A 57,671-nucleotide genomic window follows, 5' to 3' on the forward strand; every position below is an offset into this window, starting at 1 on the left:
CAAAGAAATGGAGTATGCCGATCCAAAACTGGCGGCTGGCGATGAGTCGTTTTATTATCGAGTTCGGTGACCGCCTGAGCGCTCACCTTTAATACGATGGCAGTTACACAGAATTATTTACAGGGTCGTAATATTCACTCACAGGTGGCAAGCCAGTTCTATCGAATTTTCACACGAAAATATATTCATCCTTCGGAACGTTATATCGCAGTTCCTGGGTGGGATACATTCACAAGCGCTTTCTTAGTATCAAAAAACTATGGTCAGACCTGGCAGGTAGCGCCTATGTCCCCGGGACCTAATGAGCCTAACGGAGATAACGTTCCTTCTTACGAAGATGTCATGTCCTTCACCGTGGTTAACGACCAGGGTTTCTTACAAACAAAACACAGCCTCTATACCTCATCAAAGCCTTTTGAAGACCCGCGCATTCTTCCCGGTGGGCCGGGTATTCCTTACACATTGGAAGATGGGACAGTTCAGACTGTAGAACCCAGTGCACCTGGCTGGGCCTGGGGAATGGTTTACATGACCAAACTAGGACTTAGCCATAGTACTTCGCAATTCAAAACCAACTGGCAGGATTTACCTGATCACTTGCCCGAAGTGAAAAACTATCAGGGATGGGATCATATGCGCTGCGATATGGATGCGGGCAAAGTTGCGAAGAAACTGTAGACGGTAATCGGGCAAAGCTATTTTCAAGAAAGCAAAAAGGCCAGCAGCGCTGGCCTTTTATGTACTTCGGAGCTGACAAAACCTACTGCGCCGCGGCGGCACCGGTTTGTTCGGCGCCGACCAGTCCGACTTTCAGGTAACCGGCTTTACGCAGGTTATCCATCACTTTCATCAGCGTTTCGTAATCCACCGTCTTATCCGCCCGGAAGAAAATCGTACTCTGCTTGTTGCCCTGAGTACGTTGATCCAGCATCTCGGTCAGATTGTCGCTATTCACTGGCGTATCACCAAGGAAAAGCTGTTTATCTGCTTTCACCGACAGGAAAATCGGTTTCTCCGGACGCGGCTGTGGTTTCGCCGTGGAGGCCGGTAAATCCACCCGCACATCTACGGTCGCCAGCGGTGCAGCCACCATGAAGATGATCAGCAGCACCAGCATCACGTCGATGAAAGGCGTGACGTTGATGTCATGCATTTCACCGCTTTCGTCGATATCGTCGTTTAACCGAATAGCCATAATCTGCTCTTACCCTACGCGTAACTGACCTGTCTGACCGCGTGGCGCATCGCCTTCGCTGGCAGCCAGATCCAAATCACGACCCTGCAGCAGAATAATCTGCGCAGCCACATCGCCAACCTGATGACGGTAAGACGTAATGGTACGGGCGAAAATATTGTAGATAACCACCGCAGGAATAGCGGCAATCAGACCTACAGCAGTCGCCAGCAGGGCTTCTGCGATACCCGGCGCCACGACGGCCAGGTTAGTAGTCTGCGTCTGCGCGATACCGATGAAGCTGTTCATGATGCCCCAGACAGTACCGAACAGACCGACGAACGGAGAAATTGCCCCGATGGTCGCCAGAATACCGTTGCCACGTCCCATGTAACGGCCAGCGGCGCTGACGCGGCGCTCAAGGCGGAAGCCGGTACGCTCTTTGATGCCGTTGTTGTCGGTGGAACCGGCAGACAATTCGAGTTCGTTCTGTGCATCGCGGATCATCTGCGCGCTGATGCTACTGGCAGCGAAGCTTTCGGCTTGTTCAGCGGCTTCGTCCAGCGTACGGACGGAAGACAGCGCATCAAACTCACGGCGCATGCGGCGCTTACCGGTGAATACTTCTGCGCCTTTGCTGAACAGCAACGCCCAGGTCACCACGGAGGCCAGCAGCAGGCCGATCATAACGGTTTTCACCACGATATCCGCGTGATGATACATGCCCATAACAGACAAATCGGTTGGAATGACAGGGGTCGCTTCGGCAGGTACCGGTTGCATAACCGGTGCGGACGTTGCATCACCAGTGGCCGGTGCAGGATTGTCAGCCGTTGCCGGTTGAGCTGCCGCAGAAGTGACGGCTTGTCCAGCCGGCGTCGCAGGCGCAGCCATGGCGTTGCCGCTCAGACCAGCAACCAACATTAACGACATCAGTAATGAGGTCGCCTCTTTCATCTTATTGCGAGCCGTTTTCACGCGTCGCCTCCAGCCAGAATCAGTGTGTAGAAGGAATGAATAACGCCGAATGATATCAAAGAAAAAGGTCTAATTGATAGTCGTTCTCATTATTATTTACATTGTCGCGTCTTGAGGCTGCCGTGTCATTGACAGATGACAAGGTTTTTCGTGTTTGTACAAGAGATGAACAATTTAACCTTCATCACACTTTCTATAAAAATCATACAGAAAATCAATCATCTGAGCTTCATTACCCAAGTCAAAACAATGTTTTAAATATTAAGTAACAGCTTTTTACATTTGTTATGAGTTTGTGATAACGCTCAAATACCGCGCAGTAAAAAATAGGATAAGGTGCTTCCACAGGCAAAGACCGTTCAACGGCATGCACTGTATCCCTATAATTTAAAAGCTTATTTAGATTTTTTCAAAATGAACCTGCTACGTCTATCCGGTTCGATACTTGCTCTCATTTATTTTCCCTTACTGAGTACCCTGGAGACAAACTGATGAAAATGCAAAAAGCACTTCTCAGCCTTTGCCTGAGTTCCGCGACCCTATTATTTACTCACAGCCTGTCCGCACAAACGCTGAAAGCTGCCGACGTGCATCCGCAAGGTTATCCGAACGTCGTCGCCGTTCAGCACATGGGCGAAAAGCTGCAAAAGCAAACTGACGGACGCCTCGAAATTAAAACTTTCCCTGGCGGTGTTCTGGGGGATGAAAAGCAGGAAATTGAGCAGGCACAGCTCGGCGCGCTGGACATCATTCGTGTATCAATGACGCCGGTCGCTTCGATTTTGCCGGAAATAAACGTCTTCACCCTGCCCTACATATTCCGCGACGAAGACCACATGCACAAAGTGCTTGATGGTCAGATCGGTAAAGAGATCGGTGACAAGATCACTAACAATCCGAATTCCCGGCTGGTGTTCCTCGGCTGGATGGATGGCGGCACGCGTAATCTGATTACCAAAGAGCCGGTGGTGAAACCGGAAGATCTGCACGGCATGAAAATCCGCGTGCAGGGCAGCCCGATTGCATTAGCAACGCTGAAAGCCATGGGCGCAAACCCGGTAGCGATGGGTGTCAGTGAAGTGTTCAGCGGCATGCAAACAGGCGTTATCGATGGCACCGAAAACAACCCGCCGACGTTTGTCGCCCACAACTATCTGCCGGTGGTGAAAAACTACACCTATAGCCGCCACTTTATTATTCCTGAGTTGTTCCTGTATTCAAAAGTGAAATGGGACAAGCTGAAACCCGAAGATCAGCAGTTAATCCTCAAACTGGCGAAAGAAGCGCAGGATGAGCAGCGCGAACTGTGGAAAACTTATAACGAGAAAGCGCTGGCGACAATGAAAGCAGGCGGCGTGAAATTCTATGAGATCGACCCTGCGACCTATGTCAAAGCCACGCAATCTGTCCGTGATGAATTCGGCAAAGACCATCAGGAACTGATGCAACAAATCGCTGACGTTAAGTAAAGCCTGATAACGGCAGCCTGCGGGCTGCCTCTTTCCGCTATTTCGCCGGGGGATTTATGGTTTCGAGTTATCACACCCTGATGGACATTCTTTACCGCTGCGCGATGTGGCTTGCCGGAATTGCGTTGCTGCTGATGGTGGCGGTGATCCCGGTCGGGATCTTCGCCCGTTACGTGATGAACAGCGCCCTTTCATGGCCTGAGCCTATCGCCATTCTGTGCATGGTGACCTTCACCTTTATCGGTGCCGCCGTAAGTTACCGCGCGGGTTCGCATATTGTGGTTGCGATGGTCACTGACCGTTTGCCACCTGCCTTGAAAAAATTCGCCGCGCTGCTTTCTGACCTGATGATGCTGGCGATAAGCGTATTTATTTTCTGGTACAGCCTGCAATTGTGCAGTGAGCTCTGGCAACAGCCGGTGGCGGAATTCCCGCTACTGACCGCCGGACAAACCTATCTGCCGTTGCCGGTAGGTTCTGCGCTGACGCTGTTATTCATCATTGAGCAGATCATTGCCGGACCGCAGCATCAGCGTCCTGTGGTGATGCTGGGCAATTCTGACGCCTGACCGGGAGCCTGATATGGATGCCGTAATTTTGCTGTTAACGCTGGCTGTCATGCTGGCGATTGGCGTACCGGTCGCCTATGCCGTCGGGCTGAGTGCACTGGCGGGGGCCTGGTGGATTGATCTGCCATTCGAAGCACTGATGATCCAACTGACCAACGGCGTGAACAAGTTTTCACTGCTGGCGATCCCGTTCTTTATTCTGGCGGGTGCGATCATGGCGGAAGGAGGGATCGCCCGCCGGCTGGTCAGTTTTGCCTACATATTTGTCGGATTTATTCGCGGCGGACTGTCGCTGGTCAACATTGTGGCCTCGACCTTTTTCGGTGCGATTTCCGGTTCTTCGGTTGCAGATACCGCGTCAATTGGTTCGGTGATGATCCCGGAAATGGAGAAGAAAGGTTATCCGCGTGACTTTGCAGCGGCGGTGACCGCCAGCGGTTCGGTGCAGGCGATCCTGACGCCACCAAGCCATAACTCGGTGATTTATTCACTGGCAACCGGCGGTACGGTGTCGATTGCCGCTCTGTTCATCGCCGGTATTCTGCCTGGTTTACTGCTCAGTCTGACACTGATGGTGATGTGCGTAGTGTTCGCCCACAAGCGCGGCTATCCGAAAGGCGAACGCGTGCCGTTCCGTCAGGCGCTGAAGATTTTCATCGACACGCTGTGGGGGCTGATGACCGTCGTCATCATCATGGGCGGTATTCTCAGCGGGATATTTACCGCAACGGAATCCGCGGCGATTGCCTGCTTATGGTCGTTCTTCGTTACCATGTTTATCTACCGCGATTACAAGTGGAACGAACTGCCGAAACTGATGTACCGCACGGTCAAAACCGTCAGTATCGTGATGATCCTGATTGGCTTTGCCGCCAGTTTTGGCGCGGTAATGACCTATATGCAGTTACCGATGCGCATCACCGAATTCTTCACCTCGATCTCCGACAACAAGTACGTGATCCTCATGTGTATCAACATCATGCTGCTGGTGATCGGCACGCTGATGGATATGGCACCGATCATTCTGATCCTGACACCGGTGCTGTTACCCGTGGTGTTATCGCTCGGCATAGATCCGGTACATTTCGGTATGATCATGCTGGTGAATCTGGGGATCGGGCTTATTACCCCGCCGGTCGGCTCGGTGCTGTTTGTCGCCAGTGCAGTCAGTAAACAGAGCATCGAAAAAGTGGTTAAAGCCATGATGCCGTTCTACTGCGTGCTGTTCGTGGTGCTGATGCTGGTGACCTATATCCCGACTATTTCGCTGTTCCTGCCCAAACTCTTCGGCGTCTATACCGGCTGACGCCAGGCCATATTTCTCCCTTGCCCGTCGTGATGACGGGCTTTTTTTATGTGTGAAACGGGCACGGTTGGCTGAAATTTTTTCATTCATCCCCCAAAAGCCTGATCCCATAAATTCATCATGTTAAGTTAATGAGATATCAGCGGATGCCAGAATGCGCCGCGCAACCTAACAGGGTGAAATACGGATTATGTCGTCTAAAAAAATTGAAACTGCGCTGGTCAGCGCCGGACGGGACAAGAAGTTCACGCAAGGCTCAGTGAATGCGGTGATCCAGCGTGCGTCATCTCTGGTGTTTGAAACCGTGGCGGATAAAAAACATGCTACCGCCAATCGCGCCAATGGCGAGCTGTTTTACGGACGTCGCGGCACTCTTACGCATTTCTCGCTGCAACAGGCGATGGTCGAGCTGGAAGGCGGCGCGGGCTGCGCGCTGTATCCCTGTGGCGCGGCGGCAGTCAGCAATGCCGTGCTGTCATTCGTCAGCAGCGGTGACCACATTCTGGTGGCCGGTTCTGCTTACGAACCGACACAAGATTTCTGCGAAAAAGTGCTGAAGAAACTCGGCGTTTCCACCACCTATTTTCCGGCCAATATCGGCGCTGAACTGGGCTTACTGATGCAACCGGACACCAAAGTGGTGTTCCTCGAATCGCCGGGTTCTATCACCATGGAAGTCCCTGACATTCCGGCGATGGTGAAGGCCGTGCGTGCGGTTAATCCCGATGTTGTCATTATGATCGACAACACCTGGGCGGCGGGCATCCTGTTTAAAGCGCTGGAATTTGATATCGATATTTCGATTCAGGCAGGCACCAAATATATCGTCGGGCATTCCGATGCGATGATTGGCACCGCCGTTTCTAATGAACGTTGCTGGGCGCAGTTGCGCGAACATTCTTATCTGATGGGGCAAATGGTCGATGCCGATACGGCATATGTCGCGAGTCGCGGATTGCGCACGATGGGCGTGCGCCTGAGACAACATGCCGAAAGCAGTATCCGCATTGCGCAGTGGCTGGCGGAGCGCCCGGAGGTAGCAGCAGTAAATCATCCGGCATTGCCCGCAAGCAAAGGGCATGAATTCTGGAAGCGGGACTTCACCGGCAGCTGCGGCCTGTTCTCTTTCGTGCTGAAACAGCGCCTGAGCAAACAGCAGCTGTCTGACTATCTCGACCACTTCGAACATTTCAGCATGGCGTATTCGTGGGGCGGCTTCGAATCGCTGGTTCTGGCCAATCAGCCGGAAGAGATTCAGGCTATCCGACCGGCGGAAACCGTCGATTTTACCGGCACGTTGGTGCGTCTGCATATCGGGCTGGAAAACTGTGACGATCTGATTGCCGATCTTTCAACGGCTTTTGAACGGATAAACGCTTCCTGAACCACGGAGATTGCGACATGCCGCGCAGATCGGTAAGGTAACCGGCGGATATTCATTCGCGAAATGATAATAATCTGTAAGCTCTCTATAGCTCCGGGTGACTGATGCCGGAGCCTTCTGTCTTTTTTACAGTGTCCTCAGATCAACATATCCGTCGATGATCCGCGCTACACTGGCAAGCGACAGTTTTCAATGAACAGAAACAGGACAGAATATGGCAGTGCTTTGCGACATTTTTCATGCGCTCTGGCAGCATGATTTCAGTATGCTCGCCGACCCGAATCTTCTCTGGGTCATTTATGCCGTTCTGTTTGCCACGCTGTTTCTTGAAAACGGCTTACTGCCCGCCTCTTTCCTGCCCGGTGACAGCCTGCTGCTGCTGACCGGGGCGCTTATCGCCAAAGGCGTGATGAGCTTTATCCCTACACTGATTATTCTGGTCACTGCGGCGAGTCTGGGTTGCTGGCTGAGCTATATTCAGGGGCGGTGGCTCGGCCACACCAAACTGGTCAAAGGCTGGCTGTTGCAGCTTCCGGCGCATTATCACCAGCGCGCGCATCAGATGTTTATTCAGCACGGGTTGATGGCGTTGCTGGTCGGGCGTTTTCTGGCTTTTGTGCGGACGCTATTGCCGACAATGGCGGGAATATCCGGCCTGAACAATGCCCGCTTTCAGTTCTTTAACTGGCTGAGCGCGATATTGTGGGTAGGGGTAGTGATTTCTCTGGGCTTCGCACTGAGCCACATTCCGATAGTGAAACGCCATGAAGATCAGGTCATGGCGGGGCTGATGATTTTACCGGTTCTGTTGCTGGTCGTCGGTCTGGCCGGTGCGCTGCTGGTTATCTGGAAGAAACGTAAATGCCGTTTCTGAAACCTTTCAGAACAGACCGTTTCAGGCCTTAAATGCCACATCCGCTAGCGCCAGAACACCAGAACTCCCTTCACGCAGACGCGCCATCTCGTCACTCGGCGTGACACCAAAATAGCGTTTGAACTCCCGGCTGAACTGGGACGCACTTTCATATCCCACCTGTAACGCCGCCACGCTGGCTTTCACGCCATCATAAATCATCAATGTACGTGCGCGGTGCAGACGATAGGTTTTCAGATATTGTAACGGCGAGGTGCTGGTCACTGCTTTGAAGTTATGGTGAAACGCCGAAATACTCATGTTCACTTCACTGGCCAGCGTTTCCACGCTGAGATTATCGGCGTACTGCGCCTCAATCCGGCGCAGTGATTTGGCAATCTGGCTGAAATGCGTATGACGGTTAACCAGCGCCTGGAGCGCCCCGCCATTCTCACTGGTCAGAATAAAGAACAAAATTTCGCGGATAATTTTCGGCCCCAGAATGCGGGCGTGCAGCGGTTTATCCATGACATCCAGCAGCCGCTCGGTCGCACAGAGAATATCGCCATCCAGCACGCCGGAATTAATGCCTGTAGAGGATTCTTTCTGACGCACCACGCTTTCGTCGCCCATATCCATCAGCAAATCCTGCAACATCAGGTTATCAATGCTGATCTGGATACCGGCCAGTGGCTCTTCGGGGCTGCTGAAGGTTTCACATTCGAAAGGCAGTGGCACGGTCAGCATCAGATAATTGTGCGGATCGTAAGAGAAAGTTTTCTTGCCCAGATAACCGACTTTTCTCCCCTGAAAAAGGATCACAATGCCGGGATTGTACAACACCGGCTGGCGCGGATGGTAACGCGTGGTGTACATCAGCGTCACCTGCGGAACCGCCGACGGCACGAGGTTTTTGTCTCCGCTGAGTTGTGCAACTCTGGCCGCCATACGGGCGCACAGGCTGTTCACGTTTTCCATCATTCCGCTCCACATATTCATTAATCTGGCACTGATTCTGCCATAACCCCCTACGTTCCTACAGAGACAAGCAGAAACAGGCAAGACTCTGGCAGAAATGGGCATCATGCCGCTGCCAATTTTCTCTTACAGTTAATGTCGCCTTCCGCAGGGGGACACACCTGCATAAACGCGATGAACTGCTAGTCTGTATGAACGCACTTTTCATTCGCAAATCATGATCGGCGTTCCGGTCATCGGTTATATATTCTGATAACTCCTTATTTTTACTCATTATTCATCTAACCCGATAGTTCGGAGGATTGTATGTCTGCACCTGTTGCTGCTGAAAACACCTTTAACGCCTGGGCCGCTACCGGCCCGAACCAGCCACTCGGAGCGTTTGCTTTCGACGCAGGCCCGATTGGGGATGAAGAAATCGAAGTCGCCATTGATTACTGCGGCGTCTGCCATTCCGATTTATCCATGCTGAATAACGACTGGGGCATTACCCAATATCCGTTTGTACCGGGCCATGAAGTGGTCGGGAAAATCGTCAAAATTGGTAATCATGCGCAGAACAAAGGGCTGAAAGTCGGCCAGATTGTGGGCGTAGGTTGGAACCGTGGCAGCTGTATGCATTGTCATCCGTGTATATCCGGCGATCAGCATCTTTGTCATGACGTAGAAGCCACCATCATCGGCCATCACGGCGGTTTCGCGGACAAAATTCGCAGCCACTGGGCGTGGGCTATTCCGTTGCCGGAAGGCGTTGATATCACCAGCGCCGGTCCGTTGTTCTGCGGCGGTATCACCGTCTTTAACCCGCTGTTGCAGTTTAGCGTGCTGCCGACTCATCGCGTTGGCGTGATCGGCATCGGTGGTTTAGGTCACATGGCGCTGCGCTTCCTGAACGCCTGGGGCTGCGAAGTCACCGCGTTTACGTCTTCGCTGGCAAAACGTGACGAAGCTATCTCACTCGGCGCGCACCGCGTTATCGCCACCCGTGACAGCGATGAGCTGAAGAAAATCGCCGGTCAGCTGGACTTCATAATGGTGACAGCCAATGCCTCGCTGGACTGGGACGCCATTATCGGCGCACTGGCACCTAAAGGCCGCCTGCACTTTGTCGGCGTGGTGCCGGAAGCGGTACCGTTGCATGTTATGGCGCTTATCAGCAAACAGGCTGAAGTGTCCGGCTCACCGACCGGCTCACCTTCACGTCTGGCCGACATGCTGGCGTTCTGCGCCCGCCATGACATCACGCCGCAGGTTGAGCATTTCCCGCTGAGCAAAATAAATGATGCCGTGGAGCATCTGCACGAAGGGAAAGCGCGCTACCGCGTGGTGCTGGATATGAACGCTTAAGCCTCTTTCCTGTCTGAATATAAGTAGCCTGCTCAGCAAGATGCCGTTTCGTTTACTAGACTTAACGTCAATCCCTACACAGTGCCCGTGCTTTGCGGCGGGCACTTTGCCCTGAAAGGAGAAACTCATGGCAACGCAACCCATCATAAAACTTCACGATGGCAATCTGATGCCTCAGTTAGGACTTGGCGTATGGAAAGCCAGTAATCAGGAAGCCACCAGCGCAGTCAAAACGGCGATTGAAACCGGTTATCGCCATATTGATACAGCGGCGATTTACAAGAATGAGGAAGGCGTCGGCGAAGCGATTGCGGCCAATCTGGTTCCCCGTGAAGAGCTGTTTATCACCACCAAGTTGTGGAACGACGATCAGTTAAACGCTCCACAGGCGCTGGAAACCAGTCTTAAAAAACTGAGAACCGATTATGTCGATCTCTATCTCATTCACTGGCCGCAGCCGGCTCAGGGGCATTATGTGGATGCCTGGAAAGCCCTGCTGAAACTGAAAGAAGAAGGTCTGGCGAAAAGCATCGGGGTATGTAATTTCCCGCTGCAGCATTTGCAGAAGCTGAAAGATGAAACCGGCATTTTCCCGGTGGTGAATCAGATTGAGCTTCACCCGCTGATGCAACAGCGCCAGCTGCACGCATGGAACGCCACGCACACCATTGCGACTGAATCCTGGAGTCCGCTGGCACAAGGCGGCGAAGGCGTGTTTGATCAGCCACTGATCCAGAAACTGGCCGAGAAATATGACAAGACGCCTGCGCAGATTGTCATCCGCTGGCATCTGGATAACGGCCTGATTGTTATCCCGAAATCCGTGACGCCAAAACGCATCCGCGAAAACTTCGACGTGTTTGATTTCAAACTGGAGAAGGAAGAACTGGCGGAAGTCACCAAGCTGGATAAAGAGCACCGTCTGGGCCCGGATCCGGAAAAAGGTCTGTAAGCCGTTTCAGATTGCAGAAAAACAAAAACCCGCCCAGGCGGGTTTTTTTATTGCGCGATAAACGCTTACACCGAAGGCTGCACCAGCATATTGGCCGCAGAACCGCGATCGGCCAGTTCCAGTGCGCCACTGCGGTAAACGAACGGGAAGTGCTCATAGGAAGGCTGGTTAAAATACACCAGCAGCTCGACGTCTCCGTCCACCCACACTGTGTCTTTGAATCCGGCATCCTCCACCAGCGGTGCGGCGCCATTGACGCTTTTCACAAGGAAGGAAACGCCTTCAACATGGAACGTCTGCGGCATATCTGCATGCACCGTCCAGCGTTCCCACGTGCCTTGCTGCGCGGTGAGGTCAATACGGTTAATGTCCCACAACGCGCCGTTAATCCCAGGATCACTGTCACCCAGACGCAAGTCGCGGGTGCGGACAACGTTACCGGTGAGGATTTGATCCGCCAGTAACCGCATCGGCAGATTATCCGTCACCAGCGGCAGCAGGCCGGTCGGTTTCAGGGTCAGCACGATAGTTGATACCAGAATGCTTGAAGGCTCGAACAGGCCGCGCAGTCTGTCCATCACGCCTGCGGCTTCACCGGCAGTAATCGAGACTTCCTCGCCCTGTGACATATCCACCAGCACTTCGCGGCGTTCGCCCGGACCAAGAGAGAGACGTTTCACCGTCATCGGCGCAGGCAGGAAACCGAGATCAGAACCCACGACGTGGAATGCGCGATTATCGGTCATGCTCAGTTCGTAACGGCGCGCATTCGACGCATTCAGTAAACGCAGACGAACCCAGCCACGCGAAACTTCTACGAACGGGCTCTGTACGCCATTGACCAGCATGGTATCGCCAAAGAATCCGCCGGAAGCCGGAGTGTCATATTGCGGTACGCCGAAACCATCCAGCCGCTTGTCCTGAATGATAATCGGGAAATCATCCACGCCGTAGTGATTCGGTAATGGCAGGCTCTTGCTGACTTCATCCTCAACAATCCACATCCCCGCCAAGCCGTTATAGACGTGCGGCGCCATGCGGTTTGGCGTGTTAGCGTGATACCAGCAGGTAGCCGCTGCCTGACGAATAGGCAATACCGGAGACCAGTCAACGCCCGGCTGCATCAGACGCGCAGCGCCGCCGGTTAAGGTGCCCGGTTCAAGCAGACCGCTGACGGTCATTGATACAGGTTCTGCCAGACGGTTGCTGTAAATCAGTTTGACGTCATCACCGCTGTGTACTTTGACCGTCGGGCCAAGATACATGCCATTGATGCCCCAGACAGGCGCTTTTGCGCCACCCAGGAATGACCAGTGAGCAGCCTGCAAAGTCAGAAACAGCGGTTGTCCACGGCGCGATTCGAGCAGCGGTGGAACAGGCAATGCGGGTTGCGAACCACTCGCTTCTGCTTTTAATGGCAGAGCACCTGCGGCAAGAGCCACGCCGGAGGCTTGCAGGAACGAGCGACGACTGAGTGACATATTTTCTCCATGAAAACAAATCTAGAGCTGTTAGCCCCACCGCCATCAATGGCAGCGGGAAAAGTGGTATCAACTGAATTTTATTTTTTTGCAGCAGCTTCGCGTTGGGCGACTTCGGCATCCAGTTCGGCAATTTTGTCCGCCATGATCTGACGACAATGCTCGGACAGTTCGCGCAGGCGCTCTTTGGTATAACCGCTGGTGTCGATTGGTGGAAGCATTTCGACAATCACCAGACCGTTTGACCAGCGATTTAACTTTACCTTGTTGCTGGTATTCGATACGCAAATCGGCACAATCGGCACGCCGGCCGCAATGGCAGCATGGAAAGCGCCAGTTTTAAAAGGCATCAGGCCACGGCCACGGCTGCGGGTGCCTTCCGGGAACATCCAGATCGACAGATTCTTTTTCTTAATCTGGGTCACTACCTGAGAAATCGTACCGTGGGCTTTGGCGCGATTATCACGGTCAATCAGCAGGTTGCCCGTCAGCCAGTAAAGCTGACCAAAGAACGGGATCCAGGCCAGGCTTTTCTTGCCCACGGTCACCGTTCTTGGCATGACAACGGACGACGCCGTCACCATGTCGTAATTGTTCTGATGGTTGGCAATATAAATACAGTTGCCGTTATTCACGGCTTCTGCAGGAATACGTTTTTCAACACGAAGGCCAAATACCGGTGCCAGACGACCAAACAGCTTACCGAAAGTCGACACATGTTTCGGGTTTCGCGGACTGAAAAGACAATAAATACAACCAAAAACAGAGACCAGAATCGAGTAAACCACCACGATAATCAGACGCAAAATAAATAACATAACATCCTCTTAAAACTACAGCCGAAGCCGGTAAGAAACCTGTGCAGTTTCGCTCCCTGTGAGGTGAACTATTCTCAAGCCTCATTCAGCAGGGCACAACGGTTTTATTGATACAAATGTAAAATCTTTGCACTGCACAACAGTCTCAGGCCCCTGCTTTCCCTCAAAAAGAGTTCAGGGCACAAATGTGCCCTGACTTTATGGGGTCAACAGCGGTCTTATTCTTCGCTGTCACCACCTGGGGTACGTGCAGGCGCATCGACCTCTACCCGGTCGATACGTTGCAGGCCGCGTGGCAGAAGGGTTCCCTTGCGGCCACGTTCAGCGCGGAATTTCTGCAAATCTTCGGGACGCAGAACCAGCTTACGTTTGCCCACGTGCAGGATAATCGACGTTTGCGGTGCTAACACCAGCAGCCATTGTAGTTTATCTTCGCCACTTGCTGCCTGCGCAGAAGGGATTGAAACAATTTTGTTACCTTTGCCCTTCGACAGTTGCGGCAAATCAGCCACCGGGAACATCAGCATACGGCCCGCGGCAGTGATCGACAGCAACATGTCATCAGCGCCATGAAGCTCCATTGGCGCGAAGGCTTTCGCATTTTCCGGCAGGGAGATCATCGCTTTACCGGCACGGTTTCTGGCCACTAAATCGTTGAAGGTACAAACGAAACCATAACCCGCATCAGAAGCCATCAGTAACTTTTGATCGTCAGCAGCCATCAGCACGTGTTCAATGGTCGCGCCCGGCGGCGGCGTCAGTTTACCGGTCAGCGGTTCACCCTGACCGCGCGCCGATGGCAGCGTGGTGGGATCAAGCGCATAACTGCGGCCTGTGGAGTCCATAAACACCACAGGCTGATTGCTCTTGCCTTTCGCTGCGGCACGGAAACTGTCACCGGCTTTGTAGCTCAGACCGGAAGCATCGATATCATGACCTTTAGCGCTGCGCACCCAGCCTGATTCGGACAACACAATCGTGACCGGCTCGGACGGAATGAAATCGTGCTCACTCATCGCCTTAGCTTCTTCACGTTCAGTGATTGGCGAACGGCGCTCATCACCAAAGGATTCGGCATCGGCCTGAATTTCTTTGCGGATTAGCGTGCTGAGTTTACGTTCAGAAGCCAGAAGCGCCTGCAACTGATCGCGTTCTTTCGCCAGTTCATCCTGCTCGCCACGAATTTTGGTTTCTTCGAGTTTCGCCAAATGACGTAATTTCAACTCGAGGATTGCTTCTGCCTGAGTGTCTGACAGCTCGAAACGTTGCATCAGCACCGGTTTCGGCTCGTCTTCAGTACGGATGATGTGAATGACTTCATCAATATTGAGGAACGCCGTCAGCAAACCTTCGAGGATATGCAGGCGTTTCAGGACTTTATCGAGGCGGTAGTTCAGACGACGGCGTACAGTATCGCGACGGTAAGCCAGCCATTCCGTCAGAATTTCCAGCAGCCCTTTCACCTGCGGACGGTGATCGAGGCCGATCATATTCATGTTGATGCGGTAGCTGCGTTCCAGATCGGTGGTCGCAAACAGGTGATTCATCACCTGATCAAGATCGATACGATTCGAGCGCGGTACCACCACCAGACGGGTCGGGTTCTCGTGATCGGATTCATCACGCAGATCTTCGACCATCGGCAGCTTTTTGGCACGCATCTGGTTGGCAATTTGTTCCAGCACTTTGGCGCCGGAAACCTGATGCGGTAATGCGGTGATCACCGCACTGCCGTCTTCTTTATGCCAGACCGCACGCATACGCACCGAGCCTTTGCCCGATTCGTACATTTTGCGGATTTCATTGCGTGGCGTAATGATTTCGGCTTCGGTCGGGAAATCTGGCCCCTGAACGAATTCCAGCAAATCTTCCAGCGAGCTGTTCGGTTTTTCCAGCAGCGCGACCGCAGCGGCGGCCACTTCACGGATGTTATGCGGCGGAATATCCGTCGCCATCCCGACTGCAATACCGGTGGTGCCGTTGAGCAGAATATTCGGCAGACGCGCAGGCAGCATTTTCGGCTCCTGCATGGTGCCGTCAAAGTTCGGCACGTAATCGACCGTTCCCTGCCCTAACTCACGTAACAGAACGTCGGCATATTTCGACAGTCGCGATTCGGTATAACGCATCGCGGCGAAGGATTTCGGATCATCCGGCGCGCCCCAGTTCCCCTGTCCGTCAACCAGCGGATAACGGTAAGAGAATGGCTGCGCCATCAGCACCATGGCTTCGTAACAGGCGCTGTCGCCGTGCGGATGGTATTTACCCAGCACGTCACCGACGGTACGCGCGGATTTTTTGAATTTGGCGTTATTACTCAGGCCGAGCTCGGACATCGCATAAATAATACGGCGCTGTACCGGCTTGAGCCCGTCACCGATAAACGGCAGCGCGCGGTCCATGATGACGTACATGGAATAGTTGAGATAGGCGTTCTCAGTAAACGTGTGCAGTGCTAAACGCTCTGTTCCGTCATGAGTCATTTCGCTCATTGATGTTTAATCCTCAGACCCGTGGCGTTATCGTTTTGGAAATTAAGGAAGCTTGCACCCGCTGGCGCGCTGAGGCGACTTTTGCAGGGCAATGATGTTCGCGATAGTACATCATCTGCCGTATGGCTGTCACAGTTGCTGTGTTTATGGCTCTTTTTTCAGCCATTTTTTCACAAAAGAAGGATTAAATTGTCGTGACGTTTCTTCAATTATTGCATCTGAGTCAATAGTCTTGTGCGCTATATCACATTTTTCTGCGGCGCAGAGTTAAGTACACTACGTGATAACAGCCTGACCACCAGAATTCTAATTGAGGGAAACTCATGAGCAATATCCTGATTATCAATGCCGGCAAAACATTTGCCCACTCTAAAGGCGCACTGAACAACAGTCTGACCGAAGTTGCTACCAGCTTCCTGCGCGACAAAGGCCACGATGTGCGTGTGACTGTGCTGGAAGACGGTTATGACGTGCAGACCGAAATCGAAAGCTATCTGTGGGCGGATGCCATCATTTATCAGCAACCAGGCTGGTGGATGGGGATGCCGTGGACGCTAAAAAAATACGTCGATGAAGTGTTCACCGAAGGTCACGGCAAACTGTACGCCAGCGATGGCCGTACCCGTTCTGATGACTCGAAAAAATACGGTTCCGGCGGCCTGTTGCAGGGTAAATGCTACATGCTTTCCGTGACCTGGAATGCTCCGCTGGAAGCGTTCGAAGATAAAGAGCAGTTCTTCCACGGCGTTGGGGTTGACGGCGTTTACATGGCTCAGCACAAAGCTAACCAGTTTATCGGCCTCGATACTTTGCCGACTTTTATGTGTAACGACGTGATTAAACAGCCTGATGTGGAAGGTGATTTTGCGCGCTACCGTGCTCACCTTGAAAATGTATTCGGTCAGGCTTAAGGTTGAAGGTCACCCGGGAAAGAGGTTTTTATGATCACTGTTATTGCTGAAATCAAAGTAAAACCAGGTCGTCGCGATTCGGTTATGGAAAAAATCACAGCCCTGCTGCCAAGCGTTCTGGCAGAGAAAGGCTGTCACCGTTATGAGCCTTACGTTGATTTCAACGGTCAGATCCCGTGGCGTAAAACGGTCCCTGATTCCATCTTTATGCTGGAAGACTGGGAAAGTCTGGCGCATCTCGAAGCGCATCAGCAGGCTGAACATATGGACAAGCACCGCGAAAACATCAAAGCCGACGTGCTGGATGTCGTGATCCATATTATCGAAAAAGCGTAATCGTAAAATCTGCGCAGAGAAGTATCAGTGCAGATCAGAAAACAAAAATGCCGGAGCTGCAAAGCGTCCGGCATTTTTTATAGGTGCAACGAAAGAAAAAGGATCAGACGTCCAGTTCGGCGGTGTCGCCTTTTTCCTGCAACCAGTTACGGCGATCTTCAGAACGCTTCTTGGCCAGCAACATGTCCATCATGCGCAGCGTCTGATCGATATCTTCTTCATCGATCGTCAACTGCACCAGACGACGGGTGTTCGGATCCAGCGTCGTTTCGCGCAACTGCAACGGGTTCATTTCGCCCAGACCTTTAAAGCGCTGTACGTTCGGTTTGCCTTTCTTGCGTTTCAGCTGATCCAGCACGCCTTCTTTTTCCTGCTCGTCCAGCGCATAGAATACTTCTTTGCCCAGATCGATACGGTATAAAGGCGGCATCGCCACATACACATGACCACCGCGTACCAGGGACCGGAAGTGACGGACAAACAGCGCGCACAGCAACGTGGCAATGTGTAAGCCGTCGGAGTCCGCATCCGCAAGGATACAGATTTTGCCGTAACGCAGCTGGGTCAGATCTTCGCTGTCTGGATCGATGCCGATCGCCACAGAAATGTCGTGCACTTCCTGAGAGGCCAGCACTTCATCGGAAGAGACTTCCCACGTATTTAAGATCTTACCTTTGAGCGGCATGATCGCCTGATATTCACGATCACGAGCCTGTTTGGCAGAACCGCCTGCGGAATCCCCTTCCACCAGGAACAGTTCGGTCATGTTCAGATCCTGCGACGTACAGTCCGCCAGTTTGCCCGGCAGCGCAGGGCCGCTGGTCAGTTTCTTACGCACGACTTTTTTCGCTGCACGCAGACGACGCTGGGCGCTGGAAATGCACATTTCAGCCAGCTGTTCTGCCGCCTGAACGTTCTGGTTCAGCCACAGACTGAACGCATCTTTCACCACACCGGAAACAAACGCCGCACACTGACGTGAAGACAGACGTTCTTTAGTCTGACCGGCGAATTGCGGATCCTGCATTTTCACTGACAGCACATAGGCACAGCGTTCCCAGATATCTTCCGCAGACAGCTTCACGCCGCGCGGCAGGATATTGCGGAACTCGCAGAACTCACGCATGGCGTCCAGCAGCCCCTGACGCAGACCGTTGACGTGTGTACCGCCCTGCATGGTCGGGATCAGGTTCACGTAGCTTTCTGTCAGCAGTTCGCCGCCTTCCGGCAGCCACAACAATGCCCAGTCGACCGCTTCAGTATCACCGGCAAAGTTACCGACGAACGCTTTTTCAGGCAGGGTAATCAGGCCGTTAACCGCTTCCATCAGGTAGTCAGTCAGACCGTCTTCATAACACCAGCGTTGCTCGGTGTTATTCACTTTGTCTTTGAACAGGATTTCAACGCCAGGACACAGTACGGCTTTGGCTTTCAGCAAATGGCTGAGGCGGCTGACCGAAAAACGCGGGCTGTCGAAGAAGCTGCCGTCCGGCCAGAAATGTACGCTGGTCCCGGTATTACGCTTACCGCAGGTGCCGGTGACGTGCAAATCCTGCACTTTATCGCCGTTTTCAAACGCCATTTCATACACTTCGCCGCCGCGTTTTACCGCCACTTCGACGCGTTTGGATAAGGCGTTGACCACCGAAATCCCCACGCCGTGCAGGCCGCCGGAGAACTGGTAGTTTTTATTCGAGAATTTACCGCCTGCGTGCAGACGACAAAAAATCAGTTCGACCGCCGGGACGCCTTCTTCCGCGTGGATATCCACGGGCATACCACGGCCATCATCGATGACTTCAAGAGACTGATCTTCGTGAAGGATCACTTCGATGCGTTTTGCGTGACCGGCTAATGCCTCATCCACGCTGTTATCAATGACTTCCTGGCCGAGATGGTTTGGCCGGGTGGTATCGGTATACATGCCCGGACGGCGGCGCACCGGTTCGAGTCCGCTGAGGACCTCTATGGAATCCGCGTTATAAGTTGATTGGCTCATCGTTGATTATTCGTGGCTCATAGGTTTGTGGGCTAACGATACATTATTTGGGCGGGTATCAGGACTGGCAGCAAGCAGACGCGATAAATCCGGGGATAAAATCACCCTGACGATGTTAGTCTGCGGCCAGCTCAAGGAAATCTACAATCGGCGAAAAATAACGCTCAAAGCCGACAAATGCATGATTTCCTTCGGGTTCGACCGTCTGGCGACAGGTGGTGTAATACGCCACAGCCTGACGGTAATCGAGAATTTCATCGCCCGTTTGCTGCAGTAACCAGAGTAAATCCGGCGACTCCAGCGGTTCGACCTGCATCACTTTCAGATCGTAAACGTGGCGTGACTCTAACACATATTGCTGTCCGGTGTAGGGGTTCTCGTTTTGCCCGAGGAAGTCGATCAGCAGCTCATACGGCTTGACCGCCGGGTTCACCACCACCGCCGGTACGGCAAAACATTGTGACAACCAGGTGGCGTAATACCCGCCAAGTGACGAGCCGACAATCCCCAGTTTTTTACCGGCATTCTGGATAACCAGCGTTTCCAGTTGCTCAGCCGCATCCGCCGGATAAGGCGGCAGCTGCGGGATAACCATATCAATATGAGGATGATTAACCGCCAGCCAGTTTTTTAAAGACGTGGCTTTGGCTGAGTTGGGCGAACTGTTAAATCCGTGCAGATAAAGTAAGGTGTTCATTCGTAGCCGTCCGACTCCGTGTCAGGATGAAACTCACTGGTTTCCAGACGGAAGACTTCAGTTTCCACACGGCCATCCGGATATAAATCAAGATAGCGCCAGCCCGGCGCAACGGTATCAATTGTGAAATTAGTGCAATGCGGTTTGAACTGTACGCAGGTCGATGGCGTCGCGTAAAGACGACGTCCATACCAGTCGAGATCCAGTTCCTGATGGATATGACCGCACAAAAGCGTATTCACTTTCGGGTAATTCGCCAGCGTGTTCGCCAGCATATGCGCATTACGCAGGCTGTGCTGATCCAGCCACGTGCAGCCGGAAGGCAGCGGATGGTGATGGAGCATCAGCAAGGTAAAACGATCGGGATACGCTTCCAGACAGCGCACCAGCCATTCCAGCTGATACTCACTCAGCTCGCCGTGAGGCACGCCAAAAACCTGCGTATCGAGCAGGACTATCTGCCAGTGCTCACCGAGAAGAACATGCTTGGAAGGGTTAATGCCCGCATCCTGCAAGGCATTGACCATCGCTGGCTGAAAATCATGGTTACCTGGCAGCCAGACGCAAGGCGCGGTCAGCTCGCAGATGCCGCGGGCAAACTGATGGTAGGCTTCCACGGACTGATCCTGAGCAAGGTCACCGGTTGCCGCGATAATATCGACTTCGCGCTGCTGGGCTTTAATCGCATCCAGCACTGCGCGATAGCTGTTAAACGTATTCACGCCTAACAACGTTTCATCTTCGCCGGCAAAGAGATGGGTATCAGTAATCTGTAGAATCCTGACTTTGGCCCCATTCACCAAAGGCAGTGTAAACAGGCTTTCCAAATCGTTTCCTTTGTTATTGAAGTCTGTCTAACAAACCGGAATTGCCATCGCTCCGTGCGCAAGGCAATAACGCAGCCAATCCGCCAGGAACTGGTTAATTTGATGCTTTTCATCACGCTGATGCAACTTTTTATTAGGGTAATCATAGCGTGCTTTGAAACGAAAGATCTGCTGACTTGCACACACTTCGGCCACCATCGCATCGTGATACAGACGAACGGTGAGCGAAGGCAGGCTCCAGTAGCTGACAGCCGGAGCCGTCTGTTTTATTTCCACCAGCGAGGTATAACGCGTTGATTCGAGGATCGTCAGGCAATACGTCGCGCTACTCACCTGATATGTCACGGTTTCACCAGGCTCATCGGTGCGTGGCATTAAACGGCGCAATTGTGCAAAATTGGTTTCGCACAATCTCATCATTTCAGGGAAATCAGGGGTATAGCGCTTAATCATTATTTGGCCCACTCTTTTCTCAGGGATTCATGGTGCAGCTGCAGCCATTGCAGGGCAATCACTGACGCCGCATTGTCTATCGCTCCTTCTTCCACCCAGCGGTAGGCCTGTTCGCGGCTCACCACATGTACCCGGATGTCTTCATTCTCTGCTTCCAGACCGTGAATTCCTTCTGCCGTCGTGGCATCGACTTCACCGACCATAATAGAAAGGCGCTCGCTGGTTCCGCCCGGACTTGCCAGGTAATTCAGAGCCGGTTTGCAACGCTTCACCACAATGTTCGCTTCCTCGAGTGCTTCGCGGCGGGCGACATCTTCGACTGTCTCGCCCTCTTCAATGATACCGGCGACCATCTCCAGAAGCCAAGGGGTATCACTGGAATCCAGTGCAGGGATACGGATCTGCTCGATAAGCACCACTTCATCCCGTTTCGGATCATAAGGTAAGAGTACCGCCGCATGTCCGCGCTCGAAAACTTCGCGCACAACTTCACCGCTCATTTCCCCATTAAACAGCCGATGGCGAAACCGATATGCAATAATAGAAAAAAAACCTTTATATCGCGTCTCACGTGCAATAATTTCTACATCATCTTTGCCGAAAGTAACCGGTGACCGTTTAAATGAAGACATGGAATGTTTCCTTATCCCTCTTAAAGGTAATTTATCGCCCTTTGAGGTCAATTTGATGAAAATGCGTTAATAATAATCAAGGTTGTTTGTGATAGATTTAGGCTCATTCAGTCGGGAAGGCACGTTAAGCCAACCAACCCGTTAGCCTGACTCTGCTAGAATCCGCGTCTATTGGTAATTTGACAGCGCCACCATACATAACAACATTGCTGCACAACAAGGAATGCAAATGAAGAAACTGCTCCCCCTTCTCATCGGACTCAGCCTGGGCGGCTTCAGTACGATAAGCCAGGCCGAAAACCTGATGCAGGTCTATCAGCAAGCCAGGACAAGTAACCCGGACCTGCGCAAATCTGCTGCTGACCGGGATGCTGCATTCGAAAAAATCAACGAAAGCCGCAGTCCTTTATTACCGCAACTCGGTTTGGGTGCGGATTATGGATATACCAATGGATATCGTGATGCCAATGGCGTTAACAGCGATGTTGGCAGTGCCAGTCTGCAATTAACGCAGACCATTTTCGATATGTCAAAATGGCGCGCCCTGACCTTGCAGGAAAAAACTGCCGGTATTCAGGATGTGTCATATCAGACCGATCAGCAGTCTCTGATCCTGAATTCCGCTACGGCATATTTCAACGTTTTGAGTGCGATCGATTCACTCTCTTATACCGAAGCGCAGAAACAGGCTATTTACCGCCAGTTGGATCAAACCACTCAGCGTTTTAACGTGGGTCTGGTCGCGATTACCGATGTGCAGAACGCCCGTTCACAATACGACACCGTTTTGGCCAACGAAGTGACTGCCCGTAATAACCTGGATAACGCACTCGAATCCCTGCGTCAGGTTACCGGTATGTATTATCCGCAACTGTCTTCCCTGAATGTCGACAACTTCAACACCACGCGTCCGCAACCGGTCTCAACCCTGTTGAAAGAAGCAGAAAGCCGCAACCTGAGCTTGCTGTCTGCGCGTCTGTCACAGGATCTGGCACGTGAGCAAATCCGTTATGCGGAGACCGGCCACATGCCAACGGTGGACCTGACTGCTTCTACCGGCATCAGCAATACCAAGTATCACGGCGATAAAACGGGTGGCGCTTCGAGCTATCAGGATGCCGATGCAGGCCAGAACAAAATTGGTCTGAGCTTCTCTCTGCCACTGTACAGCGGCGGCTCGGTGACCTCTCAGGTCAAACAAGCTCAGTACAACTTTGTGGGCGCCAGCGAACAGCTGGAAAGTGCTCATCGCAGCGTTGTTCAGACCGTTCGTTCTTCCTTCAACAACATCTCTGCCTCAATCAGCAGCATCAACGCGTATAAACAAGCCGTTGTTTCTGCTCAGAGTTCTTTAGATGCGATGGAAGCCGGTTATCAGGTGGGTACCCGTACTATCGTTGATGTGCTGGATGCGACAACCACGCTGTATAACGCCAAACAACAGCTTTCCAGCGCACGTTACACGTATCTGATCAATCAGCTGAACATCAAATCAGCGCTGGGTACGTTGAACGAAAGCGACCTGTTGGCACTGAACGGTGCTCTGGGCAAACCGGTTCCGACTGCACCTGATCAGGTTGCGCCGGAAACACCAGACCAGGATGCAGCAGCAGACGGTTACGGTAACAAAACCGCAGCAGCACCTGCACCACGCGCTCAAAAAGCCAGTGCAACGACCTCTGCGAACACCACGAAGAAAAGCGGTAATCCTTTCCAGAACTGATCCTGAAAAGCCCCCCGAATTTCGACTAAAGCAGCCTGAAAAGGCTGCTTTTTTTTGCCTGTGTCACGCCGCTCTGTAAAGTCTCGTAACAATTGCCTGTCGCTGCTTTAACATTAACCAACTTTCCCCTATTCTTAGGCCCTACTGGGAAAGGGCAAAAAAGCCCTACACATGGGATAAGAACGATGAAACGGACACAACAAGTCAACTTAGCTACCTTCCGTAAATCATGGCGTAGCTCTCGGATCACTCCTGTCGCTCTGGCAGTCAGTGCGGTCTTTATGCTGGCCGGCTGCGAGAAAACCGACGAAACAGTTTCTCTGTATCAGAACGCGGACGACTGCTCGAAAGCCAATCCGTCAGGTAGCGCACAATGTGTCGCCGCCTACGATGCAGCCAAACAGGAAGCGGCAAAAACTGCGCCGAAATATGCCAGCCGTGAAGACTGTATTGCTGAATTTGGCGAAGGTCAGTGTACTCAGGCTCCTGCTCAGGCAGGTGTTGCGACAGCTGAAAACCAGAGCAGCGGTGGCAGCATGTGGATGCCGCTGATGGCCGGTTATATGATGGGACGCATGATGAGCGGTGGCGGCTACGCGCAACAGCCTCTGTTCAGCTCAAAAAATCCTGCCAGCCCGGCAAACGGTAAATTCGTGGATGCGACCGGTAAAAACTACGGTCCTGCGACTGCCGGTGGCCGTACCATGAATGTACCTAAAACGGCGATGGCACCAAAACCTGCCGTTACCAACACCATCACCCGTGGCGGTTTTGGCGACAGCGTTGCCAAACAAACCTCGATGCAACGCAGCTCTTCTGCCGCGACACGCAGCCCTGGCCGCAGCATGGGTGGCTAAGAGATACCGATGAAACGTTTAGCCATTAATGAGCGCCCGGACTGGCGCGAAAAAGCCACGGAGTTTGGCTTCAATTTTCACACCATGTATGGCGAGCCTTACTGGTGTGAAGATGCGTATTACCAGTTTACTCTGGCGCAGATTGAAGAGATTGAAGACGCCACCGCTGACATTCACCAGATGTGCCTGAAAGTGGTTGAGCGCGTGGTGAATGACGACAAACTGATGGCGAAATTCCAGATCCCGAAACACGTCTGGGACTTTGTCCGTAGTTCATGGCGCACACAACAACCTTCACTGTATTCACGTCTGGATCTGGCTTACGACGGAGTGAATCCGCCTAAGCTGCTGGAAAATAACGCCGATACGCCGACCTCTTTGTATGAAGCGGCCTTTTTCCAGTGGCTGTGGCTGGAAGATCAAATCGCGGCGGGCAACCTGACTCAGGATGCTGACCAGTTCAACAGTTTGCAGGAAAAACTGATCGAGCGTTTTGCCGAGCTGAAAAACGAACATGGTTTTTCTCTGCTGCATATCGCTTGCTGTCAGGACACCGAAGAAGATCGCGGGACCGTGCAATATTTGCAGGACTGCGCGCTGGAAGCCGAACTGGCCAGCGAGTTCCTGTTTATCGAGGAAATTGGTCTGGGCGAGCGCGGGCAATTCACCGATACGCAGGATCAGGTCATTTCTAACCTGTTCAAGCTGTATCCGTGGGAGTTCATGTTCCGTGAAGTGTTCGCCACCAAGCTGGAAGATGCCGGTGTGCGCTGGCTGGAACCCGCCTGGAAAGCCATTCTGTCGAATAAAGCCCTGCTTCCACTTTTATGGGAAATGTTCCCGGATCATCCGAATCTGCTGCCGGCGTATTTTGCCGAAGACCCGCATCCTGAACTGGATCACTACGTCGTGAAGCCGCTGTTTTCACGCGAAGGCGCTAACATCAAAGTGATCGAAAAAGGTCAGGAAGTGGCGAGCGTTGAAGGCCCGTATGGCGCAGAAGGCATGATCGTGCAGCAGTTCCATCCGTTGCCGGTGTTTGAAGGCAGTTATACTCTGATCGGCAGCTGGCTGGTCAACGATCAACCTTGCGGTATCGGCATCCGCGAAGATAAAGCGCTGATCACGCAGGATCTGTCACGTTTCTATCCGCATACGATTGTCGGATAAACCGCGTAAAAAAGGATAATGAAGAAATTCATTATCCTTTTGTTTTCATGTTTTATCCTGCCTGAACAGAAAGCATAGAAAGCGATCCCATTACGATCCCGTCAGTCGGCTGAGTAATTGGCTCCGCACCATCCCACGCGCCTAAAATATACAGCAATGGCAGATAGTGATCCGGAGACGGATTCGATAACGCGCCGCCTTCATGTTCCATAAACTTCACCAGAGGATGATCTTTCGCATCGCCCTTCCAGCTCAGGTTATCTTTCACATATTTCTCGAACGCAATCGCCCACGGATAAGGTTCGCCATTGCCGTCCCATTTCACCATGCGCAGGTTATGCACCACGTTCCCGCTGGCAACAATCATCACGCCTTCGTCACGCAGAATCGCCAGTTTCTTGCCTAACTCATAGTGATATTCCGGCGGCTGCGTGCCATCGATGCTCAGCTGGATAACCGGGATATCGGCATCCGGATACATCTTGATCAGCACGCCCCAGGTACCGTGGTCAAAACCCCACTCGCTGGTATCGGCCATCACATTCACCGGGCTGAGCAATTCCTGCACCCGTTTCGCCAGCGCCGGTGAACCTGGTGCCGGATAACGTTTATCGAACAGTGCCTGCGGAAAACCCCCAAAGTCGTGAATGGTGCGCGGGTTTTCCATCGCCGTCACTGCGGTTCCGCGAGTGAACCAGTGAGCAGAAACCGCCAGAATCGCTTTTGGCCGTGGCAATGATTCACCCAGCGCATGCCAGGCACGAGTATAAATGTTGTCTTCCAGCACGTTCATCGGGCTGCCGTGGCCTAAGAAAAGTGCGGGCATACGTTGAGTTGTCATCATAAATTCCTTACCGCAAATAAAAGTGAGCGGGCCGAAAGCAGCCTCCGCGTGATGTCATTACGGTACTCTTTTTGATTACGGGTTACAGCCGGATAACCATGAAGGAGATGTTCAATAAATTTGATGAGAAAAATCAAAAGAAGAAAGGGGGTAAATTGTGCCAAAGACAAATTGCAGGATTCAAAAGCAAAAGGCCGCATAAGCGGCCTTTCTGTTAAGCACGATCGGTCTATATTTAGCTTGCCTGACGGGTCTGCGCCTGGCGATAAGCCACCAGATCGGCGATGGTCACCACCGGCATATTATGCTGACGGGCAAAGACAATGACCTCAGGCGCATGCGCCATGCTGCCATCGTCATTGGTCAGTTCACACAGCACACCGAAAGGCTTCAGGCCAGCCAGTGTCGCCAGATCGATGGACGCCTCTGTGTGACCGCCGCGGGTCAGCACGCCGCCTGCCTGCGCGCGCAGCGGGAAGATATGCCCAGGGCGGTTCAGGTCAGAAGGTTTTGCGCCGTCTTTGATTGCCGCACGGATAGTCGTGATGCGGTCAGCGGCAGAAACCCCGGTGGTCACGCCTTCAACCGCTTCAATCGTCACGGTGAAAGGCGTCTGGTACGGGCTGGAGTTGTTCTCAACCATCATCGGCAAGTCCAGCTTTTTACGGCTGTCTTCGTTCATGGTGAGGCAGACAATTCCGCTGCCGTGACGAATGGTCAGCGCCATTTGCTCAACAGTCATGTTTTCAGCGGCAAAGATTAAATCGCCTTCGTTTTCACGATCTTCGTCATCCAGTACTAACACACCAACACCGTTACGCATGGCGTCAAGAGCACGCTCAACACGTTCAGCTGATGTACCGAATTCGGAAAGTAGGGTCTGATTCATGGTAAAAATAACCTCATGTTTTGTATGTGGATTACCAGAATCAGGGCGTCTTGAGGAGGCTAGCTGCGGCAGCCGCATGGCGTGCTACAGTTATAAAAAATAACGCAGCGGACAATGTTGTGCCCGGCTTGAATCGTTACTCTCTCCCATCCGGACTTTAACCGTCGGCCCCGGAATTACACCGGATCTGCTGACCTCTAACCCCGAAGGATTGAGCGCTCGCGGGCTTCCACATGGAAGAGATTATGATTCTTCCTATATTCCGTGGTTTACCGCCGGTGGGGACTTTCACCCCGCCCTGAGAATAAGCAAAACAACTATAGCGCCAATAAATGAGCAGAGCAATCCTGCGGATTGGCCAATTAGTGCCACTGATGGTTTATAGAAACGGCGTCAGCGATTACACTAAGGGAAAGCACCTCCTTCGAGAAAAGGAATAATCATGATTGACCCGAAAAAAATTGAACAAATTGCCCGCCAGGTTCACGAATCTATGCCTAAAGGGATCCGTGAGTTTGGTGAAGATGCCGAAAAAAAAATCCGTCAGGTATTACAGGCGCAGTTCAGCCGTATGGATTTAGTCAATCGCGAAGAGTTTGACGTTCAGACGCAGGTTTTACTGCGCACCCGTGAAAAGCTGGCTGTGCTGGAACAACGTCTCGCGGCGCTGGAAGGTAAACAAGCTGAAGCGGCAAAACCGCAAGATCCGGCCTGATCGTATAAGTTGAAACAGAAAAGGCCTGCTGAGCAGGCCTTTTTACTGTGTACTCATGCGCTTATCTGGCGCTGAGTACCGCTTTAGCGCGGGGCAACAGCAGTGATAACGCCGTAAATACCACTACGGCGTACAGTGCTTTCCAGCCGACCATCGCCAGCAATCCGCAGCACAATACCACCCCCAGCATCGCCATCCATTTTGAACGCCCTTTCAGAAGCCGCGTACCCGCCAGCATACAGAGCAGATAAATCAGGATGAAAATACCGTTGGCGTAAGTGATCAGCGCCCCCAGCGGCAAATGCAGCCAGTAAATCAGTAAGGTGAAGAGCATACAGCTTCCGACAACCAGATTGAGCGCCGCAACCGGCACCTGCTGAGACGAAAGCTGCGCCAGCTTGCTTTGCGGCCTGAGCTGGGCCTGCGACCACACCAGCCGGGCGAAGCTTTGGGTGTAGATATTCACGCTGGCAAAACATGCCAGATACCCAATGATGCAGGCCACCCACAACGCTTTTTGCCCGAACAGTTGCACAACGATGCCGGGGAGCGAAGCGCCCGCTTCCCGCCCTTCTCCCCACGCATGGAATTTCAGCACCGCGACAGTACAACCCCAGTAAACGGCGCCCGCCACCAGCATACCAATCAGCAGAGCGCGCGGGAAATCCCGTTCAGGATTGCGGAACTCTGTTGCCAGATGGGCAAAAGCTTCCAGACCGACAAAGCACCAGAACATCACTGCCAGCGCATCAAAAAGGTTTGCAGATGAAACGTCACGGATCGCAGGCAATGGGATTTCAGGCAGAGAAATTCCCCCTTTCCACCAGATAGCGATCACCAGCGCGATGACCAGCAAAGCAATCAGCGTCTGGATGTTGGCGCTCGAACCGGCGCTGCGTGTGCCCAGAAACCAGATAACCAGCAACGTTGCGAGCTGTACCAGCAGAAGATTTTCACTGCTCCAGCCAAATGCCGCCTGCCAGAAACCGGCAGCGATATGCAGTGCCGCCGGTAATCCGACCGGAATAACAGACAGAAACAGCCAGCCGGTGACGCGTGCCATATGCGGGCCGAATGCTTTCCCGACAAAATGCGCAGCGCCGCCTGCGCTGGGGAAATGACGTCCCAGCGCGGCGAAGCCGATAGCAATCGGGAAAACCAGCAGGATCAGCACCGGCCACGCCCAGAGGCTGTCGTTTTGCGCCAGTTGTGCCGCAAGCGCAGGCACGGCAAAAACACCGGTTCCCAGCAGCGACGTGGATAACAACCCGACGCCCTGCGCCAGGCTCAATTCCTGTTTTAATCCGCTCACAACGTTATTCCGCTCACAACAAAGTCACTTCCGTTTTGTGTTATTGACCCAATCATCAAAAAGAAAAAGGGCTTATCAGATAAGCCCTTTCATACAAAAAACGATATTAAAATCAGTCCTGCGCTTTTATCTGATTAATGATTTTGGTAGTGGATAAACCATCTTCAAAATTCAGTACGCGCACTTCACCGCCATTCGCCCAGACTTCCTGGCAACCGGCGATCTGTTCTGGCTTATAGTCGCCGCCTTTGACCAACAGATCAGGCAAGATCCCGGCGATCAAACGTTGTGGCGTATCCTCTTCGAAAGAAACCACCCAGTCGACAGCGCCCAGCGCACCCAGCACGATCATACGGTTTTGCAGCGCATTCACCGGACGGGTTTCGCCTTTCAGACGTTTGGTCGAGGCATCGCTGTTAACGGCAACAATCAGACGATCTCCGAGTTTTCGGGCATTCGCCAGATAAGAAACGTGTCCTGCGTGCAGGATGTCGAAGATGCCGTTGGTCATCACGACTTTTTCGCCGCGCTGACGCGCCATCGCTACAGCCGCTTTCAGCTGTTCTTCGTTCATCACGCCAAAACCGACGTCGGAACGCCCGCCGATGGCATTTTCCAGCTCAACCGGAGAAACGGTAGACGTACCAAGTTTACCGACCACCACACCCGCGGCAGCATTGGCCAGGAAGCATGATTCTTCCAGCGTATTACCGGCGGCCAGAGCCGCAGCCAGCGTACCGATCACCGTGTCACCGGCACCGGTCACGTCATACACTTCCTGCGCCTGCGTTGGCATATGGAAAGGCGCTTTGCCCGGCTGCAGCAGCGTCATACCGTGTTCAGAACGTGTCACCAGCAAGGCAGAAAGCTCGAAATCCGCAATCAGTTGCATACCGCGCGCGACGATTTCATCTTCGTTTTTGCAACGCCCGACAACAGCTTCAAATTCGGACAGATTTGGCGTCAGTAACGTCGCACCGCGATAACGCTCAAAGTCAGAACCTTTAGGATCGACCAGCACCGGCACACCCGCTTTTCTCGCCAGCTGAATCATCTTCTGTACTTCTGTCAGCGCGCCTTTGGCGTAGTCAGACAGCACCAGCGCACCGCTTTGCGGTAAGGCCTGTTCGATTTTGGTCAGCATCGGCTGGAGATCGACGCCTTCAAAACCTTCTTCGAAGTCGAGACGGATCAGCTGCTGGTTACGGGATAAAATGCGCAGCTTGGTGATGGTCGGATGCGTGGATAACGCCACGAAATCGCAGTTTACTTTCACTTCCGCCAGACGTTCGCTGAGTGCGCGTGCCGCGTCATCCACACCGGTCAGGCCGATCAGACGCGAAGAAGCACCGAGAGACGAAATGTTCATCGCCACGTTTGCCGCGCCGCCAGGACGTTCTTCGATAGTATTTACCTTCACGACCGGTACCGGCGCTTCCGGCGAAATACGGTTGGTCGGGCCATACCAGTAGCGGTCTAACATTACGTCACCGACCACCAGTACACCGGCACGGTGGAAATCAGGCAAAGTCACTTTCATCCCAAGACTCCAAAACAGATAAATCAAATCGGGTAAACACAATGCGCCGGATAATATCACAAGCGTCTGTTACCCGAATAAAAACCCTTAGCCCAGCCAGTTCGCCCAGCTGGCGCGGATTTGCGCACGCTCCGTCGCAAAGCTGTCTGCGGCCACTTTTCCGCTATGTTCCTGCAAGGCAAGGTGATGAATTTCATCGCGCAGCGTGACATAAGCCTGCGTCAGATTTCGCGCCTCTTCTTCCGGCATGATGTCGTATTGCGCCATCAGCTCGAAAATCCTCACATTATCGGACCAGCGGGTCAGCTTCGGCTCATCGTGAGCAAAGCGTAAGACCAGATATTGTGCAATGAATTCAATATCAGTGATGCCACCCGGATCGGCTTTCAGATCAAACTGATCAGCCTTTTTGCTCCCCAGATGCGCATACATTTTCTCTCGCATTTCGCGCACTTCTTTTCGCAGCCCTTCGTCATCACGCTGGCGGCACAAAATATCGCGGCGCGTAGCGTTAAACTGCTGTGTCAGCTGCGGGTCGCCATACACAACGCGTGCGCGCACCAGCGCCTGATGTTCCCACGTCCAGGCCTCATTGGCCTGATAATCGGCAAATGCTTCAATGGTGCTAACCAGCATGCCGGACGCGCCGGAAGGCCGCAGGCGCGCATCGACTTCATAAAGGATCCCGGACGACGTGCGCGTGCTGAACAGATGCATAATGCGCTGCGCCAGCCGCAGATAAAACTGGCGACCATCGATAACACGCTCGCCGTCGGTCATGACTTCCGGTGCGCAATCGAGCAGGAAAACCAGATCCAGATCCGAGCTGTAACCCAGCTCCCAACCGCCGAGCTTACCGTAACCAATCACCGCAAAGCCACGCCCCTCACGGTGCCCGAGATGTGTTGGCTGGCCGTATTTTACGACCATCTGTTCCCACGCCTGCTGCACCACGACGTCGAGAATGGCTTCGGCAAGATAGGTTAAATGGTCACTGACTTTCATCACGGGCAGCGCGCCGGAAATATCCCCGGCGGCGATACGCAGATGCTGTGCCTGCTTAAATTGCCGCACAGCTTCAAGCTGCTGCTCTTCATCTTCTGTCGGCACGCGCATCAGATACTGACGCAGCTCATCGCGATAAGCGGTCAGTTCAATCGGCTGATACAACGTGCGCGGATCGAGTAACTCATCGAGCAGTAACGGGTGACGAGCCAGTTGCGTCGCGACCATCGGTGACGCGGCACACAGGCGGATTAGCTGTTTGAGCGCACCGGGATATTCGACCAGCAGCTCGATATAAGTGGTACGCGTGACGATATTCAGCAGCAGTTGCATCAGGCGCTGAAGTGTCACGTCGGCATTTTTGTAGGTACACACCTGCGCCAGCAGGCGCGGCATCAGTAAATCCAGTTGCTCACGCCCGCGCGGTCCGATGGTGCGTTTATCGACGTCCCGGCGGAATTCGGCAATTTGCTGCAAAACATGGCGCTGCGCGTTTTCATTGAGCAGGGGAACCAGCGGTGCCAGTTCGGCAGGTTCCAGCGCATCAATCCACAAACTGCTGAACTGCGCCTGTTGCTGATCGTCTTCCGCGTCCGGCGTGTCATCGCCAATCAGATCGTTAAACACCGCACGCACGGCCTGCATGTGAGCATTTATGGCATCCAGAAGCTGCGGCCAGCCGGCGTAATCCATTCCCCAGGCCAGACGCGCCTGATTCAGTTCATCGGACGGTAAAGTCTGCGTCTGCTCATCGGAAATAGCCTGCAGCAGGTTTTCCAGCCGACGCAGGAACAAATAACTGGTGCGCAGTTGCAGCACCTGTTCGACCGGCAGCAAGCCCAGATTTTCCAGCGCCTGCAAGGTCGGCAACAATGCACGCTGCTGCAATGCGGGTTCACGCCCCCCACGGATCAGCTGGAAGACCTGAACGATAAATTCAATTTCCCGGATCCCGCCCGCGCCGAGTTTGATGTTGTCTTTCAATCCGCGGCGGCGGACTTCGCGGGCGATCATCCCTTTCATATTACGTAATGACTGGATCACGCTGAAATCGATGTAACGGCGGAACACAAAAGGCATCAGCATTTTGCGCAGTTCCTGGCTACTGATGTCTTCCGCGCCGCCCATCAGCCGCGCTTTCACCATCGCGTAGCGTTCCCAGTCGCGCCCCTGTTCCTGATAATAATCTTCCAAAGCCGGGAAGCTCATCACCAGCGGACCGCTGTCGCCGAACGGCCGCAGACGCATATCCACACGGTAAACAAAACCATCGATAGTCGGCTGATCCAGCGCCTTGATCAGCCGCTGTCCAAGACGGGTGAAGAACTGGGCATTGTCCAGTTCGCGGCGCCCGCCACGGGTTTGGCCGTTTTCCGGATAGGCAAAAATCAGGTCGATATCGGAAGAGAAATTCAGCTCCCCGCCGCCGAGTTTGCCCATACCGAGGATCAGCATTCGCTGCGGTTCGCCCGCCGCATTCACCGGGGTACCGAATTCGCGACAGCAGGCGTCGTACAGCCAGTCGCGGGCACTGACAATCAGCAGTTCCGCCAGCTCGCTCAGCTGATGAAGCGTGTCTTTCGCTTCGCTGGTTTGTGCGGATTGCGACCAGGCGATGCGGGTCAGAATACGGCGGCGGAATAAACGCAGCGCTTTCATCAGCCCGTTTTCATCGTTTACCCCGGCCAGTGCTTCTTCCAGCCACGGACGGTATAGCTGCCATTCCTGAGACTGAGGCGGGGTCTCATTGATTTCATGCCACCACTGTGGAAATACCAGCAAGCTGTCCTTGACGAATTCACTACTGGCTAATATGGCCAGCTGTTGATCATCGGGAAGCGGTAGGTGTTCAGGGTGTTCACGCCAGCGCTCAAGCAGACTCTGCGCGTGGATTTGCAAAACAGAAGAAAGTGGCAACATGAAATCGGATTCCTTGCAAAAAAAAGCCCGGGTAATTTGCCCAGGCTCATCAGTCAATTAACGTGGTTGTCCGTTTAACCAGAACGCATCCATCATCACCGCGTGGGAACGGGCTGAATCCTCCCAGGCATGTTGCTGCTGAACGATTGCCTGTTGCAGGTCGGCCCAGCCGGCAATGTAGGTGGCAACGTCTTTTTCAGGGTAGGCACCGGCCAGCAAATGGAAGGTGATGATCTGACGTTTCAGACGCGCCAGCTGATCGCGGTAGCCTTCTTCGGTCAGCGGTTGTGCAAACGCTTCTTTCAGATCTGCGGCGGTACGGCCCAGCATGATGTCAGCAAAGCGCTTGAAGGAGCCTTCCAGTTTCTTCGCCGATTTATCGTCGATGAATGGCGTCCAGCCTGAGGTCGCCAGCCAGGAAGTAAGCACTAACTTGCTCTTCAGATAGCTGGCGCTGTAACAGATTTCCTGCGCATCGGCAGATTTCTGTTCCAGTACGGGCACCAGATCGGTTAGCAAGGTTCGCAGCTCAGAAGACGCTTTGCGTGGCACCAGGCCGCCGAACAGCACCACAACCTGGCGCACGGTTTCCACAGCCTGTAATACGGTCAGACGCGCGGTTTTATCCCCGCGCACCCACAGTTCTTCATGATACTGCCAGTGATCCAGCGCCAGTTCGAACATAGCGGACATCGCCTGTTCAACTGTCGCTTTCGGCTGCGCTTTGAATACCGGCAACGGTTTGATTTCACGCGCCGGATTGCCTTTCGCCAGATGATAGCCGCGGGCTGCCTTGCTGAATCCGCCCTGACGTAAACCGCCATGCACGCTAATTTCCGTAGCCAGTGCCAGGAGATCGGCGGTATTGCCTTTTTTCAGTTCCAGCTCAATTTCTGCCAGCGCTTCAGAAAGCTCACCGGCCACGATTTCGCCCTGATCGAGACCCAGTTCGATCTCGCTTTCACGGTAAGTGATCACCCACTTCTCTCGGGTAAAATCGGTACGGAACAGCGGAGCAAGTTCTTTTTGCAGTGCGGCAGGTTTGCACCCTTCCGGCCAGATATCTTTTGGGAACGCGCTGAGCTTCAACACCGGCTTTTTCAGCTCGACATTGTATTCAGGGCGCTGATGTAAACCACCCACCACTTTCCCGCCGGTCTTGATGGTCATTTCGTACTGATCGTCGAAACCACGGATACGCAGACCAATATCGTGCGAACGTAAATAGTTTTCCGCAGTCTCAAAATAGATGTTGGTCAGTTTCGAAGGCGCGGTGTGCACGCTGTTAAAACCAGCGAGTTGCGAAGGTAATTCGGCGATTGCGGCCGGGGTGGCGATAAATTTTAATTCTATTTCTACGGTCATAGGAGTCTTCACACCGATTCTTTGCTGCCAAAAGGGATAAACGCGTCGCTGCAATTCTATCATAAGCACAGCCCGCAAGCCGCATGTTGCGGGATTGTAAGATAGTTCTCATTCCGGTTTATACATTGCGTCGTCACACTGTTGCCCTTACTATCGGTCACCAAACTTTTGGTCTATGAACCAAACTTTTGACTCTGAATTAGCGCAATGGCCAGACAGAGGCGGTTGCCAGAAGACGTATCCTGATAAACGGATCCACACTTCACGTTCCCTAAATTCACAAAGAAACGATGAAATAATGCAGAAATTACGCCTAATTGGTTTCGCTTTGCTTGGTTTAAGCATCACATGGGGCGCTCACGCTGATGAGAAGCGCTATATCTCCGACGATTTGATCACCTATATCCACAGCGGTCCGGGTAATCAGTATCGCATTGTTGGCACACTGAATGCCGGTGAAGAAGTCACCCTGCGCAGCGTCAATGACAGTACTAAATACGGTGAAATTGTTGATTCAAAAGGCAAAACAGCCTGGATCCCACTGGATCAGTTAAGCAATGTGCCGAGCCTGCGTACCCGCGTTCCGGATCTGGAGCAACAGGTGAAAACGCTGACTGACAAGCTGACCAACATAGATTCCAGCTGGAACCAGCGCACTGCGGAAATGCAGAGCAAGGTTTCTTCCAGCGACGGTATTATCAATGGTCTGAAGAAAGAAAATCAGGATCTGAAAAACCAGCTGATCGTGGCGAAGAAGAAAGTTGACGCGGTCAATGTTCAGCTCGACGACAAACAAAGAACCATTATTCTGCAATGGTTTATGTACGGCGGCGGTGTCGCGGGTGTAGGTCTGGTTCTGGGTCTGCTGTTACCGCATCTGATCCCACGTCGCAGGAAGAAAGATCGCTGGATGAGCTAACAGCTCAACATCCTGATTAATCCTGTTATCCGTTAAGGCACTTAGGTGCCTTTTCGTGTTTCCATCAATCAGGAAATCTTCATCGCATCTTTGCTATGATGAACAAAGAGTCCCTTTGCCTTATTTCAGGAGTTATCGCGTGGAGATTTACCTGGTCGGCGGCGCAGTCCGAGACAGTTTATTAAACCTGCCTGTGTCTGAACACGATTGGGTAGTGGTGGGCGCAACGCCTGAATACATGCTGGAAAATGGCTATCAGCAGGTCGGAAAAGATTTCCCTGTCTTCCTGCATCCGCGTACCCGTGATGAATATGCCCTCGCCCGCACTGAGCGAAAATCGGGTTCCGGCTATAACGGATTTACCTGCTATGCCGCGCCGGATGTCACTCTGGAACAGGATCTGATGCGCCGAGATCTGACCATCAATGCGATAGCAAAGAGTGAAGATGGTGCGCTTTTCGACCCTTATCACGGACAGCGCGATATCGAACAACGCCTGCTGCGCCATGTTTCTGACGCCTTCGGGGAAGATCCGCTACGCGTGTTACGTGTCGCCCGCTTTGCCGCACGTTTTGCCTATTTAGGTTTTACCGTCGCACCTGAAACACAGACGCTGATGCAACATATGGCGCAGAGCGGTGAACTCGAAGCCCTGACGCCGGAACGTGTGTGGAAAGAAACCGAGAAGGCCTTGCAGACGCAGGATCCGCAAGTGTATTTCCAGGTGCTGCGTGACTGCGGTGCGCTCAAAGTGTTATTCCCGGAAATCGATGCGCTGTTTGGCGTTCCGGCACCGGAAAAATGGCATCCGGAAATTGATACCGGTATTCATACGCTGATGACGCTGAAAATCGCCAGCACGCTGACGCCGGAAGTGGATGTGCGTTTCTCTGCGCTGTGCCATGATTTGGGCAAGGCGCTGACACCACCGCAGTTCTGGCCGGCTCATCACGGCCACGGTCCGGCGGGAGTTAAACTGGTGGACAATATTTGCCAGCGCCTGAAAGTCCCGACGCATATACGTGATCTTGCCAAACTGGTGGCCGAGTTCCATGACCTGATTCATACCGTGAACAAACTGCGTCCGGAAACCCTGTTAAAACTGTTCGACACCATAGATGTGTGGCGTAAACCGCAGCGGCTTGAGCAGATGATTATGACCAGCGAAGCCGACGCCCGCGGGCGTACAACCTTTGAAAACAATCCTTACCCGCAAGGTGATTATCTGCGTGAGGCCTTCAAAGTGGCGAACAGCATTACCAATAAAGAAGTGCTGGATGCCGGTTTTCAGGGAATAGAAATCCGCGATGAGCTGAAAAAGCGTCGCATACAGGCATTGGCGGACTGGAAGCAAACGCAGGACGTGGCGATTTAAGCGCTGCCTTAGATTTCAGGCTTTTATTTTCATGAAAAGCTTGATAAAAAAAGCCCCGCACGGTGAATAACCAGCGGGGCTTTTTTATCGCTTACAGGAAGCAATAATCAGGCGATAAAGACGAAGTACACCGCGATCGCAACAAAGAAGCGATAGATGGCAAACGGAATAAAGGAAATACGTTTGATCACCGCCAGGAAGGTTTTAATCGCTATCAGGGCAACAATAAATGCGCTGATAAAACCAGTGGCGAACATCGGTAAATCAGCCATCGTCAGGAAGCTGTAGCTCTTATACAGGTCCAGTGCTGTCGCGCCCATCATCATCGGCACCGCCAGCAGGAAAGAGAACTCAGACGCGGCAAAACGGCTGATGCCCATTAACATCCCGCCGCTGATGGTCGCACCTGAACGAGAGAACCCCGGCCAGAGCGCCAGACACTGGAAAACACCGATCATAAATGCCTGCAGATAAGTGATGTCATCCACCCCTTCTGCACGCGGTTTTTTCGGTTTCAGCAGTTCGGCTGCAATCAGCAAAACACCACCAACGACCAGTGCATACATGACAAACTTCGGCTCAAACAGGGACTTAATTTGCGAATGCAGCAGTAAGCCGAGGATCGTTGCCGGGATCATTCCTAAAATAATATGCAATAAATTCAGACGACGGTTACCCGTGCCCTCATGAACAGGCGGCTTGCCAAAGTGCAAGCCAATCATGCCAAACAAACGACGCCAGAACATCACCACCACAGCCAGAATCGAACCCAGCTGAATAACCACTTCAAATGATTTCGAGGTATCTCCGGTAAAGCCGAGAAGATTTCCCGCGATGATCAGATGGCCGGTAGATGAAACCGGTAAAAATTCAGTTAACCCTTCAACAACACCCAAAATTGCTGCTACAAGCAACGAATGACTTTCAACGATCATTATCGCACCCTACCCTATGAAATTTCCGCTGATGGGAAAACATGCTCAAAGTACCGACAACAAAAAAGCGGCATCACGCTGAGCCGCTTCAGTAAAGGAAGCCCGGTTGTCCGGACTTTCCTTTTAACGCTTCTATATGACATTAAATAGACAAGCATTTCTTAAATTGTATCCATTGAAGGATTAAAAACGTTTTCCGCGCTCTATAATCACGCCGACATTGGCCGCCTGAGCCACCGCACCGGGCTTGCTGAGCTTAATCCGCACCCACGGCGAGTTGAAACGGGTCAGGAGTAATGATGCCACTTCTTCAGCCACACGCTCTACCAGCGCGAAATTTTGCGATGCCACATGCTCAATCACCGCATCGCTGACGTCGGCATAGCTTAAACAGTCATTCACATCGTCGCTGGCGGCGGATTTGCGGTTATCCCAGGCCATTTCGATATCGAACACCAGTTTCTGTTTAATGGTCTGTTCCCAGTCGTAAGCGCCAATCGTGGTGATTACATTTAGTTGCTCAATAAATACGATATCCATCACGTGATTCTCTGTTTTTGGCCCAGCCGGATACCACTTCCAGCAGAAAATGCGTATTATCCATGGATGTTGCGATTAAAACGACCCTTATTAGACGGAACTGCTTTATGAGTGCTACCGCGCTTGGAATGATTATTTTCGCCTACCTCTGCGGCTCGATTTCCAGTGCGATTCTGGTCTGCCGGGTAGCCCGGTTACCGGATCCGCGCACAGCGGGCTCTGGCAACCCCGGTGCCACGAATGTGCTGCGCCTCGGTGGTCGTCTGGCGGCGGCGTCAGTTCTCATCTTCGATATCCTGAAAGGGATGCTGCCTGTCTGGCTGGCCTATCGCCTGAATATTCCGCCGATGTACCTTGGGCTGACCGCCATCGCGGCCTGTCTGGGCCATATCTATCCGGTATTCTTCCACTTCAAAGGCGGCAAAGGCGTTGCCACGGCATTTGGCGCTATCGCCCCTATCGGCTGGGACTTAACCGGCCTGATGATGGGGACATGGCTGCTGACCGTACTGCTGAGCGGGTATTCTTCGCTGGGCGCGATTGTCAGCGCACTGATCGCACCTTTTTACGTCTGGTGGTTCAAACCTGAGTTCACCTTCCCGGTCGCCATGCTTTCCTGTCTGATATTGTTGCGTCATCACGATAATATTCAGCGTCTGTGGCGCGGTCAGGAAGGCAAAATCTGGGATAAGCTGAAGAAGAAACGCAAAGCGGCGAAAGAAGATAAAGCCGAATAGCAGATAAGCTCAGATTTCAACCATAAAAAAAACGACCTCAAGCGGGTCGTTTTTTTATGGCTTTTTTCAGCTCAGCATACTTAAGTATGTGAGCATTTCGGGTCGACGCAGCAACACAGCCGCAGCCCCGCTCAGACTGGCGGTAACTCAGCAAGAGGCCAGCGCGGACGTACGGTTACGCCGAGATCAGGCGTAGCGCCGGTTTTCAACCGCACCATACCCGCGTAGGCGATCATCGCACCATTATCGGTACAAAATTCAGGACGCGCGTAGAACACTTTACCACCGCGTTTGGTCATCACGTCTTCAAGTTTGGCGCGTAATGTGCGGTTTGCACTGACGCCGCCGGCCATTACCAACTGTTTAAAACCGGTCTGATCCAGCGCGCGCTTGCATTTGATGGCGAGCGTATCAACTACGGCATCTTCAAAAGCACGGGCAATGTCAGCATGCGTCTGCGGGTCGCTGTCATTACCGCGAATAGTATTGGCTGCGAAGGTTTTGAGGCCGGAGAAGCTGAAATCCAGACCCGGACGGTCAGTCATCGGGCGCGGGAATGTAAAGCGACCGGCAACACCCTGAGCCGCCATTTTTGACAGCAGCGGGCCGCCCGGATAATCCAGCCCCAGAAGTTTAGCCGTTTTATCAAAGGCTTCACCGGCAGCGTCATCAATGGATTCGCCCAGCAATGTGTATTCGCCGATACCGGTAACGCTGATGAGTTGCGTGTGCCCGCCGGAAACCAGCAGCGCCACAAACGGGAAATCAGGTGGATTATCTTCAAGCATCGGTGCCAGCAGGTGGCCTTCCATATGATGAACAGGCACCGCAGGTACATCCCAGGCAAACGCCAGAGAACGGCCGATGGTTGCGCCGACCAGCAATGCGCCGACCAAACCGGGACCGGCGGTATACGCCACGCCGTCGATATCCTGTGCGGTCAGTCCGGCTTCTTTCAGTGCGGCCTGAATCAAAGGGATTGTTTTACGTACATGGTCACGTGAAGCCAGTTCAGGCACCACGCCGCCGTAATCTGCATGCAGTTTTACCTGACTATACAGTTGGTTGGCTAATAAACCGGCTTCGCTGTCATAAACTGCAATTCCGGTTTCATCGCAGGACGTTTCAATACCCAGTACTCGCATCACTCTTTCCATCATAGTTTGGCGCTAACTCGCGGCGCGCAGTTTAGCACACAAGGCTTCGCCCGTGCTGCACCGGAGTAGGAATTCCTTGCTTCATAAGCCAATTAATGTCGAGCAATTTCGATTGATTGGTATATAATCGCCGCCCGACGCAAAAGCGAGCGCACAATGTTGCAGAAGGGTTGCTGAAGGCACCTGTTTCAATTTGCCGTTATGCTTTACAAGGCAAGGCGAATTGGAGTAAAATTCCGCACCATTTTGAAATGTGCTGGTACAACATCAGCAAACAAACCGATTTTATCGAGGTGAGAGGCACATGCCTGTAATTAAAGTACGTGAAAACGAGCCGTTCGACGTAGCTCTGCGTCGCTTCAAGCGTTCCTGCGAAAAAGCAGGTGTTCTGGCAGAAGTTCGTCGTCGTGAATTCTATGAAAAACCGACTACCGAACGTAAACGCGCTAAAGCATCTGCAGTAAAACGCCACGCCAAGAAACTGGCTCGCGAAAACGCACGCCGCACTCGTCTGTATTAATCTTCGGGGGCAACCCCAAATCGCGTGATTTGCAATATTAAGAACGCGCAGACTGCGTAGTAGCATACGAAGGCCGTGCTTTCCGAAAGGAATGCGCGGCTTGTTCTCGTTTATAGGCTAGTGAGTAAGGGGCTTATGGCTGGGAGAATTCCGCGCGTATTTATCAATGACTTGCTGGCTCGCATCGATATCGTAGATTTGATCGACGCTCGGGTAAAGCTCAAGAAACAGGGTAAAAATTATCACGCGTGCTGCCCTTTCCACCATGAGAAAACACCCTCATTTACCGTAAATGGCGATAAGCAGTTTTATCACTGTTTCGGCTGTGGTGCCCACGGCAATGCCGTCGATTTCCTGATGAACTATGACAGACTTGAGTTTGTCGAAAGCATAGAGGAACTGGCGACAATGCAGGGTTTGGAAGTGCCGTACGAAGCAGGCACCGGTCCGAGCCAGATGGAGCGTCATCAGCGTCAAAGCCTCTACCAGTTGATGGCACCGCTTAGCGAGTTCTATCAGCAATCACTTAAACAGCCTGCAGGTGCCCCCGCACGGGAATACCTTGCCCGGCGCGGTTTGAGTGAAGACGTCATCAGTCACTTCGCTATTGGTTTCGCCCCACCGGGTTGGGACAACGCGTTAAAGCGTTTCGGCAAAAATGCCGATGATAAAGCGTCTCTGATTGACGCCGGTATGTTGGTCACCAATGACAATGGCCGCAGCTATGATCGTTTCCGCGAACGGGTGATGTTCCCTATTCGTGATAAACGTGGCCGCGTGATTGCCTTTGGCGGCAGGGTTTTGGGGGACGGTACGCCTAAATACCTCAACTCACCGGAAACCGAAATTTTCCATAAAGGCCGCCAGTTGTATGGCCTGTATGAAGCACAGTTAAAACACCCGACACCGGCGCGTTTACTGGTCGTTGAAGGGTATATGGATGTCGTCGCACTGGCGCAGTTCGGCATTGATTACGCCGTTGCCTCATTGGGGACCTCCACGACCGCTGACCATATTCAGCTGATGTTCCGCAGCACCGATAACGTCGTTTGTTGTTATGACGGCGACCGGGCGGGACGTGAAGCCGCGTGGCGCGCGCTGGAAACAGCGCTGCCCTATCTCAATGATGGCCGTCAGCTGCGTTTTATGTTTTTACCCGACGGCGAAGATCCGGACACGCTGGTACGTAAAGAAGGCAAAGAAGCGTTCGAACAACGAATGGAGCAGGCGATGCCGCTATCCACTTTCCTGTTTGATTCGCTGATGCCGCAGGTTGATTTGAGCAGCCCTGACGGGCGCACCAAATTGAGCATGCTGGCATTGCCGCTGATCCGCCAGGTACCCGGTGAAACGTTACGGATGTATTTGCGTCAGCAGCTAGGGAATAAGCTCGGGATTTTGGATGACAGCCAGCTGGAAAAGCTGATGCCTAAACAGGCAGAAAGTAGCAATGTCTATCAGGCGCCCCAGCTAAAACGCACAACCATGCGTATACTTATAGGGTTACTGGTACAAAATCCACAACTGGCTACACTTATACCCTCGCTGCAAGGATTGGAGCAAGCGAAGCAGCCAGGATTGGATCTGTTCAGCGAGTTAGTAACCACTTGCTTAGCCCAGCCGGGGCTGACGACAGGCCAGTTACTGGAACTTTATCGCGATAATAAGTTCTACCAACAACTTGAAACTCTGGCGACATGGAACCACATGATCGTAGAGGACATGGTCGAAGAGGAATTTCGTGCCACGTTAGCCAGCCTGTATGACTCGATTTTAGAGCAACGGCTTGAAACCTTGATTGCAAAAGCCAGGACGCACGGCCTGAGTTCAGAGGAACGAACCGAAGTCAGTTCCCTGAATCAGGTATTAGCGAGAAAGAATTAACAAAAACATATACATATACATATAAAGGTAAGGCTTCAGGCGTTACCACAGAAAACACGGCTTAAGTGCCGATATAAAGCGGGGCACGGCCCTGCGCAGAGCCGCCCTGGTGGGCCGCGGCACAATAAACGCCCCTAACGTTATTGTTGGCGATGTTACCCGACCGACACCAACCCAAATACTCTGAAGTGTGGATACCGTCTTATGGAGCAAAACCCGCAGTCACAGCTTAAGCTACTTGTCACCCGTGGTAAGGAGCAAGGCTATCTGACCTATGCTGAGGTCAATGACCATCTGCCGGAAGATATCGTCGATTCCGACCAGATCGAAGACATCATCCAGATGATTAACGACATGGGCATCCAGGTACTTGAAGAAGCTCCGGACGCCGATGATTTAATGCTGGCCGAAAACCGCCCTGATACCGACGAAGACGCTGCAGAAGCGGCGGCGCAGGTACTTTCCAGCGTTGAATCTGAAATTGGCCGTACCACCGACCCTGTGCGTATGTACATGCGCGAAATGGGTACCGTTGAGTTGCTGACCCGTGAAGGCGAAATCGACATCGCCAAACGTATCGAAGACGGTATCAATCAGGTTCAGTGTTCCGTTGCTGAATATCCTGAAGCTATCACTTATTTGTTAGAGCAATATGACCGTGTGGAAGCAGGCGAAGTTCGTCTGTCTGACCTTATCACCGGTTTTGTTGACCCGAACGCTGAAGAAGAAATCGCACCAACTGCGACTCACGTGGGTTCTGAACTGACCACGGAAGAGCAGAATGATGATAACGAAGACGAAGATGAAGACGACGACGCTGAAGACGACAACAGCATCGACCCTGAACTGGCTCGCCAGAAGTTCACAGAACTGCGTGAACAGCATGAAGCGACGCGTCTGGTCATCAAGAAAAACGGCCGTAGCCACAAGAGCGCAGCAGAAGAAATCCTGAAGCTGTCCGATGTGTTCAAACAGTTCCGTTTAGTGCCAAAACAGTTCGATTTCCTGGTTAACAGCATGCGTTCCATGATGGATCGCGTCCGTACTCAGGAACGTCTGATCATGAAAGTGTGCGTTGAACAGTGTAAAATGCCGAAGAAAAACTTTGTCAATCTGTTCGCCGGTAACGAAACCAGCGATACCTGGTTTGATGCGGCTCTGGCAATGGGTAAACCGTGGTCTGAGAAGCTGAAAGAAGTCACCGAAGACGTGCAGCGCGGCCTGATGAAACTGCGTCAGATCGAAGAAGAAACTGGCCTGACTATCGAACAGGTTAAAGATATCAACCGTCGCATGTCGATCGGCGAAGCGAAAGCCCGTCGCGCGAAGAAAGAGATGGTTGAAGCAAACTTACGTTTGGTTATTTCTATCGCGAAGAAATACACCAACCGTGGTCTGCAGTTCCTTGACCTGATCCAGGAAGGTAACATCGGCCTGATGAAAGCCGTTGATAAGTTTGAATATCGCCGTGGTTATAAGTTCTCAACTTATGCGACCTGGTGGATCCGTCAGGCTATCACCCGCTCCATCGCCGACCAGGCGCGTACCATCCGTATCCCGGTGCATATGATTGAGACTATCAACAAACTCAACCGTATTTCCCGTCAGATGCTGCAGGAAATGGGCCGTGAGCCGACGCCGGAAGAACTGGCTGAGCGTATGCTGATGCCGGAAGACAAAATCCGTAAAGTGCTGAAAATTGCTAAAGAGCCAATCTCAATGGAAACGCCAATCGGCGACGATGAAGATTCGCATCTGGGTGATTTCATCGAGGATACAACCCTTGAGCTGCCACTGGATTCTGCAACGTCTGAAAGCCTGCGTTCTGCAACGCATGACGTTCTGGCTGGCCTGACCGCACGTGAAGCGAAAGTTCTGCGTATGCGTTTCGGTATCGATATGAACACTGACCACACTCTGGAAGAAGTGGGCAAGCAGTTCGACGTGACCCGTGAACGTATCCGTCAGATCGAAGCGAAAGCGTTGCGTAAACTGCGCCACCCAAGCCGCTCCGAAGTGTTGCGCAGCTTCCTGGACGATTAATCGTCCTCAGGCTGTCAGCCAATAAAAAGCCCCGCCCTTCTCTGGAAGTGGCGGGGCTTTTTATTCTGCTGAATTAACATTTCAGGAATGCAGCGAATCATAGAGTTCACGATACGCTGCAACCAGTTCTTCCAGGGTCGCACGGTTTAACCCGCTGGGATTCGGCAACACCCAAATATGCGTCTCACCGATTTTGAGCGCCTGACGCCCCCAGTTCACCTTGCTGATACCAAACGCTTTGCTGAATGCCTGCTTGCCCAAAATCGCTAACGCACGCGGCTGATAGCACAGGATTTTCTCTTTTAAAACCCCACCGCCATCGCGTAACTCATCACGCATCAGCTCACTGGCTGCTACCGTCGGGCGGGCGACAAGCGCCGTGATACCGCAGCCGAAATCCTTGAGTTGCTGCCACTCCTGTGGCGCTAACTGACGCCCGGTAAAACCCGCCTGATGGATAACTTTCCAGAAACGATTACTGCCATTAGCAAAAGGGTAACCTTTGTGGGCAGACGAGAGACCAGGATTGATGCCGCAGAACACGACCTGAAGATCCTCTTCAAGGATATCTGAAATCATAATGTTTTCCTGAGACGTATTTGTTCGAGTTATCAGTAAAAAAGTCTGCGAACACAACATGCTAGAACTGTGCACAAAACGCGCATACAAACCGAACACATATAGACCTGTATGCAAGGTTTACCGTATAATCCCGCACCTTGGCCCTTTAGCTCAGTTGGTTAGAGCACGCGACTCATAATCGCTTGGTCGCTGGTTCAAGTCCAGCAAGGGCCACCAAATTTTAGCTTCAGATACAAACGATTAAGCCACTTCGCAAGAAGTGGCTTTTTTGTTGGCAAAACCAGAATGGCGATAAAGTGGCGATGGCGAAATCCGCCAGACAGGTGACCGCACTGCGAATGGGGGAAATCCTCTGCGGCGGAAACCACAGAGGATTTTGTTTATGGTGTAACGATATTGAACCAGAATTCAAACTTATCCATGTACCCCAGCATTTCATCCAGTTTTGCACCGTTGCCGGTCACTTTCACGTCGCCTTTATCTTCAGCTTGTTTCAGTGTTTCTTCTTTCAGGATGATTTTATTGAGGGTATCGCGGTTCAGGACAATAGTTGCGTCAGCATCTTTTGCCTCTGCGTCAGCAGTATGATTCAGGACACCGTTTTCCAGCTCCAGTTTGTACTTGCCGCCGTCACTGCCCAAATCAACGTTAAACACGGCTTTAGCGTTGGCGGCTTTTTCGCCATTGATATGTACGCCCAGATAGTCGAAGAACATTTCCGGGGACATCGCTTTTACCGTATCCGGACTTGCCGTATTCGGCGTTGGCAATTTCTGTACACCATTACGCAATTCCTGCGCACCGGTCAGATAGAAGTTGCGCCATGGTCCTGATTCGGCCTGATAACCCAGCTGCTCGAGGGCATCAGCTTCGAGATTACGGGCTGCCTCATTCTTCGGATCTGCAAAGACCACTTTACTCACGACCTGAGCAACCCAGCGGTAATTCCCCTGATCGTAATCCTCTTTGGCTTTTTTCAGGATGTTATCCGCACCGCCCATGTAATCGACAAATTTCTTCGCCGCTTCTTCAGGTGGCAGTTCATCCAGTGTTGCAGGGTTGCCGTCAAACCAGCCGAGATAAAGTACGTAGGTTGCTTTAACGTCATGACTCACAGAACCGTAATAACCACGGCTCGCCCATGTTTTAGCCAGACCGTCAGGGAGTTTAAAGTTCGCCGCAATTTCATCACGCGTCAGGCCGGTGTTCGCCAGGCGTAGTGTCTGATCGTTGATGTAACGGTACATGTCTCGCTGGCTTTTCATCAGATTAACGACGTTATCTTTGCCCCACGTTGGCCAGTGGTGCTGTGCCATGATGATTTCTGCTTTGTCACCCCAGCGGTTAATTGCATCGTTAATGTATTTTGACCATGCCAGCGGATCACGAATTTTGGCGCCACGTAACGAGTACGTGTTATGCAGGGTATGCGTGATATCTTCTGCCGCTTCGATGAGTTTTTTCTCTTCGATATACCACAACATTTCGGAAGGGGCTTCAGAACCCGGTGCCATCATGAAATCGTACGTCAGGCCATCAATCGTTTCTTTCTGACCGGTTTTCGTGATGTAGTTGGTCGGCGCGATTAATGTCACTGTACCCGCTGATGTGGTGGTACCCAGTCCCGCGCCTACCTGGCCTTTCGCGTCCGGCTTCAGCAGATTCCCGTACATGTAACTGGCACGGCGGCTCATGACATTCCCCGCCATGATATTCTCAGATACCGCTTCATCCATGAATCCGGCAGGCGCATAAATTTTAACCTTACCGGATTTCACATCTGCTTCGTCAACCACACCACGCACGCCTCCATAATGGTCAACGTGACTGTGGGTATAAATTACCGCGACAACAGGTTTTTTTCCGCGATTCTTATAGTACAAATCCATGCCCACTTTAGCGGTTTCAGCCGACACTAAAGGGTCAACCACCGTAACGCCTTCTTTACCCTCGATAATAGTCATGTTGGACAGATCAAGGTTGCGGATCTGATAAACTCCGTCGGTCACCTCAAACAATCCGCTGATATTGATTAACTGCGACTGCCGCCAGAGGCTTGGGTTAACGCTGTCAGGTGCCTTATCGCCTTCTTTGATAAAGGAATATTTTTGCGGATCCCAGACGACATTCCCCTGTTCACCTTTGATAACATCTGCCGGTATAGGGGCAATAAACCCTTTATGGGCGTTGGTAAAATCGGTGTTATCAGAGAAAGGAAGCTGATTATAAAGCGCATCATTGGCTTGTTTGGTCGCCGCAGTCGCATCCTTTGGGGCTTCCTGGGCAAAGAGCGGCGTGAGCGTAGTGGATGAAAGTAACCCGGCCAAAGCAAGGCTTTTGACTATCAATTTAAGTTTCATTCCTTATCCTCAAAAAGTAATCATCCCCATACGGGGCTTGTGCATTAATCCGCACGCGATATACCTCACGCTGGGTATAACGATTGCGGACTAATTTTTTGTGATACGTTTTAAGAATAAGCGGGAAGTTACATTTCGCAATGTTTCCATATGGGGAATACACAAATAACGGGATGCAAACACTTTTTATACAGTTTAAAGACGTGAATTATCTTTAAACATTTTCTGTTGCAGCGTCCTGCTCTGCGAATCAAATCGACTTTCCTGATGCAGGTCTCCCGCCTTAACCAGGTTTTTACGCAAGTTAAACCCCACCGGTCATTGACCCTGCCCACCCTGCATATAATAATGATTATTATTAACATTAATAAATTTAGGAACAGATCCAATGGCAGGGACGGGTTTTCGCGTTTTTTCAGGGACAGTTGCGCTGCTTTTATCACTGGTGTTCGCCAGTCATGCTTTCGCTGAAGGCTGGCCACGGAAAGTTATCACTTCGCATGGCACTGTCACCTTAGAACACATGCCGCAGCGCATTGTGTCCACCAGCGTGACAGTCACCGGCACATTACTGGCAATCAACGCGCCAGTGGTGGCAAGCGGTGCGACGGCACCCAATAGCCGGATTGCGGACTCTCAGGGCTTTTTTCGCCAGTGGGGTGATGTCGCGAAACAGCGCGGCGTGCAGCGGCTTTATATTGGAGAACCCAATGCCGAAGCTATTGCCGGACAGGCGCCTGATTTAATCATTATCGCTGCCACCGGCGGAGATTCAGCCCTGAAACTTTATGACCAGCTTTCCGCGATTGCGCCGGTGATGGTGGTCAGTTACGACGATAAAAGCTGGCAGGAACTCGCCACCGAACTGGGTCAGGCGACGGGCAAAGAAGCCGATGCCGCCCGCGTCATTACTCAGTTTTCCGCCCGGGAGACCAGCCTGAAAAGCGCGTTAGATCTGCCGCCACAGCCAGTTTCCGCACTGGTCTTCAGCACAGATGGCAAAAGTGCCAATCTCTGGACTGCCGTTTCGCCGCAGGGAAAACTTCTTGAGCAGTTAGGATTTACCCTCGCCCAGGTTCCGCCGGATTTTGCCGCCAGTTACAGCCAGGGCAAGCGCCATGACATCATCCAGCTTGCCGGTGAGAAAATGCCTGAAGCGATGAATGGCCAGACTCTGCTGCTGTTTTCCGCCCACCAGGCGGATACGCAACGCCTGCTGACCAATTCTTTTCTGGCGCAATTGCCTGCGGTGCAGAGTCAGAGGGTTTACGCGATGGGCGACGACACGTTCCGTCTCGACTATTACAGCGCCAGTAATATGCTGGATCAGCTTGAAAAACTGTTCGTTACACACTGATGTCCCGCTCAATACAAAATATCACAGCGCTGCTATTTGCCCTGCTGTTGCTCTGCCTGATGATGGCGCTGAGTCTGACTCTGGGTGAAAAATCGCTGTCTCTCAGTACCGTCATCTCCGCGCTTAACGGCCAGTGTAGAGGCGCGGACTGCGTGATAGTCACAGATGCCCGGTTGCCGCGCACGCTGGCCGGTTTGCTGGCAGGCATGGCGCTCGGGCTTTCGGGAGCGCTGATGCAAATCCTTACCCGCAATCCTCTGGCTGATCCCGGCATTCTCGGCGTTAACGCCGGTGCTGCTTTTGCGGTAGTTATCGGCATCGCGTTCTTTGGTGCAACGGACATCAGCAGCTATCTGTGGTTCGCGTTTTCCGGTGCGCTGCTGGCGACGTTACTGGTCGCGATGATCGGTGCGTTGGGGCGCGGAAGACTGGATCCGGTGCGTTTAACCCTTGCGGGCGTTGCGCTCGGTGCGGTGCTGGAAGGCATGGCATCCGGCATCTCCCTGCTCAATCCCGTTGTCTACGATCAGCTGCGGTTTTGGCAAGCTGGCTCGCTGGATATCCGCAATATCACAGTGATTAAAACGGTTACACCGCCGGTTATTTTTGCCGTTGTTCTGAGCCTACTGATGACCCGTTCACTGAATAATCTGTCGATGGGCAGCGAACTGGCAACGGCGCTCGGGACCAAAATCATGACTACGCAATTGCTGGGATTACTGGCGATCACTCTGCTGTGTGGCAGTGCAACAGCAGCGGTCGGGCCGATCGCGTTTGTCGGCCTGATGGTGCCACATATGGCGCGCTGGATTTGTCGCGCAGATCCGCGCTGGATACTACCGTGGACGCTGGTCTTAACCCCTTCGTTGCTGCTGACGGCAGATATCGCCGGACGTTTTATGGTTACCGGAGAATTGCGGGTTTCCGTGGTGGTCGCCTTTATTGGTGCGCCGGTGCTTATTTTTCTGGTCCGCCGCCCCGGCGGATTACGCAGAGGTTAAGCATGGGACAGAGACTCACCGGCCCTTGCACGCTTAGAAAATCGGTGCTGATGTCGCGCCTGTTTCTGACAGCCTGCGGGCTGACACTTTGCCTGATTTTACTGGCGATTTATGCGCTGGGCAGCGGAACACTGGCGCTGACGCCTTCACAGGTAATCAGCGCCCTGCTCGGCGACGGGCCGAAAAACCTGAACGTTATCGTCACGCAATGGCGTCTGCCGCGCGTGGCGATGGCGATGGTGCTTGGCGCGGCTCTCGGTGTCAGCGGCGCGATTTTCCAGTCACTGCTGCGCAATCCGCTGGGAAGTCCGGACGTCATCGGTTTCAATACAGGGGCATATACCGGAGTTTTACTGATTATCGTGTTGTTCAATGGCGGCACAGGTGAAACCATGCTCGGTGCGATGGCGGGTGGCGTTCTGACCGCGCTGGGGGTATATGCGCTGGCGTGGCGTCAGGGCGTGGAAACCTTCCGCCTGATTATTGTCGGTATCGGCGTGCGGGCACTGCTGATTGCCGCGAATACGTGGCTGATTATCCATGCGTCACTGGAATCAGCACTGACAGCCGGTTTGTGGAACGCGGGTTCGCTGAACGGGATTACGTGGGAAAAATGTCTGCCGGTGACGGGTCTCATCTTCATCGCCCTGATGATGGCGCGCTTTTTATCTGCCCCGATGCGGCTGCTTGAAATGGGCGATGATGCAGCCTGTGCGCTGGGCGTGCCTGTCGAGCGCTCACGCCTGTTACTGATGCTTGCAGGAGTCTCACTGACCGCCGCTGCGACAGCACTGGCCGGGCCGATCTCCTTTATTGCGCTGGTCTCACCGCAGATTTCGCGCCGCCTGTGTGCCAGTCAGCAACACGCTTTATTTTTCGCTGCGCTGACCGGCGCCCTCCTGCTGCTCGCCGCCGATGTTCTCGCGCAGCGATTGTTCCTGCCTTATCAATTACCAGTGGGTGTGCTGACCGTCAGTCTGGGTGGCATTTATCTGATTGGGTTGCTCATCCGGGAGTCCCGACGCTCATGAATACAGCACACACTTCGCCTCTGCACGCCGAAAATCTGACTCTGGGGTACGATAAGAAAATCGTCGCCAGCGAACTTTCGGTTTCTATCCCGCAGGGAAAACTGACGGTCATTATCGGACCGAATGCCTGCGGGAAATCCACGTTGCTACGTACGCTCAGCCGCCTGATGCAGCCGCAATCCGGTGCGGTATTTCTGGATGGCAAACTGATCGGCGGTTACGGCACCAGAGAGGTGGCAAAACGCCTCGGTTTATTGCCGCAAAGTTCCACGGCACCTGGCGATATCAGCGTGTCTGATCTGGTAGCTCGTGGACGTTATCCGCATCAGAGCCTGTTCAGCCGCTGGACGGCGCAGGACATGCAGGCGGTAAATGAGGCTATGCGCGTCACTGGTGTTTCTGAACTGGCGGAAAGCACAGTGAATTCGCTTTCCGGCGGGCAGCGTCAGCGGGTATGGATAGCGATGGTGCTCGCGCAACAAACACCGCTGCTGTTACTTGATGAGCCGACAACCTGGCTGGATATCGCTCACCAGATAGAGTTGATGGAGCTGATGTGTCAGCTGAATCGGGAAAAAGAGCGGACGCTGGTGGTAGTTCTTCATGACCTCAATCAGGCCTGCCGTTATGCCGGACATCTGATTGCCATGCGTGACGGCAAAATTATCGCCGAGGGCACACCGGCAGATATCGTCACACCGGCGCTGATCGAGCAGGTTTTCGGGCTGCGCTGTGCCATTATCGATTGCCCGGTTTCACAGACACCGTTAATTATCCCGCTGGGAAACCGGTAAACTCCCGCTGCTGGACGGCTACCGACGCCAGAGAAAGTGCAAACCGTCGAGTAATCCGCCTCGCCAGCTCAGCGCGTCGTGACCGGCATCGACCACGCGATAATGCACGCTGTTTTCAGTGGCGCACAGCAGTTCATCCATCTGATTATTCACCTGATAAATCAGCCTTTCATTACTGCCCGCTTCCATAAAAATCTTCAGATGGCTGGCTGCGCCCAGTCCGTTTCGTACCTCACGCAAAAGCAAATCACCTTCTTCAGGATTTTCTGCAGGTTGTAATTTATTGCGCCGTGGCCACCAGAACGAGCCGGACTGACTGAGCACGCATCCGAAACGCTGCGGCCAGTGTAAACCGGCGTACAACGCAGAAAGTCCGCCATAACTTTGCCCCGCCACCACCGTATTTTCCGGATTGCTGCTGTGCGGCGCGAGGGTTGCCACGGCAGGCAATAATTCCTCCTGTACCGCCAGCCAGAAATCGGGATTACAGGTCAGCTCGATACCGCGAATTTGCGTATCAATCACGTCGATCAGCACGTAGACCGCTTCCGGCAACTTGCCTTGCTGAGTCAGTTGCATCAGCGGTTGCCAGACCGGCATCTGCTGCGCCCAGAACTGGCCATCAAGCAGTATGGCCAGCGGTCGGGCCGCCGTAGCACGGCTTTCGCCGGTAGTATAAATCCAGACCCTGCGCCTGTTACCCAGACGCTCACTATTCCACTGATAGATTTGCAGATTTGCCGGTAACTGCGGTAATGCGGCACCGTACAGATCAAATGCCTCCCACGCCGGTTGCGGCACGGAATCGGGCATATGCAAAGGTGAAAGCGCGTGAGATTTCGCCCCCGCCCAGGGTTGATGCAAATTCAGGGGATCATGAATGGCGTGCGCGAACATGTCCTTCCACCAGCCGCGCGCAGCCAGCATGGCAGTATAGGCGTCAGCATTCTGCGGAAATTCTCTTCCGGACTCCGTTCGCGGGATCAGGCTGTAGCTACCGCGCCAGCCTGACCGCAATTCCATATGCAGCGACCAGACGTCAGTGCCAGCCAATCGTTGCAGGCTCTGCGGCGGCAAAGACTGGTGATGGTCGGTTATCCCGTTAATGTTGATCCAGACCCGCTGATAAGCCGATGTGGCTTCGCTGCCCTGCGGATCCCGCCAGAAAAAAGTGACACGGCATATACCGTCATGTGGTGGCTCAATCCACGGCGTTCCCTGCGCTTTAATTTCGCTCCACCACGCGGCGCTCCCCGCCTCAGGTGAGGATAACAAGGTCTGGGCGGTCAGTTTTTCCGGGCGCTGGGATTTCATCATTTTTACGTTTAGCAGTCTTTTAGCAGAGAGAAAAAAGCATAACTTACGGAATGCTTTACACATCCCCTACAAATTATGAATCGGAATCGTATTGATAATTGTTTTCATTTGCAATAGTGTGTTACCGCCCGTAAAACGGGACGATAAAAATACACACACAACAGGCCATCCTCCTGTTCATTAAAAATATTTTGCAGGACAGGATGGATTTCAGGGCAGAATCCAATATGAAAAACAGGCTACCACACTATTCTCTGGCAACATTAATCGGGCTGGGATCAGCACTTACTTTTCCCGCCAGCGCAGCAGAAACGACCACATTGGCTACAACAGACGCCACACAGACTACCGCTGAAACAGAAAAAGACACCGACGACACGCTGGTGATCACCGCAGCACAGCAAAACCTTCAGGCACCCGGCGTTTCCACCATCACTTCCGACGAAATCCAGAAACGCCCTCCGGCGCGCGACATCAACGAACTGATCCGTACTATGCCCGGCGTTAACCTTACCGGCAATTCCACCAGCGGCCAGCGCGGCAACAACCGCCAGATCGACATCCGCGGCATGGGCCCGGAAAATACCTTAATCCTGATCGACGGTAAACCGGTGAACAGCCGCAACTCGGTGCGTCAGGGCTGGCGTGGCGAGCGCGATACCCGTGGTGATACCAGCTGGGTTCCGCCCGATATGATCGAGCGCATCGAAGTTATCCGCGGTCCGGCAGCGGCACGTTACGGCAATGGCGCGGCAGGTGGCGTGGTAAACATCATCACCAAAAAAGACGCGCAGGAGTGGCACGGTTCATGGAATACTTATCTGAACGCGCCGCAGCACAAAGATGAAGGCTCGACCAAGCGTACTGATTTCAGCCTTTCCGGCCCGCTCAATGATCAGTTCAGTTTCCGACTGTTCGGTGGCTACAGCAAAACGCAGGCCGACGCACAGTACATCAACGACGGTCATCAGTCAGAACGAACCGGTGCTTATGCAGACACCGTTCCGGCAGGCCGTGAAGGTGTGATTGATAAAAACATCGACGCCCTGCTGCACTGGGATTTTGCCCGTATGCAGTCGCTGGAGTTTGAAGTCTCTAACAGCCGCCAGGGTAACCTGTACGCGGGTGACACGCAGAATACCAACACCAGTGATCTGGTAAAAAGTATGTACGGTAAAGAGACCAACCGCATTTACCGCCAGTCCTACGCACTGACCTATAAAGGCGCATGGGATAACGGCGTGACTACCAACAACTACGTACAGTACGAAAAAACCCGTAACTCGCGCATGGATGAAGGGCTGGCGGGCGGTACCGAGGGCATATTCTCGGACGATGACTTCAATACCATTGCACTCGGCGACATTCTCGCGCACAGCGAAGTCAGCATTCCGTTTGAATTAGGCGTGCCGCAAACTGCCACGTTCGGTACCGAATGGAATCAGCAGAAGATGAAAGATCCATCCTCTAACACGCAGTCCATGCTCGGTGGCGCGATTGCCGGTATCGACAGCACTGACCGCAGCCCGTATTCCCAGGCCGAGATTTTCTCACTGTTTGCTGAAGACAACATCGAGCTGACCGACAGCACCATGCTGGTACCGGGGCTGCGTTTTGATCATCACTCTGTGGTGGGCAGCAACTGGAGTCCGGCGCTGAACTTGTCTCAGGAACTGGGTGACGATTTCACGCTAAAAATGGGGATTGCCCGCGCCTATAAAGCGCCAAGCCTGTATCAGACTAACCCAAACTACGTGCTGTACAGCAAAGGTCAGGGTTGTGCGGCCAGCGGCGGCGGCTGTTATCTGGTGGGGAACAAAGATCTGGATGCAGAAACCAGCATTAACAAAGAAATCGGGCTTGAGTTCCACCGTAACGGTTATCAGGCGGGCGTGACCTATTTCCGCAATGATTACCGCAACAAGATTGAATCCGGTTACCTGCCCACCAGCACGTCTTCCACCGGTACCACCGATGTATACAAATGGGAAAACGTGCCGAAAGCCGTGGTTCAGGGTCTTGAAGGCACGCTGAATATTCCGGTCAGCAGCACCATTTCCTGGAATAACAACGGTACCTATATGATTGAAAGTAAAAACAAGGAAACCGGCGATTATCTGTCGATCATCCCTGAATTTACCATCAACTCCACGCTGAGCTGGCAGGCGACGGAAGATCTCTCCCTGCAATCCACCCTGACGTGGTACGGCCGTCAGAAACCGAAGAAATATAACTACAAAGGTGAGGCGGTGACCGGCAGCGAGAAGAATGAAGTCAGCCCGTATTCCGTTGTGGGCATGAGCGGTACTTATACTGCGACGAAAAATGTCAGCGTAACAGCGGGTATCGATAACGTCTTCGACAAACGCCAGTTCCGCGCGGGGAATGCCCAGACCGTGGGTAACGCGGCTACCGGTGCTTATATGTATGGTGCAGGCGCGGCGACCTACAACGAGCCGGGCCGTACGTTCTATATGAGCCTGAATACTCACTTCTGATAGTCATGAAAAGCGTTATAAAAAAGCCACCCGCAAAGGTGGCTTTATTGTTTGTGGCATCGGTGTTTTAGATTACAGCACGCCCTGCGCCAGCATTGCATCGGCCACTTTCACGAAACCGGCAATATTTGCGCCACGCACATATTGCGTCTGCTGGCTTTCGCCGCCGTACTCCACGCACGACTGGTGAATATCCAGCATGATGTGACGCAGACGCGCATCCACTTCTTCCGCTTTCCAGCTCAGACGTGCAGCGTTCTGCGCCATCTCCAGACCGGACGTCGCCACGCCACCGGCATTCGCCGCTTTGCCCGGTGCAAACAGCACGCCTGCATCGGTGAACAAATCGGTCGCTTCAATGGTAGTTGGCATATTCGCGCCCTCGGCAACCGCTTTTACGCCATTGGCAATCAGCACGCGTGCCGCCGTCGCATCCAGCTCATTTTGCGTGGCACAAGGCAGCGCGATGTCTACCGGCACATTCCACGGCTGCTGGCCTTCCAGATATTTCAGCCCGAGTTTTTGCGCATAGTCTGCTACACGTCCGTCGCGGCTGGCTTTAATTTCTGTCAGCAGCGCCAGTTTTTCAGGAGTGAAACCGGCTTCATCAACGACGGTGCCGTTGGAATCAGATGCAGTGATCACCCGCGCGCCCAGAGACATGGCTTTTTCAATCGCATATTGGGCGACGTTACCTGACCCGGATACCGCTACGCGCATGCCTTCAAAATCCAGCCCGTGGCGTTTGAGCATCGATTCGGTGAAATAAATCAGGCCATAGCCAGTGGCTTCCGGGCGGATCAGACTGCCGCCAAACGACAAGCCTTTGCCGGTGAAAACGCTGGCGGTATTGTTGGAGAGCTTTTTCATCATGCCCGCCATATACCCGACTTCCCGCCCGCCGACGCCGATATCACCGGCTGGCACATCAGTATCAGGACCAAGGTGACGATAAAGTTCCAGCATCAGCGCCTGACAAAAACGCATGATCTCGCCTTCGCTTTTGCCTTTCGGATTGAAATCACTGCCGCCCTTTCCGCCGCCAATCGGCAACGTCGTCAGCGCATTTTTGAAGGTCTGCTCAAATCCGAGGAATTTGAGAATCGACAAATTGACTGACGGATGGAAGCGCATTCCTCCTTTAAAAGGGCCGATGGCCGAGCTGAACTGGACGCGCCAGCCCCGGTTCACCTGCACCTGATTTTTGTCATCCACCCACGCGATGCGAAACTGAATAACACGCTCCGGCTCCACCAGACGTTCCAGTAAAGCGGAACGACGGTATTGCGGATTTTGTTCGAGGAAAGGCCAGAGCGTGGTCATAACTTCGCGTACGGCCTGGGAGAACTCAACTTGATGTGGGTCGCGTTGTTGTACTGAGGATAAGAACTGTTCGAGGGATTGAATCTGATCCATTGATTTAAAACTCCGTCTGTAAGTGATGTTGTCTTTTTTTATTTACTGCTTATTTTTTGACTATGCATCGACTGACAAGCGGACATCAAGTGATTTATTTACCCGATAAAAACCCTATGATTTGCGTCCTTCCAGCTTGAGTAACAACGCTTTGTTATCCAGTCCGCCAGCAAAACCGGTGAGTTTGCCGGACGAGCCAATCACCCGAT

Annotated in this window: 50 protein-coding genes, 1 tRNA gene, 1 pseudogene and 1 riboswitch (1 of these 53 running past the window's edge); of the genes and pseudogenes, 27 read left to right on the forward strand and 25 right to left on the reverse strand. The window is 52.9% G+C overall.

All coding sequences use genetic code 11. The annotated features are described in order from the left end of the window. Positions 1-96: 96 nt before the first annotated feature. A pseudogene (locus tag J1784_RS27000) lies at positions 97-282 on the forward strand (T6SS immunity protein Tli3 family protein); the annotation flags it as partial. 3 nt (positions 283-285) lie between these two features. Then, a complete protein-coding gene (locus J1784_RS15865; RefSeq protein WP_217150048.1) occupies positions 286-678 on the forward strand; it encodes a hypothetical protein in 393 nt (130 codons plus the stop codon). 82 nt (positions 679-760) lie between these two features. Here J1784_RS15865 and exbD read toward each other — a convergent pair whose 3' ends face one another. Beyond that, positions 761-1,195, reverse strand: coding sequence for a TonB system transport protein ExbD (exbD, locus tag J1784_RS15870; protein ID WP_217150049.1), 435 nt, complete (start codon positions 1,193-1,195; stop codon positions 761-763). A gap of 9 nt (positions 1,196-1,204) precedes the next feature. Continuing rightward, entirely contained in the window at positions 1,205-2,131 is a 927-nt protein-coding gene (exbB, locus tag J1784_RS15875; protein ID WP_238485561.1) for a tol-pal system-associated acyl-CoA thioesterase, read from the reverse strand. 512 nt (positions 2,132-2,643) lie between these two features. On the opposite strand from exbB, the gene J1784_RS15880 reads away from it, so the two are divergent. From J1784_RS15880 to J1784_RS15900, 5 genes are all read left to right on the forward strand, one after another. Further along, positions 2,644-3,621: a TRAP transporter substrate-binding protein gene (locus J1784_RS15880; protein WP_217150051.1), complete on the forward strand. Its 978-nt coding sequence runs from the start codon at positions 2,644-2,646 to the stop codon at positions 3,619-3,621. Positions 3,622-3,677: 56 nt separating this feature from the next. Continuing rightward, positions 3,678-4,190, forward strand: coding sequence for a TRAP transporter small permease (locus J1784_RS15885; RefSeq protein ID WP_217150052.1), 513 nt, complete (start codon positions 3,678-3,680; stop codon positions 4,188-4,190). A gap of 13 nt (positions 4,191-4,203) precedes the next feature. Beyond that, positions 4,204-5,496: a TRAP transporter large permease gene (locus tag J1784_RS15890; protein WP_217150053.1), complete on the forward strand. Its 1,293-nt coding sequence runs from the start codon at positions 4,204-4,206 to the stop codon at positions 5,494-5,496. Between the two features lie 190 nt (positions 5,497-5,686). Then, the gene (gene metC / locus J1784_RS15895) at positions 5,687-6,880 is read left to right on the forward strand and encodes a cystathionine beta-lyase (RefSeq protein ID WP_217150054.1); all 1,194 of its coding nucleotides are present in this window, start codon (positions 5,687-5,689) and stop codon (positions 6,878-6,880) included. Between the two features lie 214 nt (positions 6,881-7,094). Continuing rightward, a complete protein-coding gene (locus J1784_RS15900; RefSeq protein WP_120508432.1) occupies positions 7,095-7,754 on the forward strand; it encodes a DedA family protein in 660 nt (219 codons plus the stop codon). 21 nt (positions 7,755-7,775) lie between these two features. Here J1784_RS15900 and J1784_RS15905 read toward each other — a convergent pair whose 3' ends face one another. Beyond that, on the reverse strand, positions 7,776-8,711 hold the full coding sequence (locus J1784_RS15905; RefSeq protein ID WP_217150199.1) for an AraC family transcriptional regulator: 936 nt from the start codon (positions 8,709-8,711) through the stop codon (positions 7,776-7,778). A gap of 306 nt (positions 8,712-9,017) precedes the next feature. Between J1784_RS15905 and ahr the strand changes: the two genes are divergently transcribed. Both ahr and dkgA read left to right on the forward strand, forming a co-directional pair. Beyond that, positions 9,018-10,058: an NADPH-dependent aldehyde reductase Ahr gene (ahr, locus tag J1784_RS15910; RefSeq protein WP_217150055.1), complete on the forward strand. Its 1,041-nt coding sequence runs from the start codon at positions 9,018-9,020 to the stop codon at positions 10,056-10,058. 127 nt (positions 10,059-10,185) lie between these two features. Next, a complete protein-coding gene (gene dkgA, locus J1784_RS15915; protein WP_120508435.1) occupies positions 10,186-11,010 on the forward strand; it encodes a 2,5-didehydrogluconate reductase DkgA in 825 nt (274 codons plus the stop codon). A 65-nt stretch (positions 11,011-11,075) separates the two neighbouring features. On the opposite strand, the gene ftsP is transcribed toward dkgA, so the two are convergent. The 3 genes from ftsP to parC all read right to left on the reverse strand — a co-directional run bounded on the left by ftsP (position 11,076) and on the right by parC (position 15,801). Further along, complete coding sequence (gene ftsP / locus J1784_RS15920; protein ID WP_217150056.1) at positions 11,076-12,491, reverse strand: cell division protein FtsP; 1,416 nt, start codon at positions 12,489-12,491, stop codon at positions 11,076-11,078. Between the two features lie 80 nt (positions 12,492-12,571). Next, on the reverse strand, positions 12,572-13,309 hold the full coding sequence (locus J1784_RS15925) for a 1-acylglycerol-3-phosphate O-acyltransferase (protein ID WP_217150057.1): 738 nt from the start codon (positions 13,307-13,309) through the stop codon (positions 12,572-12,574). A gap of 218 nt (positions 13,310-13,527) precedes the next feature. Further along, positions 13,528-15,801, reverse strand: a complete 2,274-nt coding sequence (parC, locus tag J1784_RS15930) for a DNA topoisomerase IV subunit A (protein WP_217150058.1) — start codon at positions 15,799-15,801, stop codon at positions 13,528-13,530. A 323-nt stretch (positions 15,802-16,124) separates the two neighbouring features. Between parC and J1784_RS15935 the strand changes: the two genes are divergently transcribed. Both J1784_RS15935 and J1784_RS15940 read left to right on the forward strand, forming a co-directional pair. After that, the gene (locus J1784_RS15935; protein WP_217150059.1) at positions 16,125-16,712 is read left to right on the forward strand and encodes an NAD(P)H-dependent oxidoreductase; all 588 of its coding nucleotides are present in this window, start codon (positions 16,125-16,127) and stop codon (positions 16,710-16,712) included. A 30-nt stretch (positions 16,713-16,742) separates the two neighbouring features. Then, a complete protein-coding gene (locus J1784_RS15940; RefSeq protein WP_095923548.1) occupies positions 16,743-17,048 on the forward strand; it encodes a putative quinol monooxygenase in 306 nt (101 codons plus the stop codon). Between the two features lie 103 nt (positions 17,049-17,151). On the opposite strand, the gene parE is transcribed toward J1784_RS15940, so the two are convergent. From parE to nudF, 5 genes are all read right to left on the reverse strand, one after another. After that, positions 17,152-19,047, reverse strand: a complete 1,896-nt coding sequence (parE, locus tag J1784_RS15945) for a DNA topoisomerase IV subunit B (RefSeq protein ID WP_217150060.1) — start codon at positions 19,045-19,047, stop codon at positions 17,152-17,154. Between the two features lie 115 nt (positions 19,048-19,162). After that, positions 19,163-19,744, reverse strand: coding sequence for an esterase YqiA (yqiA, locus tag J1784_RS15950; protein ID WP_217150061.1), 582 nt, complete (start codon positions 19,742-19,744; stop codon positions 19,163-19,165). Then, positions 19,741-20,571: a 3',5'-cyclic-AMP phosphodiesterase gene (gene cpdA, locus J1784_RS15955; RefSeq protein ID WP_217150062.1), complete on the reverse strand. Its 831-nt coding sequence runs from the start codon at positions 20,569-20,571 to the stop codon at positions 19,741-19,743. Before cpdA ends, yqiA begins: the two co-directional genes overlap by 4 nt. A 27-nt stretch (positions 20,572-20,598) precedes the next feature. Continuing rightward, positions 20,599-21,024, reverse strand: coding sequence for a DUF1249 family protein (locus tag J1784_RS15960; RefSeq protein ID WP_095923552.1), 426 nt, complete (start codon positions 21,022-21,024; stop codon positions 20,599-20,601). Beyond that, a complete protein-coding gene (nudF, locus tag J1784_RS15965) occupies positions 21,024-21,656 on the reverse strand; it encodes an ADP-ribose diphosphatase (protein ID WP_217150063.1) in 633 nt (210 codons plus the stop codon). The genes J1784_RS15960 and nudF overlap by 1 nt, the downstream gene beginning before the upstream one ends. Positions 21,657-21,879: 223 nt before the next feature. Between nudF and tolC the strand changes: the two genes are divergently transcribed. The 3 genes from tolC to J1784_RS15980 all read left to right on the forward strand — a co-directional run bounded on the left by tolC (position 21,880) and on the right by J1784_RS15980 (position 25,406). Then, positions 21,880-23,379 (forward strand): outer membrane channel protein TolC, encoded by a 1,500-nt coding sequence (gene tolC / locus J1784_RS15970; protein WP_274387331.1) that lies wholly within the window; start codon positions 21,880-21,882, stop codon positions 23,377-23,379. Between the two features lie 185 nt (positions 23,380-23,564). Next, positions 23,565-24,236, forward strand: a complete 672-nt coding sequence (locus tag J1784_RS15975; RefSeq protein WP_217150065.1) for a DUF1190 family protein — start codon at positions 23,565-23,567, stop codon at positions 24,234-24,236. Between the two features lie 9 nt (positions 24,237-24,245). After that, a complete protein-coding gene (locus J1784_RS15980) occupies positions 24,246-25,406 on the forward strand; it encodes a glutathionylspermidine synthase family protein (protein ID WP_217150066.1) in 1,161 nt (386 codons plus the stop codon). A 52-nt stretch (positions 25,407-25,458) separates the two neighbouring features. On the opposite strand, the gene ygiD is transcribed toward J1784_RS15980, so the two are convergent. Both ygiD and ribB read right to left on the reverse strand, forming a co-directional pair. Further along, entirely contained in the window at positions 25,459-26,247 is a 789-nt protein-coding gene (gene ygiD, locus J1784_RS15985; RefSeq protein ID WP_217150200.1) for a 4,5-DOPA-extradiol-dioxygenase, read from the reverse strand. Positions 26,248-26,485: 238 nt separating this feature from the next. Next, positions 26,486-27,139 (reverse strand): 3,4-dihydroxy-2-butanone-4-phosphate synthase, encoded by a 654-nt coding sequence (gene ribB, locus J1784_RS15990; protein WP_217150067.1) that lies wholly within the window; start codon positions 27,137-27,139, stop codon positions 26,486-26,488. A gap of 134 nt (positions 27,140-27,273) precedes the next feature. Then, positions 27,274-27,449, reverse strand: a riboswitch (FMN riboswitch). 132 nt (positions 27,450-27,581) lie between these two features. On the opposite strand from ribB, the gene ubiK reads away from it, so the two are divergent. Continuing rightward, complete coding sequence (ubiK, locus tag J1784_RS15995; protein WP_120133201.1) at positions 27,582-27,854, forward strand: ubiquinone biosynthesis accessory factor UbiK; 273 nt, start codon at positions 27,582-27,584, stop codon at positions 27,852-27,854. Between the two features lie 61 nt (positions 27,855-27,915). Here the strand turns inward: ubiK and yjeH are convergent, their stop codons facing one another. From yjeH to J1784_RS16015, 4 genes are all read right to left on the reverse strand, one after another. Next, positions 27,916-29,166, reverse strand: coding sequence for an L-methionine/branched-chain amino acid transporter (gene yjeH / locus J1784_RS16000; RefSeq protein ID WP_217150068.1), 1,251 nt, complete (start codon positions 29,164-29,166; stop codon positions 27,916-27,918). 112 nt (positions 29,167-29,278) lie between these two features. Further along, positions 29,279-30,706 (reverse strand): bifunctional D-glycero-beta-D-manno-heptose-7-phosphate kinase/D-glycero-beta-D-manno-heptose 1-phosphate adenylyltransferase HldE, encoded by a 1,428-nt coding sequence (gene hldE / locus J1784_RS16005; protein WP_217150069.1) that lies wholly within the window; start codon positions 30,704-30,706, stop codon positions 29,279-29,281. A gap of 87 nt (positions 30,707-30,793) precedes the next feature. Continuing rightward, on the reverse strand, positions 30,794-33,631 hold the full coding sequence (glnE, locus tag J1784_RS16010) for a bifunctional [glutamate--ammonia ligase]-adenylyl-L-tyrosine phosphorylase/[glutamate--ammonia-ligase] adenylyltransferase (protein WP_217150070.1): 2,838 nt from the start codon (positions 33,629-33,631) through the stop codon (positions 30,794-30,796). Between the two features lie 57 nt (positions 33,632-33,688). After that, positions 33,689-34,996: a CYTH and CHAD domain-containing protein gene (locus tag J1784_RS16015; RefSeq protein WP_217150071.1), complete on the reverse strand. Its 1,308-nt coding sequence runs from the start codon at positions 34,994-34,996 to the stop codon at positions 33,689-33,691. A gap of 298 nt (positions 34,997-35,294) precedes the next feature. Here J1784_RS16015 and J1784_RS16020 point away from each other — a divergent pair, with 298 nt between their 5' ends. Then, on the forward strand, positions 35,295-35,915 hold the full coding sequence (locus tag J1784_RS16020) for a TIGR04211 family SH3 domain-containing protein (RefSeq protein WP_112286724.1): 621 nt from the start codon (positions 35,295-35,297) through the stop codon (positions 35,913-35,915). Positions 35,916-36,054: 139 nt separating this feature from the next. After that, entirely contained in the window at positions 36,055-37,290 is a 1,236-nt protein-coding gene (locus J1784_RS16025; RefSeq protein WP_217150072.1) for a multifunctional CCA addition/repair protein, read from the forward strand. Positions 37,291-37,397: 107 nt separating this feature from the next. Here J1784_RS16025 and bacA read toward each other — a convergent pair whose 3' ends face one another. Together bacA and folB are read right to left on the reverse strand one after the other, a co-directional pair. Next, positions 37,398-38,222 carry an undecaprenyl-diphosphate phosphatase gene (gene bacA, locus J1784_RS16030; RefSeq protein ID WP_217150201.1) on the reverse strand — a complete coding sequence of 275 codons (825 nt, stop codon included), beginning with the start codon at positions 38,220-38,222 and terminating at the stop codon, positions 37,398-37,400. Between the two features lie 186 nt (positions 38,223-38,408). Continuing rightward, entirely contained in the window at positions 38,409-38,765 is a 357-nt protein-coding gene (gene folB / locus J1784_RS16035; protein ID WP_217150073.1) for a bifunctional dihydroneopterin aldolase/7,8-dihydroneopterin epimerase, read from the reverse strand. 107 nt (positions 38,766-38,872) lie between these two features. On the opposite strand from folB, the gene plsY reads away from it, so the two are divergent. Then, complete coding sequence (gene plsY / locus J1784_RS16040; RefSeq protein ID WP_217150074.1) at positions 38,873-39,502, forward strand: glycerol-3-phosphate 1-O-acyltransferase PlsY; 630 nt, start codon at positions 38,873-38,875, stop codon at positions 39,500-39,502. A 131-nt stretch (positions 39,503-39,633) separates the two neighbouring features. Here the strand turns inward: plsY and tsaD are convergent, their stop codons facing one another. Beyond that, entirely contained in the window at positions 39,634-40,647 is a 1,014-nt protein-coding gene (gene tsaD, locus J1784_RS16045) for a tRNA (adenosine(37)-N6)-threonylcarbamoyltransferase complex transferase subunit TsaD (protein WP_112286728.1), read from the reverse strand. A gap of 316 nt (positions 40,648-40,963) precedes the next feature. Between tsaD and rpsU the strand changes: the two genes are divergently transcribed. The 3 genes from rpsU (at position 40,964) to rpoD (ending at position 45,106) form a co-directional block, all read left to right on the forward strand. Continuing rightward, positions 40,964-41,179 (forward strand): 30S ribosomal protein S21, encoded by a 216-nt coding sequence (gene rpsU, locus J1784_RS16050; RefSeq protein ID WP_001144069.1) that lies wholly within the window; start codon positions 40,964-40,966, stop codon positions 41,177-41,179. 135 nt (positions 41,180-41,314) lie between these two features. After that, complete coding sequence (dnaG, locus tag J1784_RS16055; RefSeq protein ID WP_217150075.1) at positions 41,315-43,063, forward strand: DNA primase; 1,749 nt, start codon at positions 41,315-41,317, stop codon at positions 43,061-43,063. A gap of 204 nt (positions 43,064-43,267) precedes the next feature. Beyond that, positions 43,268-45,106 carry an RNA polymerase sigma factor RpoD gene (gene rpoD / locus J1784_RS16060; protein WP_120508459.1) on the forward strand — a complete coding sequence of 613 codons (1,839 nt, stop codon included), beginning with the start codon at positions 43,268-43,270 and terminating at the stop codon, positions 45,104-45,106. 81 nt (positions 45,107-45,187) lie between these two features. Here rpoD and mug read toward each other — a convergent pair whose 3' ends face one another. After that, the gene (mug, locus tag J1784_RS16065; RefSeq protein WP_217150076.1) at positions 45,188-45,685 is read right to left on the reverse strand and encodes a G/U mismatch-specific DNA glycosylase; all 498 of its coding nucleotides are present in this window, start codon (positions 45,683-45,685) and stop codon (positions 45,188-45,190) included. 142 nt (positions 45,686-45,827) lie between these two features. On the opposite strand from mug, the gene J1784_RS16070 reads away from it, so the two are divergent. Next, positions 45,828-45,904 (forward strand) — tRNA-Ile (locus tag J1784_RS16070). A gap of 164 nt (positions 45,905-46,068) precedes the next feature. Here J1784_RS16070 and J1784_RS16075 read toward each other — a convergent pair. Then, positions 46,069-48,048, reverse strand: a complete 1,980-nt coding sequence (locus J1784_RS16075; RefSeq protein WP_217150077.1) for an alkyl/aryl-sulfatase — start codon at positions 48,046-48,048, stop codon at positions 46,069-46,071. Between the two features lie 388 nt (positions 48,049-48,436). Here J1784_RS16075 and fepB point away from each other — a divergent pair, with 388 nt between their 5' ends. The 4 genes from fepB to J1784_RS16095 are packed head-to-tail and all read left to right on the forward strand — an operon-like array spanning position 48,437 to position 52,231. Next, the gene (fepB, locus tag J1784_RS16080) at positions 48,437-49,405 is read left to right on the forward strand and encodes a Fe2+-enterobactin ABC transporter substrate-binding protein (protein WP_217150078.1); all 969 of its coding nucleotides are present in this window, start codon (positions 48,437-48,439) and stop codon (positions 49,403-49,405) included. Beyond that, on the forward strand, positions 49,405-50,406 hold the full coding sequence (fepD, locus tag J1784_RS16085; protein WP_217150079.1) for a Fe(3+)-siderophore ABC transporter permease: 1,002 nt from the start codon (positions 49,405-49,407) through the stop codon (positions 50,404-50,406). The genes fepB and fepD overlap by 1 nt, the downstream gene beginning before the upstream one ends. 2 nt (positions 50,407-50,408) lie before the next feature. Continuing rightward, positions 50,409-51,437 (forward strand): iron-enterobactin ABC transporter permease, encoded by a 1,029-nt coding sequence (fepG, locus tag J1784_RS16090; RefSeq protein WP_217150080.1) that lies wholly within the window; start codon positions 50,409-50,411, stop codon positions 51,435-51,437. Continuing rightward, positions 51,434-52,231: an ATP-binding cassette domain-containing protein gene (locus tag J1784_RS16095; RefSeq protein ID WP_217150081.1), complete on the forward strand. Its 798-nt coding sequence runs from the start codon at positions 51,434-51,436 to the stop codon at positions 52,229-52,231. Before fepG ends, J1784_RS16095 begins: the two co-directional genes overlap by 4 nt. A gap of 18 nt (positions 52,232-52,249) precedes the next feature. Here the strand turns inward: J1784_RS16095 and fes are convergent, their stop codons facing one another. Then, positions 52,250-53,548: an enterochelin esterase gene (gene fes / locus J1784_RS16100; RefSeq protein ID WP_338019912.1), complete on the reverse strand. Its 1,299-nt coding sequence runs from the start codon at positions 53,546-53,548 to the stop codon at positions 52,250-52,252. A 227-nt stretch (positions 53,549-53,775) separates the two neighbouring features. Here fes and J1784_RS16105 point away from each other — a divergent pair, with 227 nt between their 5' ends. Continuing rightward, positions 53,776-56,046 carry a TonB-dependent siderophore receptor gene (locus J1784_RS16105; protein WP_217150082.1) on the forward strand — a complete coding sequence of 757 codons (2,271 nt, stop codon included), beginning with the start codon at positions 53,776-53,778 and terminating at the stop codon, positions 56,044-56,046. 72 nt (positions 56,047-56,118) lie between these two features. Here the strand turns inward: J1784_RS16105 and gdhA are convergent, their stop codons facing one another. Both gdhA and J1784_RS16115 read right to left on the reverse strand, forming a co-directional pair. After that, on the reverse strand, positions 56,119-57,462 hold the full coding sequence (gene gdhA / locus J1784_RS16110; RefSeq protein ID WP_217150083.1) for an NADP-specific glutamate dehydrogenase: 1,344 nt from the start codon (positions 57,460-57,462) through the stop codon (positions 56,119-56,121). A gap of 114 nt (positions 57,463-57,576) precedes the next feature. Beyond that, a protein-coding gene (locus tag J1784_RS16115; RefSeq protein ID WP_217150084.1) for a methylated-DNA--[protein]-cysteine S-methyltransferase crosses the window boundary here: on the reverse strand, positions 57,577-57,671 show its 3' portion. The gene runs 391 nt beyond the window's last position; the window shows 95 of its 486 coding nt (coding positions 392-486); its start codon lies beyond the right edge, outside the window — the gene reads right to left on this strand; it ends in the stop codon at positions 57,577-57,579.

The organism is Rahnella ecdela, assembly GCF_019049625.1.
Taxonomy (GTDB): domain Bacteria; phylum Pseudomonadota; class Gammaproteobacteria; order Enterobacterales; family Enterobacteriaceae; genus Rahnella; species Rahnella ecdela.

Excerpts from the sequence above, each read along its gene's own strand:
- J1784_RS15925 (WP_217150057.1), bottom strand. The coding sequence starts at position 13,309 with ATGTTATTTATTTTGCGTCTGATTATCGTGGTGGTTTACTCGATTCTG.
- ribB (WP_217150067.1), bottom strand. The coding sequence starts at position 27,139 with ATGAATCAGACCCTACTTTCCGAATTCGGTACATCAGCTGAACGTGTT.
- ahr (WP_217150055.1), top strand. The coding sequence starts at position 9,018 with ATGTCTGCACCTGTTGCTGCTGAAAACACCTTTAACGCCTGGGCCGCT.
- rpoD (WP_120508459.1), top strand. The coding sequence starts at position 43,268 with ATGGAGCAAAACCCGCAGTCACAGCTTAAGCTACTTGTCACCCGTGGT.
- nudF (WP_217150063.1), bottom strand. The coding sequence starts at position 21,656 with ATGTCTTCATTTAAACGGTCACCGGTTACTTTCGGCAAAGATGATGTA.
- fepD (WP_217150079.1), top strand. The coding sequence starts at position 49,405 with ATGTCCCGCTCAATACAAAATATCACAGCGCTGCTATTTGCCCTGCTG.
- J1784_RS15975 (WP_217150065.1), top strand. The coding sequence starts at position 23,565 with ATGAAACGGACACAACAAGTCAACTTAGCTACCTTCCGTAAATCATGG.
- ftsP (WP_217150056.1), bottom strand. The coding sequence starts at position 12,491 with ATGTCACTCAGTCGTCGCTCGTTCCTGCAAGCCTCCGGCGTGGCTCTT.
- rpsU (WP_001144069.1), top strand. The coding sequence starts at position 40,964 with ATGCCTGTAATTAAAGTACGTGAAAACGAGCCGTTCGACGTAGCTCTG.
- fepB (WP_217150078.1), top strand. The coding sequence starts at position 48,437 with ATGGCAGGGACGGGTTTTCGCGTTTTTTCAGGGACAGTTGCGCTGCTT.
- fepG (WP_217150080.1), top strand. The coding sequence starts at position 50,409 with ATGGGACAGAGACTCACCGGCCCTTGCACGCTTAGAAAATCGGTGCTG.
- J1784_RS15940 (WP_095923548.1), top strand. The coding sequence starts at position 16,743 with ATGATCACTGTTATTGCTGAAATCAAAGTAAAACCAGGTCGTCGCGAT.
- parE (WP_217150060.1), bottom strand. The coding sequence starts at position 19,047 with ATGAGCCAATCAACTTATAACGCGGATTCCATAGAGGTCCTCAGCGGA.
- J1784_RS15865 (WP_217150048.1), top strand. The coding sequence starts at position 286 with ATGTCCCCGGGACCTAATGAGCCTAACGGAGATAACGTTCCTTCTTAC.
- yqiA (WP_217150061.1), bottom strand. The coding sequence starts at position 19,744 with ATGAACACCTTACTTTATCTGCACGGATTTAACAGTTCGCCCAACTCA.
- parC (WP_217150058.1), bottom strand. The coding sequence starts at position 15,801 with ATGAGCGAAATGACTCATGACGGAACAGAGCGTTTAGCACTGCACACG.
- plsY (WP_217150074.1), top strand. The coding sequence starts at position 38,873 with ATGAGTGCTACCGCGCTTGGAATGATTATTTTCGCCTACCTCTGCGGC.
- J1784_RS15880 (WP_217150051.1), top strand. The coding sequence starts at position 2,644 with ATGAAAATGCAAAAAGCACTTCTCAGCCTTTGCCTGAGTTCCGCGACC.
- dnaG (WP_217150075.1), top strand. The coding sequence starts at position 41,315 with ATGGCTGGGAGAATTCCGCGCGTATTTATCAATGACTTGCTGGCTCGC.
- J1784_RS16075 (WP_217150077.1), bottom strand. The coding sequence starts at position 48,048 with ATGAAACTTAAATTGATAGTCAAAAGCCTTGCTTTGGCCGGGTTACTT.
- folB (WP_217150073.1), bottom strand. The coding sequence starts at position 38,765 with ATGGATATCGTATTTATTGAGCAACTAAATGTAATCACCACGATTGGC.
- glnE (WP_217150070.1), bottom strand. The coding sequence starts at position 33,631 with ATGTTGCCACTTTCTTCTGTTTTGCAAATCCACGCGCAGAGTCTGCTT.
- tsaD (WP_112286728.1), bottom strand. The coding sequence starts at position 40,647 with ATGCGAGTACTGGGTATTGAAACGTCCTGCGATGAAACCGGAATTGCA.
- J1784_RS15885 (WP_217150052.1), top strand. The coding sequence starts at position 3,678 with ATGGTTTCGAGTTATCACACCCTGATGGACATTCTTTACCGCTGCGCG.
- exbD (WP_217150049.1), bottom strand. The coding sequence starts at position 1,195 with ATGGCTATTCGGTTAAACGACGATATCGACGAAAGCGGTGAAATGCAT.
- ygiD (WP_217150200.1), bottom strand. The coding sequence starts at position 26,247 with ATGACAACTCAACGTATGCCCGCACTTTTCTTAGGCCACGGCAGCCCG.
- dkgA (WP_120508435.1), top strand. The coding sequence starts at position 10,186 with ATGGCAACGCAACCCATCATAAAACTTCACGATGGCAATCTGATGCCT.
- J1784_RS16015 (WP_217150071.1), bottom strand. The coding sequence starts at position 34,996 with ATGACCGTAGAAATAGAATTAAAATTTATCGCCACCCCGGCCGCAATC.
- ubiK (WP_120133201.1), top strand. The coding sequence starts at position 27,582 with ATGATTGACCCGAAAAAAATTGAACAAATTGCCCGCCAGGTTCACGAA.
- mug (WP_217150076.1), bottom strand. The coding sequence starts at position 45,685 with ATGATTTCAGATATCCTTGAAGAGGATCTTCAGGTCGTGTTCTGCGGC.
- metC (WP_217150054.1), top strand. The coding sequence starts at position 5,687 with ATGTCGTCTAAAAAAATTGAAACTGCGCTGGTCAGCGCCGGACGGGAC.
- J1784_RS15905 (WP_217150199.1), bottom strand. The coding sequence starts at position 8,711 with ATGGAAAACGTGAACAGCCTGTGCGCCCGTATGGCGGCCAGAGTTGCA.
- exbB (WP_238485561.1), bottom strand. The coding sequence starts at position 2,131 with ATGAAAGAGGCGACCTCATTACTGATGTCGTTAATGTTGGTTGCTGGT.
- fes (WP_338019912.1), bottom strand. The coding sequence starts at position 53,548 with ATGATGAAATCCCAGCGCCCGGAAAAACTGACCGCCCAGACCTTGTTA.
- hldE (WP_217150069.1), bottom strand. The coding sequence starts at position 30,706 with ATGAAAGTGACTTTGCCTGATTTCCACCGTGCCGGTGTACTGGTGGTC.
- J1784_RS15960 (WP_095923552.1), bottom strand. The coding sequence starts at position 21,024 with ATGATTAAGCGCTATACCCCTGATTTCCCTGAAATGATGAGATTGTGC.
- J1784_RS15900 (WP_120508432.1), top strand. The coding sequence starts at position 7,095 with ATGGCAGTGCTTTGCGACATTTTTCATGCGCTCTGGCAGCATGATTTC.
- J1784_RS15980 (WP_217150066.1), top strand. The coding sequence starts at position 24,246 with ATGAAACGTTTAGCCATTAATGAGCGCCCGGACTGGCGCGAAAAAGCC.
- J1784_RS16105 (WP_217150082.1), top strand. The coding sequence starts at position 53,776 with ATGAAAAACAGGCTACCACACTATTCTCTGGCAACATTAATCGGGCTG.
- tolC (WP_274387331.1), top strand. The coding sequence starts at position 21,880 with ATGCAAATGAAGAAACTGCTCCCCCTTCTCATCGGACTCAGCCTGGGC.
- J1784_RS16020 (WP_112286724.1), top strand. The coding sequence starts at position 35,295 with ATGCAGAAATTACGCCTAATTGGTTTCGCTTTGCTTGGTTTAAGCATC.
- J1784_RS15935 (WP_217150059.1), top strand. The coding sequence starts at position 16,125 with ATGAGCAATATCCTGATTATCAATGCCGGCAAAACATTTGCCCACTCT.
- J1784_RS15890 (WP_217150053.1), top strand. The coding sequence starts at position 4,204 with ATGGATGCCGTAATTTTGCTGTTAACGCTGGCTGTCATGCTGGCGATT.
- J1784_RS16095 (WP_217150081.1), top strand. The coding sequence starts at position 51,434 with ATGAATACAGCACACACTTCGCCTCTGCACGCCGAAAATCTGACTCTG.
- gdhA (WP_217150083.1), bottom strand. The coding sequence starts at position 57,462 with ATGGATCAGATTCAATCCCTCGAACAGTTCTTATCCTCAGTACAACAA.